Raw genomic sequence first — 57671 nt, 5'->3', positions numbered from 1 at the left:
TTCCGCGAAGACCCAGCTATAGGCGAAGCCGTCACGGCCGCATTCCGCATGGAGGGCATCGAGGTGAGGGAACACACCCAGGCCAGCCAGGTCGCGTATATCAATGGTGAAGGGGACGGCGAATTCGTGCTCACCACGGCGCACGGCGAACTGCGCGCCGACAAGCTGCTGGTCGCCACCGGCCGCGCGCCCAACACACGCAAGCTGGCACTGGATGCGACGGGCGTCACGCTCACCCCGCAAGGCGCTATCGTCATCGACCCCGGCATGCGTACAAGCGTGGAACACATCTACGCCGCAGGCGACTGCACCGACCAGCCGCAGTTCGTCTATGTGGCGGCAGCGGCCGGCACTCGCGCCGCGATCAACATGACCGGCGGTGACGCGGCCCTGAACCTGACCGCGATGCCGGCCGTGGTGTTCACCGACCCGCAAGTGGCGACCGTAGGCTACAGCGAGGCGGAAGCGCACCATGACGGCATCAAAACTGATAGTCGCACGCTAACGCTGGACAACGTGCCGCGCGCGCTCGCCAACTTCGACACGCGCGGCTTCATCAAACTGGTGGTTGAAGAAGGCAGCGGACGACTGATCGGCGTGCAGGCAGTGGCCCCGGAAGCGGGCGAACTGATCCAGACGGCCGCACTGGCGATTCGCAACCGGATGACGGTGCAGGAACTGGCCGACCAGTTGTTCCCCTACCTGACGATGGTCGAAGGGTTGAAGCTCGCGGCGCAGACCTTCAACAAGGATGTGAAGCAGCTTTCCTGCTGCGCCGGGTGAGGACAAGGAGGTGTGCGATGAGCGCCTACACGGTATCGCAACTGGCCCATAACGCTGGGGTGAGCGTACATATCGTGCGCGACTACCTGGTGCGCGGCTTGTTACGGCCGGTGGCCTGCACCACGGGCGGCTACGGCGTGTTCGACGATGCGGCCTTGCAACGGCTGTGCTTCGTGCGCGCGGCCTTCGAGGCGGGTATCGGCCTGGATGCCCTGGCGCGGCTGTGCCGTGCGCTCGACGCAGCGGACGGCGCACAAGCCGCAGCGCAGCTTGCCGTGCTGCGCCAGTTGGTCGAGCGGCGGCGCGCGGCGTTGGCCCATCTGGACGCGCAACTGGCCTCCATGCCAGCCGAGCGGGCGCACGAGGAGGCATTGCCGTGAACGCCCCTGACAAACTGCCGCCCGAGACGCGCCAACCCGTTTCCGGCTACCTGTGGGGTGCGCTGGCCGTGTTGACCTGCCCCTGCCATCTGCCGATTCTCGCCGCCGTGCTGGCCGGGACGACCGCCGGTGCCTTCCTTGGCGAGCATTGGGGTGTTGCCGCGCTCGCGCTGACCGGCTTGTTCGTTCTGGCCGTAACGCGGCTGCTGCGCGCCTTCCGGGGCGGATCATGACGAGTTCGCAGCCCGCCGGATGGACGGCGGCCGAGTTGGCGCAGGCGGCGGCGCGCGGACAGCTTGACCTGCATTACCAGCCGCTGGTCGATCTGCGCGATCACCGGATCGCTGGCGCGGAAGCGTTGATGCGCTGGCGGCATCCGAGGCTTGGCCTGTTGCCGCCCGGCCAGTTCCTGCCGCTGGCCGAGTCGTTCGGCCTGATGCCGGAAATAGGCGCGTGGGTGCTGGGCGAGGCCTGTCGCCAGATGCACAAGTGGCAAGGACCGGCATGGCAACCGTTCCGTCTTGCCATCAATGTGTCCGCCAGCCAGGTTGGGCCAACGTTCGACGACGAGGTAAAGCGGGTGCTGGCCGATATGGCCCTGCCCGCCGAGCTTCTGGAGATCGAACTGACCGAATCGGTCGCATTCGGCAATCCAGCCCTGTTCGCCAGTTTCGACGCCTTGCGCGCCATCGGCGTGCGCTTCGCCGCCGACGACTTCGGCACCGGCTATTCCTGCCTGCAACATCTGAAATGCTGCCCCATCACCACATTGAAAATCGACCAATCCTTTGTCGCCAGGCTCCCGGATGATGCCCGTGACTAAACTATCGTGCGGGCGGTGATCCAGCTCGCGCACGGGCTGGGCATGGATGTCATTTTCAGAAGACGACTGCACCAGTTGATTGGGCGTAATGGCTGTTGTGCAGCCAGCTCCTGACAGTTCAATATCAGAAGTGATCTGCACCAATCTCGACTATGCTCAATACTCGTGTGCACCAAAGCGAGGTGAGCATGGCGACGGACACCCCACGGATTCCAGAACAAGGCGTGGCCACTCTGCCTGATGAGGCTTGGGAGCGTGCGCGCCGTCGTGCGGAGATCATCAGTCCGTTGGCGCAGTCGGAGACGGTCGGGCACGAAGCGGCCGATATGGCGGCTCAGGCGCTGGGCTTGTCTCGGCGCCAGGTATACGTTCTGATCCGGCGTGCCCGGCAAGGCAGCGGCCTCGTGACGGATCTGGTGCCCGGCCAGTCCGGTGGAGGTAAAGGTAAGGGGCGCTTGCCGGAACCGGTCGAGCGCGTCATCCACGAGCTACTGCAAAAGCGGTTCCTGACCAAGCAGAAGCGCAGCCTAGCGGCCTTTCACCGCGAAGTCACTCAGGTGTGCAAGGCTCAAAAACTGCGAGTGCCGGCGCGCAATACCGTGGCCTTACGGATCGCTAGCCTTGACCCGCGCAAGGTCATCCGCCGGCGGGAAGGCCAGGATGCCGCTCGTGACCTACAAGGTGTGGGCGGCGAGCCTCCTGCCGTGACCGCGCCGCTGGAGCAGGTGCAGATAGACCATACGGTCATCGACCTGATCGTGGTCGATGACCGCGACCGGCAACCTATTGGCCGCCCGTACCTGACCCTCGCCATCGACGTGTTCACCCGCTGCGTGCTCGGCATGGTCGTCACGCTGGAAGCGCCGTCTGCCGTTTCGGTTGGCCTGTGCCTCGTGCATGTCGCCTGCGACAAGCGCCCTTGGCTGGAAGGACTGAACGTGGAAATGGATTGGCAGATGAGCGGCAAGCCCTTGCTGCTCTACCTAGACAACGCGGCCGAGTTCAAGAGCGAGGCCCTGCGCCGGGGTTGCGAGCAGCATGGCATCCGGCTGGACTATCGCCCGCTGGGACAGCCGCACTATGGCGGCATCGTGGAACGGATCATCGGCACGGCGATGCAGATGATTCACGACGAACTGCCGGGAACGACCTTCTCCAACCCTGACCAGCGCGGCGACTACAATTCCGAAAACAAGGCCGCCCTGACGCTGCGCGAGCTAGAGCGCTGGCTCACATTGGCGGTCGGCACCTACCACGGTTCGGTGCACAACGGCCTGCTCCAACCGCCGGCCGCGCGCTGGGCCGAGGCCGTGGCGCGTGTCGGCGTACCGGCCGTCGTCACACGCGCTACTTCGTTCCTGGTCGATTTTCTGCCGATCCTCCGGCGCACGCTGACCCGCACCGGCTTTGTCATCGACCACATCCACTACTACGCCGATGGGCACTGTTGCAAATAGTCGGTGGTGATAAACTTATCATCCCCTTTTGCTGATGGAGCTGCACATGAACCCATTCAAAGGCCGGCATTTTCAGCGTGACATCATTCTGTGGGCCGTACGCTGGTACTGCAAATACGGCATCAGTTACCGTGAGCTGCAGGAGATGCTGGCTGAACGCGGAGTGAATGTCGATCACTCCACGATTTACCGCTGGGTTCAGCGTTATGCGCCTGAAATGGAAAAACGGCTGCGCTGGTACTGGCGTAACCCTTCCGATCTTTGCCCGTGGCACATGGATGAAACCTACGTGAAGGTCAATGGCCGCTGGGCGTATCTGTACCGGGCCGTCGACAGCCGGGGCCGCACTGTCGATTTTTATCTCTCCTCCCGTCGTAACAGCAAAGCTGCATACCGGTTTCTGGGTAAAATCCTCAACAAGGGGTCTGACGCTCAGTGGAACGAAAACTCACGTTAAGGGATTTTGGTCATGAGATTATCAAAAAGGATCTTCACCTAGATCCTTTTAAATTAAAAATGAAGTTTTAAATCAATCTAAAGTATATATGAGTAAACTTGGTCTGACAGTTACCAATGCTTAATCAGTGAGGCACCTATCTCAGCGATCTGTCTATTTCGTTCATCCATAGTTGCCTGACTCCCCGTCGTGTAGATAACTACGATACGGGAGGGCTTACCATCTGGCCCCAGTGCTGCAATGATACCGCGAGACCCACGCTCACCGGCTCCAGATTTATCAGCAATAAACCAGCCAGCCGGAAGGGCCGAGCGCAGAAGTGGTCCTGCAACTTTATCCGCCTCCATCCAGTCTATTAATTGTTGCCGGGAAGCTAGAGTAAGTAGTTCGCCAGTTAATAGTTTGCGCAACGTTGTTGCCATTGCTGCAGGCATCGTGGTGTCACGCTCGTCGTTTGGTATGGCTTCATTCAGCTCCGGTTCCCAACGATCAAGGCGAGTTACATGATCCCCCATGTTGTGCAAAAAAGCGGTTAGCTCCTTCGGTCCTCCGATCGTTGTCAGAAGTAAGTTGGCCGCAGTGTTATCACTCATGGTTATGGCAGCACTGCATAATTCTCTTACTGTCATGCCATCCGTAAGATGCTTTTCTGTGACTGGTGAGTACTCAACCAAGTCATTCTGAGAATAGTGTATGCGGCGACCGAGTTGCTCTTGCCCGGCGTCAACACGGGATAATACCGCGCCACATAGCAGAACTTTAAAAGTGCTCATCATTGGAAAACGTTCTTCGGGGCGAAAACTCTCAAGGATCTTACCGCTGTTGAGATCCAGTTCGATGTAACCCACTCGTGCACCCAACTGATCTTCAGCATCTTTTACTTTCACCAGCGTTTCTGGGTGAGCAAAAACAGGAAGGCAAAATGCCGCAAAAAAGGGAATAAGGGCGACACGGAAATGTTGAATACTCATACTCTTCCTTTTTCAATATTATTGAAGCATTTATCAGGGTTATTGTCTCATGAGCGGATACATATTTGAATGTATTTAGAAAAATAAACAAATAGGGGTTCCGCGCACATTTCCCCGAAAAGTGCCACCTGACGTCTAAGAAACCATTATTATCATGACATTAACCTATAAAAATAGGCGTATCACGAGGCCCTTTCGTCTTCAAGAATTTTATAAACCGTGGAGCGGGCAATACTGAGCTGATGAGCAATTTCCGTTGCACCAGTGCCCTTCTGATGAAGCGTCAGCACGACGTTCCTGTCCACGGTACGCCTGCGGCCAAATTTGATTCCTTTCAGCTTTGCTTCCTGTCGGCCCTCATTCGTGCGCTCTAGGATCCTCCGGCGTTCAGCCTGTGCCACAGCCGACAGGATGGTGACCACCATTTGCCCCATATCACCGTCGGTACTGATCCCGTCGTCAATAAACCGAACCGCTACACCCTGAGCATCAAACTCTTTTCATGATATATCTCCCAATTTGTGTAGGGCTTATTATGCACGCTTAAAAATAATAAAAGCAGACTTGACCTGATAGTTTGGCTGTGAGCAATTATGTGCTTAGTGCATCTAACGTTCAAGGTGAGCGGACTCGCGCGGCTTTATGCGCGAGGTCCGCTCGAGCGCAGGGTTATGCATCTGCTCTCGATGACGCCACATATCATTTGTTACCCATCAACACGGGTAATTCCACGAGAATATCCTCTCGTGCTTTAGACCCGCCGGGAATATCGGACTTTTCCTTTCCTATTTCCAATCGGGCGAAAACAACTTGCCGTCCGTTTTTTTCAGCCCAGCCCACGAACCAGCCCTGCGGACGACTTTCATTTATCTTGCCGTTATTGTCCCGAAGCCAGCCGCTGCCGCTTTTTCCATGTACAGCCCATCCTTCGGCTGCCTGGTACTGCGGGATTGTGGCATACGCCATGTCATAAGCCGCTTCGGATACAGGCAGCTTATGCGCGACAAAGCGTAGAAGAAACTGAATTTGCTCCTTGGGAGATATGGTGAGCGACGACATCAGCCATGACTGGGTCAAGCCGTTATGCTTCCCCGAGTCACCGGAAACATCTTGATTACCGTACTCAAATTTCTTTACGTATTCCGTGAACCGATCAACTCCCAGACGGCTTGTTAATTGCTGCGAGAACCAGACAACAGAGTCGCTTTGCCATAGCGCCGGATAGACTTGTTTGTATGTGCGATCTCTCGGAGACGGGTTGTATTCCGGCTTCAATTCCCACGTAGGTGATTTTGGCGACTGCAAGATTCCACTATCAAACCCCATGATTGCCAATGGAAGTTTAAAAGACGAGCACGGAGACACACGACGGGCACATTCTCCGGTCTCATATAAGGTATTTCCGGTAATGGCGTCTGCGATGATGGTGCATTTAAGCGTTTCAACCTCATCAGAAGCCACGGAACTGATTGGGAGAGTGGCGGAAACGAACACCAACATATGCAGCAGCAAAATTTTTTTCATCAAGGTATCCTTCATTGCTCCGCTGTGCGCTTAATAGGTGCATAACTTTGTTTTAGACATTATTTGCCGACTACCTTGGTGATCTCGCCTTTCACGTAGTGAACAAATTCTTCCAACTGATCTGCGCGCGAGGCCAAGCGATCTTCTTGTCCAAGATAAGCCTGCCTAGCTTCAAGTATGACGGGCTGATACTGGGCCGGCAGGCGCTCCATTGCCCAGTCGGCAGCGACATCCTTCGGCGCGATTTTGCCGGTTACTGCGCTGTACCAAATGCGGGACAACGTAAGCACTACATTTCGCTCATCGCCAGCCCAGTCGGGCGGCGAGTTCCATAGCGTTAAGGTTTCATTTAGCGCCTCAAATAGATCCTGTTCAGGAACCGGATCAAAGAGTTCCTCCGCCGCTGGACCTACCAAGGCAACGCTATGTTCTCTTGCTTTTGTCAGCAAGATAGCCAGATCAATGTCGATCGTGGCTGGCTCGAAGATACCTGCAAGAATGTCATTGCGCTGCCATTCTCCAAATTGCAGTTCGCGCTTAGCTGGATAACGCCACGGAATGATGTCGTCGTGCACAACAATGGTGACTTCTACAGCGCGGAGAATCTCGCTCTCTCCAGGGGAAGCCGAAGTTTCCAAAAGGTCGTTGATCAAAGCTCGCCGCGTTGTTTCATCAAGCCTTACGGTCACCGTAACCAGCAAATCAATATCACTGTGTGGCTTCAGGCCGCCATCCACTGCGGAGCCGTACAAATGTACGGCCAGCAACGTCGGTTCGAGATGGCGCTCGATGACGCCAACTACCTCTGATAGTTGAGTCGATACTTCGGCGATCACCGCTTCCCTCATGATGTTTAACGTTTGACATGAGGGGCGGCCAAGGGCGCCAGCCCTTGGACGTCCCCCTCGATGGAAGGGTTAGGCAACACTGCGTGTTCGCTCGAATGCCTGGCGTGTTTGAACCATGTACACGGCTGGACCATCTGGGGTGGTTACGGTACCTTGCCTCTCAAACCCCGCTTTCTCGTAGCATCGGATCGCTCGCAAGTTGCTCGGCGACGGGTCCGTTTGGATCTTGGTGACCTCGGGATCATTGAACAGCAACTCAACCAGAGCTCGAACCAGCTTGGTTCCCAAGCCTTTGCCCAGTTGTGATGCATTCGCCAGTAACTGGTCTATTCCGCGTACTCCTGGATCGGTTTCTTCTTCCCACCATCCGTCCCCGCTTCCAAGAGCAACGTACGACTGGGCATACCCAATCGGCTCTCCATTCAGCATTGCAATGTATGGAGTGACGGACTCTTGCGCTAAAACGCTTGGCAAGTACTGTTCCTGTACGTCAGCAAGTGTCGGGCGTGCTTCTTCTCCGCCCCACCACTCGACGATATGAGATCGATTTAGCCACTCATAGAGCATCGCAAGGTCATGCTCAGTCATGAGGCGCAGTGTGACGGAATCGTTGCTGTTGGTCACGATGCTGTACTTTGTGATGCCTAACTTTGTTTGGAAATGTTGAATACTCATACTCTTCCTTTTTCAATATTATTGAAGCATTTATCAGGGTTATTGTCTCATGAGCGGATACATATTTGAATGTATTTAGAAAAATAAACAAATAGGGGTTCCGCGCACATTTCCCCGAAAAGTGCCACCTGACGTCTAAGAAACCATTATTATCATGACATTAACCTATAAAAATAGGCGTATCACGAGGCCCTTTCGTCTTCAAGAATTTTATAAACCGTGGAGCGGGCAATACTGAGCTGATGAGCAATTTCCGTTGCACCAGTGCCCTTCTGATGAAGCGTCAGCACGACGTTCCTGTCCACGGTACGCCTGCGGCCAAATTTGATTCCTTTCAGCTTTGCTTCCTGTCGGCCCTCATTCGTGCGCTCTAGGATCCTCCGGCGTTCAGCCTGTGCCACAGCCGACAGGATGGTGACCACCATTTGCCCCATATCACCGTCGGTACTGATCCCGTCGTCAATAAACCGAACCGCTACACCCTGAGCATCAAACTCTTTTATCAGTTGGATCATGTCGGCGGTGTCGCGGCCAAGACGGTCGAGCTTCTTCACCAGAATGACATCACCTTCCTCCACCTTCATCCTCAGCAAATCCAGCCCTTCCCGATCTGTTGAACTGCCGGATGCCTTGTCGGTAAAGATGCGGTTAGCTTTTACCCCTGCATCTTTGAGCGCTCTGATCTGAATATCGAGGGACTGCTGGCTGGTTGAGACCCGCGCATAACCAAAAATTCGCATAAAAATGTACCTTAAATCGAATATCAGACACGATGTGTCTATTATGCCAAAATGACGATTTAATGGACACTCAAACGAAGCCGTTTTACTATGTCTGATAATTTATAACATTTCGTACGGTTGGAAAAATGTTACTAAATGCCCGTCAGGCAGGGAGGCCGATATGCCCGTTGACTTTCTGACCACTGAGCAGACTGAAAGCTATGGCAGATTCACCGGTGAACCGGATGAGCTTCAGCTGGCACGATATTTTCACCTTGATGAAGCAGACAAGGAATTTATCGGAAAAAGCAGAGGTGATCACAACCGTCTGGGCATTGCCCTGCAAATTGGATGTGTCCGTTTTCTGGGCACCTTCCTCACCGATATGAATCATATTCCTTCCGGCGTCCGGCATTTTACCGCCAGACAGCTCGGGATTCGTGATATCACCGTTCTTGCAGAATACGGTCAGAGGGAAAATACCCGCCGTGAGCATGCAGCGCTGATACGTCAGCACTATCAGTATCGTGAATTTGCCTGGCCCTGGACATTTCGCCTTACCCGTCTTTTATATACCCGGAGCTGGATAAGCAACGAACGTCCTGGCCTGCTTTTCGATCTGGCGACAGGGTGGCTTATGCAACATCGTATTATTCTCCCCGGAGCCACTACGCTGACCCGGTTGATTTCAGAGGTAAGGGAAAAGGCGACGTTGCGCCTGTGGAACAAACTGGCACTGATACCGTCAGCCGAACAGCGTTCACAGCTGGAGATGCTGCTGGGGCCAACTGATTGCAGCCGCCTGTCTTTACTGGAATCACTGAAAAAGGGCCCTGTGACCATCAGTGGTCCGGCGTTTAATGAAGCAATTGAACGCTGGAAAACTCTGAACGATTTTGGCCTGCATGCTGAAAACCTGAGTACACTCCCGGCTGTGCGCCTGAAAAATCTCGCACGTTATGCTGGTATGACTTCGGTGTTCAATATTGCCAGGATGTCACCGCAGAAAAGGATGGCGGTTCTGGTTGCCTTTGTCCTTGCATGGGAAACGCTGGCGCTGGATGATGCATTGGACGTTCTGGACGCCATGCTGGCCGTTATCATCCGTGACGCCAGAAAGATTGGGCAGAAAAAACGGCTCCGCTCGCTGAAGGATCTGGATAAATCTGCATTGGCGCTCGCCAGCGCATGTTCGTACCTGCTGAAAGAAGAAACACCGGACGAATCGATTCGTGCTGAGGTGTTCAGCTACATCCCAAGGCAAAAGCTGGCTGAAATCATCACGCTTGTCCGTGAAATTGCCCGGCCCTCAGACGATAATTTTCATGAAGAAATGGTGGAGCAGTACGGGCGCGTTCGTCGTTTCCTGCCCCATCTGCTGAATACCGTTAAATTTTCATCCGCACCTGCCGGGGTTACCACTCTGAATGCCTGTGACTACCTCAGCCGGGAGTTCAGCTCACGGCGGCAGTTTTTTGACGACGCACCAACGGAAATTATCAGTCGGTCATGGAAACGGCTGGTGATTAACAAGGAAAAACATATCACCCGCAGGGGATACACGCTCTGCTTTCTCAGTAAACTGCAGGATAGTCTGAGGCGGAGGGATGTCTACGTTACCGGCAGTAACCGGTGGGGAGATCCTCGTGCAAGATTACTACAGGGTGCTGACTGGCAGGCAAACCGGATTAAGGTTTATCGTTCTTTGGGGCACCCGACAGACCCGCAGGAAGCAATAAAATCTCTGGGCCATCAGCTTGATAGTCGTTACAGACAGGTTGCTGCACGTCTTGGCGAAAATGAGGCTGTCGAACTCGATGTTTCTGGCCCGAAGCCCCGGTTGACAATTTCTCCCCTCGCCAGTCTTGATGAGCCGGACAGTCTGAAACGACTGAGCAAAATGATCAGTGATCTACTCCCTCCGGTGGATTTAACGGAGTTGCTGCTCGAAATTAACGCCCATACCGGATTTGCTGATGAGTTTTTCCATGCTAGTGAAGCCAGTGCCAGAGTTGATGATCTGCCCGTCAGCATCAGCGCCGTGCTGATGGCTGAAGCCTGCAATATCGGTCTGGAACCACTGATCAGATCAAATGTTCCTGCACTGACCCGACACCGGCTGAACTGGACAAAAGCGAACTATCTGCGGGCTGAAACTATCACCAGCGCTAATGCCAGACTGGTTGATTTTCAGGCAACGCTGCCACTGGCACAGATATGGGGTGGAGGAGAAGTGGCATCTGCAGATGGAATGCGCTTTGTTACGCCAGTCAGAACAATCAATGCCGGACCGAACCGCAAATACTTTGGTAATAACAGAGGGATCACCTGGTACAACTTTGTGTCCGATCAGTATTCCGGCTTTCATGGCATCGTTATACCGGGGACGCTGAGGGACTCTATCTTTGTGCTGGAAGGCCTTCTGGAACAGGAGACCGGGCTGAATCCAACCGAAATTATGACCGATACGGCAGGTGCCAGCGATCTTGTCTTTGGCCTTTTCTGGCTGCTGGGATACCAGTTTTCTCCACGCCTGGCTGATGCCGGTGCTTCGGTTTTCTGGCGAATGGACCATGATGCCGACTATGGCGTGCTGAATGATATTGCCAGAGGGCAATCAGATCCCCGAAAAATAGTCCTTCAGTGGGACGAAATGATCCGGACCGCAGGCTCCCTGAAGCTGGGCAAAGTACAGGCCTCAGTGCTGGTCCGTTCATTGCTGAAAAGTGAACGTCCCTCCGGACTGACTCAGGCAATCATTGAAGTGGGGCGCATCAACAAAACGCTGTATCTGCTTAATTATATTGATGATGAAGATTACCGCCGGCGCATTCTGACCCAGCTTAATCGGGGAGAAAGCCGTCATGCAGTTGCCAGAGCCATCTGTCACGGTCAAAAAGGTGAGATAAGAAAACGATATACCGACGGTCAGGAAGATCAGTTGGGAGCTCTGGGGCTGGTCACTAACGCCGTCGTGTTATGGAACACTATTTATATGCAGGCAGCTCTGGATCATCTCCGGGCGCAGGGTGAAACACTGAATGATGAAGATATCGCACGCCTCTCCCCGCTTTGCCACGGACATATCAATATGCTCGGCCATTATTCCTTCACGCTGGCAGAACTGGTGACCAAAGGACATCTGAGACCATTAAAAGAGGCGTCAGAGGCAGAAAACGTTGCTTAACGTGAGTTTTCGTTCCACTGAGCGTCAGACCCCAACAACGTGAAGAAGTGGCAGATCCCGCGATTCATCAACACGGATAAAGCGCCCGCCTATGGTCGCGCGCTTGCTCTGCTCAAACGCGAAGGCCGGTGCCCGTCTGACGTTGAACACCGACAGATTAAGTACCGGAACAACGTGATTGAATGCGATCATGGCAAACTGAAACGGATAATCGGCGCCACGCTGGGATTTAAATCCATGAAGACGGCTTACGCCACCATCAAAGGTATTGAGGTGATGCGTGCACTACGCAAAGGCCAGGCCTCAGCATTTTATTATGGTGATCCCCTGGGCGAAATGCGCCTGGTAAGCAGAGTTTTTGAAATGTAAGGCCTTTGAATAAGACAAAAGGCTGCCTCATCGCTAACTTTGCAACAGTGCCCGAGCCCCTGCAGGCAGGAGAGCGCGGTCAGATAGTGGCTGTGCAAGTGGACGATCGCCTTGCAGGCCGGGTTGTGCAAATAGACCGCCCGGTGAAAAGTGACCTCTTTCGACGGTTTGTCGCCGGAGATCCATTCCCCTTGCAGCGTCACCACCGACAACCGCTGAGCCTGCAGTTCGCCGAGGCAGGCGCCGGTCGGCGTCGCCAGCAGGTTGCCGTCCGGCAGCAGCAGCGACAGATTGCCAGCGGAGCCGGTGGCATAGCCGCGGCTAAACAACGAGGCGCCAATCTGCACCATTTCCTCTCGCAGTTGTTGCTCAGTCATGACGAAACTCCTGCTGGGCACGGGCAAAGAACTGGATATCGCCGAAGTTACCTGACTTCAGCGCCAGGGAGAGCGGCTGGCGGGTGTCACGCACCCAGGGCACGCCAGGGGAGATGGTCGGCCCAATATGGAACGCCTCAACCCCCAGGGTCTGCGCCACAATGCTCGACGTTTCCCCTCCGGCCACAATAAAGCGGGTAAATCCGTTCGCCTTCAGGGCGGCGGCAAGAGCGGCAAACAGCTGTTCCACCCGTTCGCTGCTGGCCTTGTCGCCATACTGCGCCTGGATCCGCTGCAGCGTTTGCGGCTCGGTGGTGGCATAGATCATCGGCGCCAGCGGCGCATCGCGCTGCGCGTCCACCCAGTCAGTCAGCGTCCTGACGTAGCTCTCCAGATCGGTAAAGCAGGCGCTTAAGTCGACGGCGCGGGCGGGGGCCTGTTGACGATAGGCCGCCACCTGGCTGTTGGTCATCACCGAGCAGGAGCCCGAGAGCACCACCGCCGGACCGGCCAGCGGCATGCCGGCCTGAGCGCTTTCCCCCCTGGCGCCATGGCGCTGCGCCCAGTCGCGGGCGAGGCCGATGGCGAGGCCGGAACCGCCGGAGACCAGCTTCATCTCCCGCAGCGCCACGCCCTGGGTGAGCAGATCCTGTTCGCTGAGGGCGTCGAGCACCACATAGCGCACCGCCGGATCGTTGACTGCCGCCAGCGCGGCGGCGACCGGGCGACAATCGGCCAGGCAATCAGCGCGGCTTTTCCGCGCCCTTGGCGCTCAATTAAGCGGCCCAGGTGCGCATCCTCCATCGGCGTCACCGGATGGTGGCGCATCCCGGACTCATTCAGCAGTTGCTCGCCGACGAACAGATATCCCTGATAGACCGTGCGGCCGTTAACCGGCAGCGCCGGGGAAATCACCGTCCGCGTCTCACCCAGCTCGGCCAGCAGGGCATCCAGCACCGGGCCAATGTTGCCCTGCGCGGTGCTGTCGAAAGTGGAACAGTACTTGAAATAAAACTGCTGACAGCCCTGGGCCTGCAGCCAGCGCAGGGCCGCCAGCGACTGGCTGACGGCCATTTCCGCCGGGCAGGAGCGGGTTTTCAGGCTGATGACCACCGCCTCGCTGGTCAGCGGAATATCGCGGGTCGGCACGCCATTCAGTTGCACCGTCGGCATGCCGTTGCGCACGAGGAAGCTGGCAATATCCGTGGCGCCGGTGAAGTCATCGGCAATGACACCAAGCTGCATGTTGTCTCTCCTCACTGTTTATGGCCCGGCAGGGTGATGCCGTTGAAAATCTTGATCACCGCGCTGTCATCTTCCCGACCGAATCCGGCATTACTGGCGGAGGTGAACATATTCAGCGCGGTGGTAGCGAGCGGCAGCGGGAAGGTCAGCGCCCGGGCAGTGTCATTCACCAGCCCGAGATCTTTGACAAAAATATCGACAGCGGATTTTGGCGAGTAATCGCCATCCAGGACGTGCTGCATGCGATTCTCAAACATCCAGGAATTACCCGCCGCGTGGGTGACCACGTCATACATCGTCTCCAGTGGGATCCCGGCGCGGGCGGCAAGCGCCATCGCTTCGGCGGCAACGGCGATGTGCACCCCGGCCAGCAGCTGATGGATAATTTTTACCGTCGAGCCAAGACCAATGTCGCTCCCGATGCGGTAGACTTTGCCGGCCACGGCGTCCAGCACCGGCGCGAGTCGGGCAAAGGCGGCATCGCTCCCGGAGGCCATCACCGTCATGTCGCCGGCGGCCGCTTTCACGGCGCCGCCCGATACCGGCGCGTCGAGCATCAATAGCTGGTACTCCGCCAGCGCCTCGGCAATGGCCTGAGCATCGGCGGAGGCGATGGTGGACGACACCATCACGACGGTGCCCGGCTTCAGATGGGCGGCGAGGCCGCTCTCGCCGAACAGGATCCCCCGCACCTGGGCGGCATTGACCACCAGCAGCACAACTGCATCCAGTTCCGCGGCGAACGGCACCGCGCTGGGGCCCGCGCCTTTGGCGCCCGCCGCCAGCAGTGCGCGACAGTTGTCGGGATTGATGTCAACGCCCCAGGTGTTCAGGCCCGCCTGCAGGCAGGCGCGGGCGGCGCCCATGCCCATTGAACCCAGTCCAATCACGCAGACGTTAGTGTGTGCAGCCATGCTGGTCTCCTTGTGAACATTAGTTAATTAATGTGATTTAATGATAGAATAAAGCGTTATCATGTGAATTTATGTGAGAGTTATCACGAATAACCCACATGAATATAAAAAATTCACAGGCGGAAAGAGGCTGCACAGCGGCGATTCTTGCCCTAAAATAGCGTAAAAAACAGCGGCAAAGCGCGATAACAACACCGGGTGTCGCCAGGGCCGTAGCCTGGGTGGTGACGCCTGGTGTGAAAAAATGGTAAGGGGAGAGCGGTGATTCCAATAGAACGACATCAGCGTATTTTAGCCCTGGTGGAGCAGCGTGGGGCGGTAAGCATTAACGAGCTGACGGAGATCCTCGGCGTGTCCCATATGACCATCCGTCGGGACGTCAGTAAACTGGAGGAGCAGGGGCTGCTGGTCAGCGTCTCGGGCGGCGTACGCGCCGTCAGCCGGCTGGCCGCGGAACCCAGTCATCTGGTGAAAAGCACGCTGCAGAGTGAGGAGAAACAGGCGATCGGCGCGCTGGCGGCGAGTCATATCGCTAAAAACAGTTGCATCTATCTGGATGCCGGGACTACCACCCTGGCGCTGGCGCGGGCGATCCTCGACCGGAACGATCTCCAGGTGGTCACCAATGATTTTGAGATAACCCAGCTGCTGATCGATGCCAGCCAGTGCGGCGTGATCCACACCGGCGGCACTCTGTGCCGGGAGAACCGCTCCTGCGTGGGCGAATCGGCGGCGCGTACGTTACGCCACCTGGCTATCGATACGGCCTTTATCTCCGCCAGCGGCTGGGACAGTCGCGGGATATTCACCCCTGATGAGAACAAGGTTACCGTCAAGGAGACCGTCAGCCAGGTCAGCGCGAGAAGCATCCTGCTGTGCGACAGTTCGAAATACAATCAGGTGGCCACGTTTATGGCGTTACCTTTGACCCGGTTCACCACCATCATTACCGACCGGCATCTTTCCGATGCCGCCGCCAGTCATATCGCCCGGCACGCCTGCGAGGTGCTGCGGGCCGGATAACGCGCGCGGCCACCGCCGGCTTAGCGTTGCCAGTGCTCGATCAGCGCCGCGCCGATCCCGGCGATTTGCTGATTTCGCTCGGCCATGCTCGCCGGCGTATCCCGCAGATAAATCACCACAATGCGCTCTGCTTTGTTATTCGGGCCAAGCAGGGCGACAATCCCGCGCGCACCCCGCTTGCTAGCTCCGGTCTTATCGGCGATAAACCAGCCCGCCGGCAGCACGGAGCGGATCAACGGTCCGGCGACCCGATCGTCCACCATCCACTGCAGCAGCTGCCGTTGCGAACGGGCGCTCAGACGCTGGCTGGTCAGCAGCTTGCGCAGGGTCGCGGCCATGCTGGCCGGGGTAGTGGTGTCGCGGGCGTCGCCGGGAAGCGCCTCATTCAGTTCCGTTTCCCAGCGGTCAAGGCGGGTGACGTTGTCGCCGATCTGGCGCAAAAAGGCAGTCAATCCTGCGGGGCCGCCGACGGTGGCCAGCAGCAGATTGGCGGCGCTGTTATCGCTCATGGTAATGGCGGCGGCGCAGAGTTCGCCGACCGTCATGCCGTCGGCAAGGTGTTTTTCGCTGACCGGCGAGTAGTCCACCAGATCCTGCTGGCGATAGTGGATCTTTCGCTCCAGCTGTTCGTCACCGGCATCCACCCGCGCCAGCACTGCGCCGCAGAGCACTACTTTAAAGGTGCTCATCATGGGAAAGCGTTCATCGGCGCGCCAGGCGGTCAGCGTGCGGCCGCTGGCCAGATCCATTTCTATCATGCCTACGCGGCCCGACAGCTGGCTTTCGCTTTGTTTAATTTGCTCAAGCGGCTGCGGGCTGGCGTGTACCGCCAGCGGCAGGGTGGCTAACAGGGAGATAATACACAGGCGAATATAACGCATAACCACAATACATCCTTGAGTGAAGGCCGATAAAGGCGAGTAAAGAAGCGACAAATAAGAATAACCCGGCGTTGGCACTGTTGCAAATAGTCGGTGGTGATAAACTTATCATCCCCTTTTGCTGATGGAGCTGCACATGAACCCATTCAAAGGCCGGCATTTTCAGCGTGACATCATTCTGTGGGCCGTACGCTGGTACTGCAAATACGGCATCAGTTACCGTGAGCTGCAGGAGATGCTGGCTGAACGCGGAGTGAATGTCGATCACTCCACGATTTACCGCTGGGTTCAGCGTTATGCGCCTGAAATGGAAAAACGGCTGCGCTGGTACTGGCGTAACCCTTCCGATCTTTGCCCGTGGCACATGGATGAAACCTACGTGAAGGTCAATGGCCGCTGGGCGTATCTGTACCGGGCCGTCGACAGCCGGGGCCGCACTGTCGATTTTTATCTCTCCTCCCGTCGTAACAGCAAAGCTGCATACCGGTTTCTGGGTAAAATCCTCAACAACGTGAAGAAGTGGCAGATCCCGCGATTCATCAACACGGATAAAGCGCCCGCCTATGGTCGCGCGCTTGCTCTGCTCAAACGCGAAGGCCGGTGCCCGTCTGACGTTGAACACCGACAGATTAAGTACCGGAACAACGTGATTGAATGCGATCATGGCAAACTGAAACGGATAATCGGCGCCACGCTGGGATTTAAATCCATGAAGACGGCTTACGCCACCATCAAAGGTATTGAGGTGATGCGTGCACTACGCAAAGGCCAGGCCTCAGCATTTTATTATGGTGATCCCCTGGGCGAAATGCGCCTGGTAAGCAGAGTTTTTGAAATGTAAGGCCTTTGAATAAGACAAAAGGCTGCCTCATCGCTAACTTTGCAACAGTGCCGCAAAAAGTCAGTAAAGGACTCACAGTTGGTTCAGTCATTACAGGAAGCACGTTTTTACATGGTCCCCCTGTTTTGGCACTCGGTTTTACCAAGCTGTTTAAAAAATCAAAAAAAGTAGACGAAACCAATATTCAATTGGCCAATAGCTGGATTGGTGTAAACAACCACCTGATTGAAAAGGTGCTGCCAAACCTAAAGTGGGATATGGGTATAGGAAGTTCAACCGCCCTTTTTGGCGAGTCTGGCGGGTAGGAAGCGGCCGCGCAAGCGCCGCTTTGGGCACAGATCGGGCACAGATCGGGGGTTCATGCGTGGGTTTTCGACATCGCGGGGCCACGCAGCGGCTCAGTGCGTAGCCATTTCTCACCGAATCCCGGCACAGGGCCGAGCGCAGCCCTGCGGGGTCGTGGCCGCATCGGATCGGACTCTGGCTTGGCTGCCGGCTGTGTGGCCGGCGCCTCATCACGCGGCGGGCGGCGGGGCGCGCGCTGCGGGCCGGTAGTGCGCTTGCTCCAGCGCGCCGTGTTTCTCGAAGTGGGCGAGGATGGCGCGAATGGCCTTGGGGTCTTCGATGCTGGCGACGATCCGCACCGCGCCGCCGCAGTGGGCGCAGGTGGTGATGTCGATGGAAAAGACCCGCTTGAGCCGTTGCGCCCAGCTCATCGCACGGCGCTTCTGCTCGGGGCTGCGCGGCTCGTCGTGGGCGCTGACGTCCACTGGCGCCGCATCGCCCGCAGGCCGCCTGCCGCGCCCCGAGGGCGTCAGCTGCGCGCGCAGGTTTGCATTCGGGGCGAATACGCCGTGGAAGCGGGTGAGATGCGCGCGTGGCGGCGGGACCAGTGCCGCCAGCTTGGCGATGAAGTCCACCGCATCCCATTCGACATGCGTGGTGCCATTGCGCCACGGCGTCTTGAGCTGGTAACGCACCCTGCCCTGTGGCGAGATCGATAGCCGCTGCTCGCTGATCGCCGGGCGCGTGATGTAGCGGCACAGCTTTTCGAGCTTGTGGCTTTCGTGTGCTTCCGCGGCCACGCCGGCATGCAGCGAGAAGCCGCCGACCTTGCCGGCGTCGCCCTCCAGCGGACCGGCGTCGCCAGGCAGCGTTTGCAGCGTGACGACCTTGCGGCCAGCGTCGCGACCGGTGGCGATGCGGTAGGTCATCGAACTCATCCGCAGCCCATCCATGCCGTCGTCGCTACCCGCGCTGTCGGACAGGAACACGGATTCGTCTTCGCCTTCGAGCCAGCCGCGGCGCGACAGGTGCCGGCACACGCGATGCGCGATGGTGTTGGCCAGTTCCGTCAGTTGCGCCGATGTGGGCGCACGGGTGCGGTGCAGGCGCGGCTTGCGCTGCGGACGCTCGGTGGTGTCCTCGTACACGCCGTCGAGCCACAGCATGTGGAAGTGGATGTTGAGATTCAGCGCGCTGCCGAAGCGCTGGATCAGGGTCACCACGCCGCATTGCGCCGTATCCCGCGGCACGCCGGCCTGATCGGCAAGCCAACCGGCGATCACACGATGCACGATGCCCAGCACCGGGCCGATCGCCTCAGGCTTGCTGGCGAACAGGAAGCGCAACGGGTACGGGAAACTCAGCACCCATTGCCGCACCGGCCGCGGGCCGAACACCTCGTCCACCAGATGCCGCGCCGACTCGGCCATGCGCCGTGCGCCGCAGCTCGGGCACAGCCCGCGCTTCTTGCAGGAATACGCCACCAGCCTCTCGGCACGACAGTGCTCGCAGACCACGCGCAGGAAGCCGTGCTCGAGCACGCCGCAGCGCAGGTAGGTCTCGAACTCCTCGCGCACATACTCGGGCAGCGGGCGGTCTTCGGCCTCAAGACGCGCGATGAAGTCCGGGTAGTGCGCCTGCACTAGCGCGTACAGCAGCGTGCGCTCGGGCAGGTGGCGCGCGTAACGCGCAGCGGCGTGGGCGGCCGGCAGTGGCGCGCACACCTCGGCCTGCCGCCGGGGTGCGGTCAGGCGCGGCACGCAGCGCTCCGTTGCAGGGACGGCTGCTCAGGGTTGCGCCCGCGAGCACGCGTTCATATCGGCGTTTTCTGATCTTCGCGTCAGACATTGCCGCGGGGCGGGTAGGAAGTCTCCCGCCTCGGACGCCAGAACGCACAAAGCCCGGCACGAGGCCGGGCTTTGTGGTCTTGCTTGATGGATCGCGGGGCTTAGAAATCCATGCCGCCCATGCCGCCCATGCCGCCGCCGGCCGGCATCGCCGGCTCGTCCTTCTTCGGGGCCTCGGCCACCATCGCTTCGGTGGTGATCATCAGGCCCGCGATCGACGCGGCGTTCTGCAGCGCGGTGCGGGTGACCTTGGTCGGGTCCAGGATGCCGAACTCGATCATGTCGCCGAACTCGCCGTTGGCGGCGTTGTAGCCGAACGCACCCGAACCTTCGACCACGCGGTTGAGGATGACCGACGGCTCATCGCCGGCATTGGTCACGATCTCGCGCAGCGGGGCTTCCATCGCGCGCAGGGCGATCTGGATGCCGTGGTTCTGGTCTTCGTTCACGCCCTTGATGCCGGCGATCGCCGCCTTGGCACGGATCAGGGCGACGCCGCCGCCCGGGACGATGCCTTCCTCGACGGCCGCACGGGTCGCGTGCAGGGCGTCTTCGACGCGCGCCTTCTTTTCCTTCATCTCGACTTCGGTGGCGGCACCGACCTTGATCACCGCAACGCCGCCGGCCAGCTTGGCCACGCGCTCCTGCAGCTTCTCGCGGTCGTAGTCGGAGGAGGTCTCCTCGATCTGCGCCTTGATCTGCTTGATGCGCGCCTCGATGCCCGCGCCTTCGCCGGCGCCATCGATGATGGTGGTGTTTTCCTTCGACACCTGGATCTTCTTGGCGCGGCCGAGGTCCTTGATGGTGGCCTTCTCCAGCGACAGGCCGACTTCCTCGGAAATCACCACGCCGCCGGTCAGGATCGCCATGTCTTCCAGCATCGCCTTGCGACGGTCGCCGAAGCCCGGGGCCTTCACCGCGCAGACCTTGACGATGCCGCGGATGGTGTTGACCACCAGGGTCGCCAGCGCTTCGCCTTCGACTTCCTCCGCCACGATCAGCAGCGGCTTGCCGGCCTTGGCCACGCCCTCGAGGACGGGCAGCAGGTCGCGCACGTTGGAGATCTTCTTGTCGTACAGCAGGATGAAGGGATCATCCAGGTCGGCCGACATCGACTGCTGGTTGTTGACGAAGTACGGGCTCAGGTAGCCGCGGTCGAACTGCATGCCCTCGACCACGTCGAGTTCGTTGTCCAGGCCGCTGCCTTCCTCGACCGTGATCACGCCTTCCTTGCCGACCTTGTCCATCGCCTGCGCGATCAGGTCGCCGATGTTGGCATCCGAGTTCGCGGAGATCGCGCCGACCTGGGCGATTTCCTTGCTGGTCGACGACGGCTTGGACAGCGACTTCAGTTCGCCGACCGCGGCCTTCACCGCCTGGTCGATGCCGCGCTTCAGGTCCATCGGGTTCATGCCGGCGGCGACCGCCTTCATGCCCTCGCGGATGAACGCCTGCGCCAGCACGGTGGCGGTGGTGGTGCCGTCGCCGGCGTTGTCGGAGGTCTTGGAAGCGACTTCCTTCACCATCTGCGCGCCCATGTTCTCGAACGCGTCAGCCAGTTCGATTTCCTTGGCGACGGAGACGCCGTCCTTGGTGATGGTCGGCGCGCCGTAGCTCTTCTGCAGCACGACGTTGCGGCCCTTCGGGCCGAGGGTCGCCTTCACGGCGTTGGCGAGCACGTTGACGCCGCGCACCATCTTGGAGCGCGCGTCTTCGCCGAAACGAATGTCCTTGGCAGCCATTGCGAATTACCTCGAAAAATTATTCGGATGAGAAATGTGTGGGAGCGACGCGCGATCAGCCGAGGATCGCGAACAGGTCGTCTTCCTTCACCACCAGCAGCTCGACGCCGTCCAGCTTCACTTCGGTGCCGCTGTACTTGCCGAACAGCACCTTGTCGCCGACCTTGACCTGCGGCGCGCGGACCTGGCCGTTGTCCAGCACCTTGCCGGTGCCGACGGCGACGACTTCGCCCTTGATCGGCTTCTCGGTGGCCGAATCCGGGATCACGATCCCGCCGGCGGACAGCTTCTCTTCTTCCATGCGCTTGATGACCACGCGGTCGTGCAGCGGCTTGATATTGGACATGGCAACCTCGGTAAATGGTTGATTGACGTGGAAAAACCCGGCGATTTTAGCAGTCGCGCGAAGCGAGTGCCAAACCGCGGACAACAGAACCGGGCGAACCCGGCATGCCACCGAGATGGGGCGGGCCCGCCGACTTTCAAGGGCCGCACGCGGATGTCCGCCAGGCCCGCCGGATCGGGGCAGCCGCTACCCTATGCCGGTGAGCGCCCTGATCTGCTTCTGCACCTGTCCCGACGCCGACAGCGCCGAGCGCATCGCCACCGCGCTGGTGGCCGAGCGCCTGGCCGCCTGCGTCAACCTCCTGCCCGGCCTGCGTTCGGTCTATCGCTGGCAACGCAAGGTCGAGGCCGCGGCCGAGGTCCTGCTGCTGGTCAAGACCAGTGCCGAGGCCTACCCCGCCCTGCAGGAACGCCTGCGCCAACTGCATCCCTACGAACTCCCGGAGCTGCTCGCGGTCGAAGCCGCGTCCGGCCTGCCCGAATACCTGCAATGGCTGGCCGCCGAGAGCCGACCGGTAAACTGAGCCAATGACCGCATCCACGATCCGCCTGCGCCGCTGGCTGGCCGGGCTCGCCCTGCTGCTTGCGCTGCCCGCGACCTCGGCCGTCGCCCAGGACTTCGAACTGCCGCCGGTCGACGAGGTCTTCGTCCTGTCCGCGCAGGCCACCGCGCCGGACCGCATCGAGGTGCGCTGGCGGATCGCCGACGGCTATTACCTGTACCGGCACCGCACCTCGGTCAAGGCCGATGCCGCCTTCACCGGCGCGACCATGGCGCTGCCGAAGGGCAAGGCCTACCGCGACGAATTCTTCGGCGACGTCGAAACCTACCGCAAGGAATTGCTCGGCACCCTCACCGGCACGCCCGCGGCCGGCGCGAGCGCGACCACCCTGACCGTGAAGTACCAGGGCTGCGCCGATGCCGGCGTGTGCTACCCGCCGCAGACCCGCACCCTGAAGGTCGCGTTGCCGGGCGAAGCGGGCGCTGGCGGCTTCGGCTGTAAGGCGCGCGGGCTGCATGATTATGTCGTCAAGAACGGCTCTGCCGATCATCCCAACGCCGAGGTGAAATTCGCACTGGGTGATGTGGTCAACACCATGATCGGCTGCACTAATGGTGAAACGATCATGCTGTGCCACGACACCTCGCTGCCGCGCCCCTATTCTCTCGGCTTTCGGGTGCAAGGCACCGAGGGGCTGTGGATGGACGTCAACAAGTCGATCTATCTGGAGGGCAAGAGCCCACAGCCGCACCGCTGGGAGCCTGCCGAGGGCTGGTTTGCGAAATACGATCACCCGCTATGGAAACGCTACGCCGATCTGGCGGCAGGGGCCGGGCATGGCGGGATGGACTGGTTCGTGATCCACGCTTTTGTCGAGGCGCTGAAGGCCAAGGCCCCGATGCCAATCGACATTTACGACGCGCTGGCCTGGAGCGCGATCACGCCTCTGTCGGAACAATCGATTGCTGAGGGCAATCGCACGTTAGATTTTCCCGACTTCACCCGAGGGCAGTGGCGCACCCGCAAGCCGATCTTTGCGCTGAACGACGCCTATTGATCGACGCGATTTAGGCCAAGCGCACCGCAAAGGCGAAATTGGTAATCTTGTCGGTATCCTTGACGCCCGGCGCGCTTTCGACGCCGCTGGAGGTATCGACCAGCGGCGCTCCGGTGCGCGCAATCGCCTCGGCAACATTCGTCGGATTTAGCCCGCCTGCCAGCCCCCACGGCAAGGCACCGCGATATCCGGCCAGCAGCGACCAGTCGAACGCCAACCCCATGCCGCCGGGCAGCGCGCCTTTGGGGGTCTTGGCGTCGAACAAGATCAAGTCCGCCGCCCCGGCATAGGCTGCGGCGCGTGCGACATCGCTGGCGCTGGCGACGGGCAGCGCCTTCCACACCGGCTTGCCAAACCGCGCGCGCAACTGGGCCACGCGTTCGGGCGATTCCGAACCGTGCAGCTGCAGCGCGTTCAGCTTGGCTGCCACCAGTGCGTCGGCGATGACAGCATCATCCGCATCGACGAACAAACCGACCATGGCGATCTGGCCAGCTGCGCGCGATGTCAAAGCGCCCGCGACATTCGACGTAACCGCACGGGGCGACGCTGGATAGAACACCAACCCGGCATAGTCCGCCCGCGCCGCGATGGTCGCATCGAGCGCCTCGGGTGTGCTGATCCCGCAAATCTTGATTTTCGCGGGCATGCGGTCAGTCGGGGTTCTGGATCAGCCGCACCAGCGTGCAGTCGGGATCGATCAGGTAGCCGATCCTCAGGCCGCTCGCCTCCAGTTGCGGAGCTTTGAAGCGCGGCCAGCCGGTGCTTTTTTCCTCGGCTCCCGCCGCGTTCACCAATGCCACCATGGCATCGAGATCATCCAACCGCAGGCAACAGCCGAACGAGCTCGTAGCTGGGTCGAGGTCAGGATAGGGGAAGAATTCGAGCTGCAAACCGCCGCGCTGCAGGATCATCCAGCCGCGATCCTTCCAACTCGTCGCAAAGCCCAGCTTCGCATAAAACGCCTCTGTCACATCGAAATCGCGCGATGGCAGATTGGGGGTGACGTGGTCAGCCATGGCTCAGCGCAGCTTGTCGGCCATGCGGGCCGTATGAGTGATTGCGGCGCGGCTATCGGGGGCGGAATGGCTCATCACGATCATGCTGGCCTTGGGGAACGCCGCACCAAACGCGCGCGCTGACGCGGCGTAGTGCTCAGTGTCGGCATCACCGAGATTGCCGAGCGACTTGGCCTTGCTGTCCTTGATCAGGCAGCCACCAAAAGCGATGTCGGTGCCGTCGATCCCAACGGTGATATTGTCACTGGTGTGGCCGGGGCCGGGGTAAAATACCTTGAGCGGGCCAAAGTTGGGCGCGGTTGCTGGTTCGACCCAGCCATTGGCGGCGAAAGTCAGGCTGTGTTGCGCCGCAACCATCCCCTCTTGCGGGGCAAGCTGGTTCGACAACGCATTGGCATAAGTCGCAATCCCCGCCGCATGCAGCGCGTCCATACCGCCCATCTTGTCCTGATGCGCGTGAGTCACCACCGCCAGCGCGACCGGCAGGTTGATCTCCTGCTTGATCCAGTTGAGGATCTGGGCGGTCTGGTCATCGGTCCAGGCGGTATCGACCACCAGCACGCGGCCGCCATCCCTGACGATCAAACCGTTGGAAGCGACTGCCCCGAAACCCGGCATGTCGAGATAGGAAGTGTGCTGCCAGACATTCGGTGCGAGCTGGCGGAAAACCAGATCGCCAAACCGTTGGTCGCCAGTTTCCATTTGCTGGCCAATCGTCGGGCGGATTTCACCGGGCATGCACCCGCTCAGCATCAATGCAGCGGCTAATGCGGTGCTCAGCTTCGCGACCGGGTGCATAATATTGGGCAATTCCATCAAGTTTTCCTTTTATTCAGCATTAAAAACCCCGCAAATGCGAGGCCTAGTAAATAGATGATCTTAATTTGGTTCACTGTAGCAAAAATATGGGGCGAATTCAAACATGAGGTGCGACAGTTTCAAAAGCCGGTGATGCTGCCAACTTACTGATTTAGTGTATGATGGTGTTTTTGAGGTGCTCCAGTGGCTTCTGTTTCTATCAGCTGTCCCTCCTGTTCAGCTACTGACGGGGTGGTGCGTAACGGCAAAAGCACCGCCGGACATCAGCGCTATCTCTGCTCTCACTGCCGTAAAACATGGCAACTGCAGTTCACTTACACCGCTTCTCAACCCGGTACGCACCAGAAAATCATTGATATGGCCATGAATGGCGTTGGATGCCGGGCAACCGCCCGCATTATGGGCGTTGGCCTCAACACGATTTTCCGCCATTTAAAAAACTCAGGCCGCAGTCGGTAACCTCGCGCATACAGCCGGGCAGTGACGTCATCGTCTGCGCGGAAATGGACGAACAGTGGGGATACGTCGGGGCTAAATCGCGCCAGCGCTGGCTGTTTTACGCGTATGACAGGCTCCGGAAGACGGTTGTTGCGCACGTATTCGGTGAACGCACTATGGCGACGCTGGGGCGTCTTATGAGCCTGCTGTCACCCTTTGACGTGGTGATATGGATGACGGATGGCTGGCCGCTGTATGAATCCCGCCTGAAGGGAAAGCTGCACGTAATCAGCAAGCGATATACGCAGCGAATTGAGCGGCATAACCTGAATCTGAGGCAGCACCTGGCACGGCTGGGACGGAAGTCGCTGTCGTTCTCAAAATCGGTGGAGCTGCATGACAAAGTCATCGGGCATTATCTGAACATAAAACACTATCAATAAGTTGGAGTCATTACCCCCCGGACGAGTGGGAATCCATGGTAGGGATTTTTACCGAAATGGAAGAACACTATTAGGGGGCACCTCAGAAAACGGAATCTATGGTCACTCCCGTTTTTGCAACACCGATTTTGACGACAAGTTGGCTTGCTTGAATCTATCCGGCGTCTGAATGGGATTTTATTCCCGCGCCTTGATGAGTTCCGCGCCTGATGAACCTCCAGAAAATATACGGCTTCAATGAGCCTTTCCGTTTTACAGGTTCCTCAACAGGCCGGTGGGCCGTTAGTATCATCAATATCAGTATTCGCAAAACCAGATCAGTAATTCTTTAAACCGGTGTATTTCTGCCGTTATGCTACATAAGTTTGCTGTCGTGCCGTTAGGGCCCAGGCTATTCTGGCCAGCTTGTTTGCCAGAGCACAAGTGACGACAAAGTTGCTTTTCCGGCACAGTAAATCCCTGACCCAATCGGCCAATTTGCCAGACTGGTGTTCCAGTTTTTGTATGAATACCCTGGCACACTGAACCAACAAAGTTCGGATCTTTTTATTACCTCGCTTACTAATTCCCAGCAATGTCGTCCTACCTCCCGTGCTGTACTGCCGAGGTACAAGCCCTGTTGCCGCCGCAAAGTCACGGCTGCTGGCGTACTGCTTCCCGTCGCCAATCTCAGTTGAAATAGTACTCGCTGTCAGTGTTCCGACGCAGGGAATGCTCAGCAAGCGCTGTCCAACCTCATCTTCGTCCAACTTTCGTTTCAACTGGGATTCCAGATCTTTAATCTGCTCAACAAGATAGTGATAATGCTGTTGTAATTTCAGCAATAACTGGCTGAGGTAAAGAGGCAAACTATTATCCTCAAGAATGGTACTCAGTCGGCTAATAACGGCAGCTCCTCGGGGAACGCTAATGCCAAATTCCAGCAGAAAAGCATGCATTTGATTGGTTGTTTTCACCTTATCCTGAACCAGGGATTCACGGACACGATGCAGAGCCCGCATTGCCTGCTGAGATTCCGTTCTGGGCTGCACAAAACGCATAGACGGACGCGATGCAGCTTCACAAATAGCTTCGGCGTCGACAAAGTCGTTTTTATTGCTTTTAACGAACGGGCGGACAAATTGTGGTGATATCAGCTTTGGGGAATGCCCCAACTCTTCCAACTTGCGTGCCATAAAGTGAGAACCGCCACAGGCTTCCATTGCGATGGTTGTAGCGGGGCATGTCGCCAAAAATTCGATCAACTTTGGCCGGGTAAATTTTTTACGGTAAACAGCCTTCCCGCGACGATCCTGGCAATGAATATGGAAAGAGTTTTTACCCAGATCGATACCAATGAGCGCAATGTTTTCCATGATAGTTCTCCGAATGAAAGCCTGTCCTCAGCATAGTACCGGGAAGGAGGGAGTGACCATCTCATTAAATAAAGCACGCTAAGGCATAGCTGACCTTGCCAGGCCTGCTTCGCCCTGTAGTGACGCGATCAACGGGCAGGAAACATTCCCCTTTCGTGCATGGCAGGCGCACACGAGTTCAGACAGCACGGTTTCCATGCGCGCCAAGTCGGCCATCTTCTCGCGCACGTCCTTGAGCTTGTGTTCGGCCAGGCTGCTGGCCTCCTCGCAGTGGGTGCCATCGTCGAGCCGCAACAGCTCGGCAATCTCGTCCAGACTGAACCCCAGCCGCTGTGCCGATTTCACGAATTTCACCCGAACCACGTCCGCCTCCCCATAGCGGCGGATGCTGCCGTAAGGCTTGTCCGGTTCCCGCAACAGGCCCTTGCGCTGATAGAAGCGGATTGTCTCCACGTTGACCCCGGCCGCCTTGGCAAAAACGCCAATGGTCAGGTTTTCCAAATTATTTTCCATATCGCTTGACTCCGTACATGAGTACGGAAGTAAGGTTACGCTATCCAATCCAAATTCAAAAGGGCCAACGTATGTCTGAACCACAAAACGGGCGCGGTGCGCTCTTCGCCGGCGGGCTGGCCGCCATTCTTGCATCGACCTGCTGCCTGGGGCCGCTAGTAGGGGTCTGACGCTCAGTGGAACGAAAACTCACGTTAAGCAACGTTTTCTGCCTCTGACGCCTCTTTTAATGGTCTCAGATGTCCTTTGGTCACCAGTTCTGCCAGCGTGAAGGAATAATGGCCGAGCATATTGATATGTCCGTGGCAAAGCGGGGAGAGGCGTGCGATATCTTCATCATTCAGTGTTTCACCCTGCGCCCGGAGATGATCCAGGGCTGCCTGCATATAAATAGTGTTCCATAACACGACGGCGTTAGTGACCAGCCCCAGTGTGCCCAGTTGATCTTCCTGACCGTCGGTATATCGTTTTCTTATCTCACCTTTTTGACCGTGACAGATGGCTCTGGCAACGGCATGGCGACTTTCTCCCCGATTAAGCTGGGTCAGAATGCGCCGGCGGTAATCTTCATCATCAATATAATTAAGCAGATACAGCGTTTTGTTGATGCGCCCCACTTCAATGATTGCCTGAGTCAGTCCGGAAGGACGTTCACTTTTCAGCAATGAACGGACCAGCACTGAAACCTGTACTTTGCCCAGCTTCAGGGAGCCAGCGGTCCGGATCATTTCGTCCCACTGAAGGACTATTTTTCGGGGATCTGATTGCCCTCTGGCAATATCATTCAGCACGCCATAGTCGGCATCATGGTCCATTCGCCAGAAAACCGAAGCACCGGCATCAGCCAGGCGTGGAGAAAACTGGTATCCCAGCAGCCAGAAAAGGCCAAAGACAAGTTCGCTGGCACCTGCTGTATCGGTCATAATTTCGGTTGGATTCAGCCCGGTCTCCTGTTCCAGAAGACCTTCCAGCACAAAGATAGAGTCCCTCAGCGTCCCCGGTATAACGATGCCATGAAAGCCGGAATACTGATCGGACACAAAGTTGTACCAGGTGATCCCTCTGTTATTACCAAAGTATTTGCGGTTCGGTCCGGCATTGATTGTTCTGACTGGCGTAACAAAGCGCATTCCATCTGCAGATGCCACTTCTCCTCCACCCCATATCTGTGCCAGTGGCAGCGTTGCCTGAAAATCAACCAGTCTGGCATTAGCGCTGGTGATAGTTTCAGCCCGCAGATAGTTCGCTTTTGTCCAGTTCAGCCGGTGTCGGGTCAGTGCAGGAACATTTGATCTGATCAGTGGTTCCAGACCGATATTGCAGGCTTCAGCCATCAGCACGGCGCTGATGCTGACGGGCAGATCATCAACTCTGGCACTGGCTTCACTAGCATGGAAAAACTCATCAGCAAATCCGGTATGGGCGTTAATTTCGAGCAGCAACTCCGTTAAATCCACCGGAGGGAGTAGATCACTGATCATTTTGCTCAGTCGTTTCAGACTGTCCGGCTCATCAAGACTGGCGAGGGGAGAAATTGTCAACCGGGGCTTCGGGCCAGAAACATCGAGTTCGACAGCCTCATTTTCGCCAAGACGTGCAGCAACCTGTCTGTAACGACTATCAAGCTGATGGCCCAGAGATTTTATTGCTTCCTGCGGGTCTGTCGGGTGCCCCAAAGAACGATAAACCTTAATCCGGTTTGCCTGCCAGTCAGCACCCTGTAGTAATCTTGCACGAGGATCTCCCCACCGGTTACTGCCGGTAACGTAGACATCCCTCCGCCTCAGACTATCCTGCAGTTTACTGAGAAAGCAGAGCGTGTATCCCCTGCGGGTGATATGTTTTTCCTTGTTAATCACCAGCCGTTTCCATGACCGACTGATAATTTCCGTTGGTGCGTCGTCAAAAAACTGCCGCCGTGAGCTGAACTCCCGGCTGAGGTAGTCACAGGCATTCAGAGTGGTAACCCCGGCAGGTGCGGATGAAAATTTAACGGTATTCAGCAGATGGGGCAGGAAACGACGAACGCGCCCGTACTGCTCCACCATTTCTTCATGAAAATTATCGTCTGAGGGCCGGGCAATTTCACGGACAAGCGTGATGATTTCAGCCAGCTTTTGCCTTGGGATGTAGCTGAACACCTCAGCACGAATCGATTCGTCCGGTGTTTCTTCTTTCAGCAGGTACGAACATGCGCTGGCGAGCGCCAATGCAGATTTATCCAGATCCTTCAGCGAGCGGAGCCGTTTTTTCTGCCCAATCTTTCTGGCGTCACGGATGATAACGGCCAGCATGGCGTCCAGAACGTCCAATGCATCATCCAGCGCCAGCGTTTCCCATGCAAGGACAAAGGCAACCAGAACCGCCATCCTTTTCTGCGGTGACATCCTGGCAATATTGAAGGCACTGTTGCAAAGTTAGCGATGAGGCAGCCTTTTGTCTTATTCAAAGGCCTTACATTTCAAAAACTCTGCTTACCAGGCGCATTTCGCCCAGGGGATCACCATAATAAAATGCTGAGGCCTGGCCTTTGCGTAGTGCACGCATCACCTCAATACCTTTGATGGTGGCGTAAGCCGTCTTCATGGATTTAAATCCCAGCGTGGCGTTGATTATCCGTTTCAGTTTGCCATGATCGCATTCAATCACGTTGTTCCGGTACTTAATCTGTCGGTGTTCAACGTCAGACGGGCACCGGCCTTCGCGTTTGAGCAGAGCAAGCGCGCGACCATAGGCGGGCGCTTTATCCGTGTTGATGAATCGCGGGATCTGCCACTTCTTCACGTTGTTGAGGATTTTACCCAGAAACCGGTATGCAGCTTTGCTGTTACGACGGGAGGAGAGATAAAAATCGACAGTGCGGCCCCGGCTGTCGACGGCCCGGTACAGATACGCCCAGCGGCCATTGACCTTCACGTAGGTTTCATCCATGTGCCACGGGCAAAGATCGGAAGGGTTACGCCAGTACCAGCGCAGCCGTTTTTCCATTTCAGGCGCATAACGCTGAACCCAGCGGTAAATCGTGGAGTGATCGACATTCACTCCGCGTTCAGCCAGCATCTCCTGCAGCTCACGGTAACTGATGCCGTATTTGCAGTACCAGCGTACGGCCCACAGAATGATGTCACGCTGAAAATGCCGGCCTTTGAATGGGTTCATGTGCAGCTCCATCAGCAAAAGGGGATGATAAGTTTATCACCACCGACTATTTGCAACAGTGCCGTGTACATCGAAATACGGCTTATCAGGCGTTAAAAGATGCTTGCGATGACTTGTTTGCAAGACAATTCAGTTATCAGAGTCTTAGTGAAAAAGGTAACACTATTAATCACAAATCAAGATGGGTGAGCGAGGTGGCTTATATTGATAATGAAGCTGTCGTTAGACTTATTTTTGCCCCTGCTATTGTGCCTTTAATTACTAGGTTAGAAGAACAATTTACAAAGTATGAAATACAACAAATAAGTAATTTAACAAGTGCTTATGCTGTTCGTTTATATGAAATATTGATTGCATGGCGTAGTACTGGAAAAACGCCTCTCATAACTATGTATGATTTTAGACAAAAAATAGGTGTACTCGAGACTGAATACAAACGAATGTATGATTTTAAAAAATATGTTTTAGACATTGCATTAAAACAAGTAAATGAACATACCGATATTATTGTCAAAGTTGAACAGCATAAAACAGGTAGATCTATTACTGGTTTTTCATTTAGCTTTAAACAGAAAAAATCAGCCACGCATTCAGTCGAATCTAAAAGAGATCCGAATACATTAGACCTCTTTTCAAAAATAACAGATAAACAACGCCATCTATTCGCCAACAAGCTCTCAGAGCTTCCTGAGATGAGTAAATATTCACAAGGCACAGAAAGCTATCAGCAGTTTGCTGTACGTATAGCTGCCATGCTGCAAGATGCAGAGAAATTTAAGGAATTACTTCCTTTACTCAGAAAATTAGGATTTCAATGACATTGTTAATTGAAATTGTTAAGTTAACAGTCAGGTATTAACACAAGTTGAAAACTGGTTTACATAATGAAAAAACTGTCAGTTTCAGAGTTAGCTAAGCTTTATGGATATTCAAGACAAGCCATATATGCACATATAAACAAAGGAAATTTATCTAAAGGATCTGATGGATTAATTGACTTTTCAGAGGCCCTAAGAGTTTTTGGGGAACCACAAAAAAAAGAGGATACAGTCAATCAAAGTCAATCAATTAACAGTCAAAACTTGACAGAAGTTGACTTACTAAAACGTCAAGTTGACATACTGGAAAAACAATTAAATCAGGCAATACAGAGAGAAAATCAATCTTTAGAACGTGAATCGTTTTATCAAGAACAGATTGAAGCTATGCAGCGCTTACTAGAAGCACCAAAAGCCAATATGACTACCTTTACCGATCAGAGCTTTAAACAGGATATAGCAACGGATCCTCGGTCGGAACTAGCAACGAACTATGACGAATTGACTACTCCTCAGCAAGACAATAAGCGTATTCCTATCCCGGAGCATGTTGAACCAGAACAGAAGAAGAGAGGCTTCCTAAGCCGCTTTTTCCTTCCATATGGTTAGCCAAGACTCCAGTTTTTTGAAGAGCCAATTTCAGTGCAAGCACTTGAAATAATGACTCCTCAAAAAACCGGATGATGTTTATTAAAACTGAATAAAACCGTGGAACATCGCTCAATTAGTGATCGTGGAACATGAATAATCAATAAAAAGCCGTTCTGGTGCCCTATACTCCAGAACGGCTTACGTTAATATAATGATATTTAAAGAGAAATATCAAGCATTTCGTATAAGAAATTTTATGTTAAATGATTGTTAGAAATGCCCCTTGATCGAGGCATTTTCTATAAAGAATACTAAAAACTAATTAAAGCCAACCAAGTTTCAAAACAAGGCAGTTCTCAGCAATCATATTTTTAAATTATATAACTCCCAACTGAGCTTTTGCTCCAACGATAAGGCTTTCATTTTGAGTTTCTAAGGCAAATAAACCATACATCAAAGGAGAGGCCGCTGCTCTTTCTAAAGTCTGTTCATATAGTTTATTCCAAACTTTACCCCCTAGTTTTTCATACTCGATGATTAGAGTTTTGAGGCTTTCTTCTCCAAACAAAGTTACATGCCCAGCAAAATCAATCGCTGGGTCATCTATATGGGCTGTTGACCAATCAATAACGCCTGAAACAGCTCCATCCTTTGAAGCTAGTACATGCCCAGCATATAAATCGCCATGTATAAATTGGGTGAAATCTGCCCATAGAACATCATTATCCAACCATTTTCTGTAGCGGGTTTCCAATTGCTCACTTATACCAATTTCAGATTTTACTAACTGCAAATTGTTTGCTATTTCAGGTCTTAAATCTGAAGGTTTCATAATTTTCAAATCATTTTCCCGAACTTCTTTTTCAGGAATACTATGGATTTCAAATAAGGTTTTTGCCAAAGATGTTATGTATTTCGGGCTATCTTTGTCCATATTCCAAATTATTTCATAGGTTTCAGCATCCAAATTTAAAACAGGATTATCTTTAAGTATGGGATAAGCCACTAATTCTGTAGATGAAATTCTCCAATCAGGAACCTCTACAGAAAGATGTTTTTTTACCAATTCTAAAATGCGTTTTTCTTTCTTGATTTGTTCCCTCATGCCATCACGACGAGGAATACGCAGCAACCATTGTTGCCCCTTTGTATCAAGAGCAAAAACGACCTTAAAATCAATGCCCATTTCATTGAAATTCATTTTGTCCGTAAGCAACAAGCCGTGTGCTTCAGCAAGTGATTGAATATCTTGAATTGTCATTTTTAATTTCCTTTAAAGAGTTCAATAATTAATGTTCGGATTAGATTGGCTATCATTAACAATCTCTCTCAAAAGTCTTGATGATTTTGTGGTCTTTGATCTCGTAGATAATGTCAGCAATATTATCGACCAATTGCTTGTCATGAGATACGAAGATAATAGTTCCTGCATAGGACTTCATCATTGTTTCTAATGCGGCAATACTTTTTAGGTCAAGATAGTTTCCTGGTTCATCCATAAGCAAAATATTATATTTTCCTAAAAGCATTTTGGATAAAAGCAGTTTGATGATTTCACCTCCCGATAAGTCGGATAAGTTTTTTTGAATATCATTCGCTCCGATCCCCATTGAAGCCAATACTGCACGAATTTCCGCAACTGTGTACTCGCACTCTTCCTGCATAAAGGAGAGCACAGATTTATGCGTGTTAAATTTATATCCTGTTTGTGTAAAGTAGCCAATTTCAGCTTTTGGAGATATGGTTAATCCATCAGCACGTTCTGATATCATTTTTAACAAGGACGTTTTCCCTGTTCCATTCGATCCAGTTATAGCGACTTTAGCGCCAAGCGGTATTATAAAGTTAGCGTCATCAAAGATAGTACGGCTACCAAATTTTAAGCTCAGACCATCTGCCGTAATCGGGAACTTATTGTGCAGTTCTAGGGCTGAACTTTGACGAAAACGAATAGAACGCAAATGCTCTGGTGCTTGAATATCTTCTAATGCAGCCAAACGCTTTTCCATACTCTTAGCTGCCTGATACAGTTTTCTTTGCTTGGTGCCAGTCATTTTTGCATGCCCAAGTCGTCCAGCACTTTCGGTAGAGTTTTTGGATTTTTCTCCTTTTTTCTTATTGTCTAATCGATTAGCTTGCTGGCGTTTTTCTTGCACAGCAGATTCTAATCGCTCCCGTTCCTTCATCATCAGCTCATATTCTACGGCTTGGTGTTGTCGCTCTTCTTCTTTTTGACGCAAGTAATCCGAGTAACCACCCCAATATTCCGTAATTTTACCGTCTTTTAACTCCCATATCTTGTCTACAACCATATCAAGAAAATATCGGTCATGACTGATAACAAGTAATGCTCCATCAAATGCTTTAAGTTGACCAATAAGTAGATCTATTCCATTGAGATCAAGGTGGCTGGTTGGTTCATCCGCTAGAATGCCATGTACTTGTTGGGAAAATGCGGCAGCAATTTTTGCACGAGTTTCCTCTCCGCCACTCATTGTGTCGTTTTGTACATTGGAAACACCAAGGCGAGATAACATTGCCCGGTCTTCGACCGTTTCTATTTCGATTCCGCCCAGTTGGCTGATATGTGCAAAATCACCAAAACGCTGTAATGTCGCTTCGGCTAAAACAATTTCGCCATTAAGTACTTTGAGTAAACTACTCTTTCCTGCTCCGTTATCACCCACAAGACCAATACGGTCATAAGAGTGAATTTCCAATTCATCAATATCCAAAACATCACGCCCAGCATAATCCAAGCGTATGTTTCTCGCTTTAATAATTAAACTCATTTTTATTTACTCCTGTTTAGCTCTTGAAATTTTTTATGCAGCAAACAGGATTTAGGTGAAAACAAAAGCTAGCATCACAGTGTCCTCCCAAAAAAAAAGCTATTCATCCACAGGGTGGACAAATAGCTAGTCAATTAAGTTATAACTGGAAACTATGCACTAAAAGCATACTTATAAATTAAGCATACTTTTACTTTATATATCCGCATATATTCTTAAAGACACAACAAAAGCCCACCATTATAAAATAGTGTCACTATGCAAATAGTTGTGTCTTAACGAATGCGGATAGAATGCATAAACTTACCTAAAAAATAAAATTCAGTTTTATGATAACTTTACTGTTAAAAGAAGTCTAGACAACCTTGTTTTATGCTTGGATATAAGGCTTATTTTAGGCACTGTTGCAAAGTTAGCGATGAGGCAGCCTTTTGTCTTATTCAAAGGCCTTACATTTCAAAAACTCTGCTTACCAGGCGCATTTCGCCCAGGGGATCACCATAATAAAATGCTGAGGCCTGGCCTTTGCGTAGTGCACGCATCACCTCAATACCTTTGATGGTGGCGTAAGCCGTCTTCATGGATTTAAATCCCAGCGTGGCGCCGATTATCCGTTTCAGTTTGCCATGATCGCATTCAATCACGTTGTTCCGGTACTTAATCTGTCGGTGTTCAACGTCAGACGGGCACCGGCCTTCGCGTTTGAGCAGAGCAAGCGCGCGACCATAGGCGGGCGCTTTATCCGTGTTGATGAATCGCGGGATCTGCCACTTCTTCACGTTGTTGAGGATTTTACCCAGAAACCGGTATGCAGCTTTGCTGTTACGACGGGAGGAGAGATAAAAATCGACAGTGCGGCCCCGGCTGTCGACGGCCCGGTACAGATACGCCCAGCGGCCATTGACCTTCACGTAGGTTTCATCCATGTGCCACGGGCAAAGATCGGAAGGGTTACGCCAGTACCAGCGCAGCCGTTTTTCCATTTCAGGCGCATAACGCTGAACCCAGCGGTAAATCGTGGAGTGATCGACATTCACTCCGCGTTCAGCCAGCATCTCCTGCAGCTCACGGTAACTGATGCCGTATTTGCAGTACCAGCGTACGGCCCACAGAATGATGTCACGCTGAAAATGCCGGCCTTTGAATGGGTTCATGTGCAGCTCCATCAGCAAAAGGGGATGATAAGTTTATCACCACCGACTATTTGCAACAGTGCCGGGCTTATTATGCACGCTTAAAAATAATAAAAGCAGACTTGACCTGATAGTTTGGCTGTGAGCAATTATGTGCTTAGTGCATCTAACGCTTGAGTTAAGCCGCGCCGCGAAGCGGCGTCGGCTTGAACGAATTGTTAGACATTATTTGCCGACTACCTTGGTGATCTCGCCTTTCACGTAGTGAACAAATTCTTCCAACTGATCTGCGCGCGAGGCCAAGCGATCTTCTTCTTGTCCAAGATAAGCCTGTCTAGCTTCAAGTATGACGGGCTGATACTGGGCCGGCAGGCGCTCCATTGCCCAGTCGGCAGCGACATCCTTCGGCGCGATTTTGCCGGTTACTGCGCTGTACCAAATGCGGGACAACGTAAGCACTACATTTCGCTCATCGCCAGCCCAGTCGGGCGGCGAGTTCCATAGCGTTAAGGTTTCATTTAGCGCCTCAAATAGATCCTGTTCAGGAACCGGATCAAAGAGTTCCTCCGCCGCTGGACCTACCAAGGCAACGCTATGTTCTCTTGCTTTTGTCAGCAAGATAGCCAGATCAATGTCGATCGTGGCTGGCTCGAAGATACCTGCAAGAATGTCATTGCGCTGCCATTCTCCAAATTGCAGTTCGCGCTTAGCTGGATAACGCCACGGAATGATGTCGTCGTGCACAACAATGGTGACTTCTACAGCGCGGAGAATCTCGCTCTCTCCAGGGGAAGCCGAAGTTTCCAAAAGGTCGTTGATCAAAGCTCGCCGCGTTGTTTCATCAAGCCTTACGGTCACCGTAACCAGCAAATCAATATCACTGTGTGGCTTCAGGCCGCCATCCACTGCGGAGCCGTACAAATGTACGGCCAGCAACGTCGGTTCGAGATGGCGCTCGATGACGCCAACTACCTCTGATAGTTGAGTCGATACTTCGGCGATCACCACTTCCCTCATGATGTTTAACTTTGTTTTAGCCACCAATGATGCCCTCACTTTCCATGATTTTGGTGGGAATGGATTTTCTTAGCGGCAACTTACTTTCGTTGTCTATATCCATGTTAAAGGCGAAAAAGTAAACCTCTGTCTCCTTCTCAACCCACCCAACCCACCATGCGACACCAGGATTTGACTCAGTTCCCACACCAGAAAAACCAGTTTTTGAATGCACTAGATATTCAGGTGCCGCCTCCGTTACCAAAGCCTCTTTTACTATTAGCTGGTTTTCTTTAGATGCTGACAATTTATTTAAATATAGAGACTCTAGAAACTCCACTTGATTAACTGCGGAAATTCTAAGCTGGCCTTCCAACCAGAATTTGTCAATGCCACCACTGATATTCTGGTTGCCATAGGAAAATTTTTTAAGGTATTTCTGCATTCTTACTTCGCCAACTTCTCTGGCGATTTGTTGAAATACGGGAACAGCTGAAACTTGTATTGCCCCTCTTAAGGTCAAGTCTCTTTCCCATTGCTTCATGGCTCTTGGCTTTCCGTCCCATTTGAAAACCTGATGCTCATTCTTTATGACACCAGTTTCTAGGCCGATAATTGCGTTGGGGATCTTAAATGTTGATGCTGGAAGATATTCCTTTGATGCACGAGCTAAGTCATTGGTAGCGCAGGATTTACTGCTACTTTTACAAAGCACGAAGACACCATTGACGGCTTCGGCAGAGAACTCTTTGTTCCAAGACGTATTTTCTGTAATTGAACCAGCTAATGCCGTACTCGAAAGACACGCGATAATTACATATGCGGCAAATGTTTTCATGGCACCTTCTTGGTGGCTAACGTTAATTCGACCTCAGAGGCGTTTAAGTCAAAATACCTCTGACGTCTAACATGATTAATCAAAGTCTGATTTTTTAACAAAATCAGAAAGATAGACGCGAAACTTTAAAACAAAGGCGTCAACACTTCAAGTAGCGATCTTTCGCTTCGGCGAGGCCTAACGCCTGAGCTCAGCCGACCGAAACCGCGTAGCGGTTTTGGGTCGGCTGCAGCGATTTGTTGGGCGATAGCTTGCCACATTCTCTCAACGATTGGGATTTGATGTACTTTCCGCACTTTGTAGCGCGACCACATCATGCTCCCCCTGGCCGCGAGAGCCCTTCACTCGGGAAACACAAGACAGACCGAGCACGACTGTTGCAAGGGTCAAACAGTACACGACAACCGGCCAAGCCGTGTTGCGCGGCAACAGCGAAATGATCAACGTTCCGATGCTTCCTAGCAGTACACCGCCCAAGCAGAAGTAGACTGCCGTGACCGTTCCAGCAACATGGTCGAATCCTCGAAGAGCGCCATTGGGCGACACAGATACCGCTGTGGCGACACCAATACCCACTAGCCACATTGGAGCAATAAAGCCTAACACGGACTGCGAAGCCCATATTTCGGTGATGGCAAGCAATACTGCTCCAGCTATCAGGCATCCCATTCCCATTCGCAAGACACTTGGGCTGCCCCACTTGGGTATCACACGCCCCATAAAACGAGCCGTAAACACCATGGCAATTGCCACTGTGGCGAACAGCAGGCTGAAGCCAAGCTGAGACACACCTTGCCTGCCCATCATTAGTCCGGGCGCAATGGAGAAAAAGACGAAGAAGCTACCCATTCCAGCGGCGTAACACAACGTGTACAACCAGAAGTTCAGGCACTTAACGGGGAGTAGCAGCTGCGACCATTGCAAGCCCGCAACTCGTTGCACCCGGGTTTCAGGCCAGAATCGCCACGCTGCTGCAGATGCAGCGATCATGCCCAAACCTAGAAACGCAAAGATAGCCCGCCACCCAAGCCACATGTCGACGAGCGCTCCGAGCAATGGGCCTACCGCCGGGACCATGGCCAGCATGGATCCGAGTATGCCGTAAATGACATTACTTTCCTCGCGACCTGCGTAAATGTCACGTACTGTTGCAAATGTGGAAACAAGGCACGCCGAGGCACCACAAGCCTGAAGAATCCGAAGCCCCAGAAAGACTTCAGCCGATGACGTAAGAGCGAGGCCCATTGACGCCACAACGTAGGCGAGGCCACCTCCCAGTAGAACGGGGCGGCGCCCCAGTCGGTCCGATAGCGGTCCAAACAAGAGCTGACCGGCACCAATCATGACCAAGTACGTTGTCAGCGTAAGCTGAATTGTGCTCGCTGTCGTACCAAGCGCGTTTGGCATAAACGGCACTGCTGGCAAGTACATGTCCATGCCGAGTGATGCCAATAAATCGAACGGTGATAACAACAACACCGTGGCGGCAAGGGAGTACCGCCAACTAAAGTTTTTTGAGCGCACGAAACCATCTCCTTGAACAAAGGATTTGGCGGCGCTCCCGTAGAGCAAAAGGATTCATGAGAACGCCGCAACAACCGAAAAATGAAGGTTGCTGCGGCTTACTTGTCTGCGTTCTTGGAAGTGCTCATCTGCTGACTATCTCATGATTGAATTTGAATCGTAACAACTTTCAAGCAACTCTGCGAGGAGCCTTATTGTGCGCCCAACGCCGCCATAAACGGCGACAGGGTGGCGCGCCTATTGCGCATAAAATGGCGAAGCCATGCGCAACAGGCGCGGAATCTCTGGCGTCCGGTTTGATGGCTTTGTTATGCAAAGGACTAGTCTTCAATGACGTGTAAACCACGGCGCTTTAAGTCCTCTAACGAATCCAACATTCCCCTTATTAATTCAACAGGATGCCCCTCCCAGTCTTCAACAACGCCAACAATTCTCAAGGGTTCGCAGGTTCTATAGGACTGTGTTGGATTACCGGGAAATTTTTTGTTCGTAAGATTCGGATCGTCTTCGAACGGTCCTGTTGGCTCAACTATGTATATGTAGCCGCGACCCTCGAGGCCAGACAGTGACATAGCAAGTTCAGCTCCCCAAACTGCTGGCTCCATCAAGGCTGAAAAGTAGATGTGCTTAAGAATACGACCGTCCTCGAAATGAGAGATGAACCCTGTGGTTAGCAAGTCACCAATCGCCAAATTGGCTTTGGTTCCATGATAGAACGGTCCTTGCACCTGCTTGTAATTATCATGAGAGATGGGAATCCAATCTTTTACCATTTTAAGACCCTTAATTGTTGGGATTTGGCTGCATAACGTCGCTATCAATCGCGGAAAAGGCGTAGTGCGCGAAGCGAACGAAGCTTTTTGCCGTCGATTGCATAGCTTTGTTAACCCTTTTTCCAAATTTGATAGCAATAGTTAATGTTTGAAGTAAAGTGTTGCTCAAAAACAACTTCGAAGGTATTTGGAATACTCGGGAAGAAAACATCCCCCTCTGGCTCGATGTCGATCGTCGATAAGTGGAGCGTAGAGGCCATGGGTAATGTTTCTCGGTAAATTTCTCCGCCACCAGACACTATAACGTGACCGGTGAATTCAGCTAGCCTGTCCATGGCCTCTTCGATTGACTGAAATACAACTACATTGTCATCATTTGATGTCCAACCTGAGCGGGTAACGACCGCGTATTTCCTATTGGGGAGTGCGCCCATAGATTCAAACGTCTTGCGACCCACCAGAAGCCACTGATTGTAGGTCAATGCTTTAAAAAGTAGCTGCTCCCCTTTCGCGGACCAGGGTATGTCTGGACCGCAACCAATCACGCCGTTTTTCGCTTTCGCAGCCATCAATGATACTTTCAAGGTTCTCATCCTGGGTTAACTTTGTTTTAGGGCGACTGCCCTGCTGCGTAACATCGTTGCTGCTCCATAACATCAAACATCGACCCACGGCGTAACGCGCTTGCTGCTTGGATGCCCGAGGCATAGACTGTACAAAAAAACAGTCATAACAAGCCATGAAAACCGCCACTGCGCCGTTACCACCGCTGCGTTCGGTCAAGGTTCTGGACCAGTTGCGTGAGCGCATACGCTACTTGCATTACAGCTTACCAACCGAACAGGCTTATGTCCACTGGGTTCGTGCCTTCATCCGTTTCCACGGTGTGCGTCACCCGGCAACCTTGGGCAGCAGCGAAGTCGAGGCATTTCTGTCCTGGCTGGCGAACGAGCGCAAGGTTTCGGTCTCCACGCATCGTCAGGCATTGGCGGCCTTGCTGTTCTTCTACGGCAAGGTGCTGTGCACGGATCTGCCCTGGCTTCAGGAGATCGGAAGACCTCGGCCGTCGCGGCGCTTGCCGGTGGTGCTGACCCCGGATGAAGTGGTTCGCATCCTCGGTTTTCTGGAAGGCGAGCATCGTTTGTTCGCCCAGCTTCTGTATGGAACGGGCATGCGGATCAGTGAGGGTTTGCAACTGCGGGTCAAGGATCTGGATTTCGATCACGGCACGATCATCGTGCGGGAGGGCAAGGGCTCCAAGGATCGGGCCTTGATGTTACCCGAGAGCTTGGCACCCAGCCTGCGCGAGCAGCTGTCGCGTGCACGGGCATGGTGGCTGAAGGACCAGGCCGAGGGCCGCAGCGGCGTTGCGCTTCCCGACGCCCTTGAGCGGAAGTATCCGCGCGCCGGGCATTCCTGGCCGTGGTTCTGGGTTTTTGCGCAGCACACGCATTCGACCGATCCACGGAGCGGTGTCGTGCGTCGCCATCACATGTATGACCAGACCTTTCAGCGCGCCTTCAAACGTGCCGTAGAACAAGCAGGCATCACGAAGCCCGCCACACCGCACACCCTCCGCCACTCGTTCGCGACGGCCTTGCTCCGCAGCGGTTACGACATTCGAACCGTGCAGGATCTGCTCGGCCATTCCGACGTCTCTACGACGATGATTTACACGCATGTGCTGAAAGTTGGCGGTGCCGGAGTGCGCTCACCGCTTGATGCGCTGCCGCCCCTCACTAGTGAGAGGTAGGGCAGCGCAAGTCAATCCTGGCGGATTCACTACCCCTGCGCGAAGGCCATCGGTGCCGCATCGAACGGCCGGTTGCGGAAAGTCCTCCCTGCGTCCGCTGATGGCCGGCAGCAGCCCGTCGTTGCCTGATGGATCCAACCCCTCCGCTGCTATAGTGCAGTCGGCTTCTGACGTTCAGTGCAGCCGTCTTCTGAAAACGACAAACGATGTCAGCCAATAAGTTGTTGTAATAATCGACAAGTGTTTGTTGCAACTCGCCGTCCTGTAAGACTGCATTATCAGTCTGATTCAGGGCGGCTATGGTGTCATTTATACACCATAAACCGATGACGGCTGCACGTAAATCTGTGGATGCTCTTGATGGCGATTCAACGTTTGCTGTCCCACGCATGGCGACAGCATTGTTTAGCCCAGCAATAATCCCATTATAAGTTGGGGGGAGGGGCTCCGACAACTGCAAAGCTATCTTTTCTGTATTGTTTTGGATGTCGTCCGCAAGAATGGTATTCTCGATCAGTTCTCGAGCCAATAATGATGTTTCGAAGCAGACGGCCAACACCGTCTGCTTCGTTTCTGGTTCTTGTTCTTCCACTGCCAGCGCGTTACTGATTGTTACGCACGTAAGTAGCAAAGTGAATGCGCTCTTGAGTCTCATCAACGGTTGCCTCCACAGTCTCGCTGGCACTGGAATCAATGTGAAAATTGTTCTGGATCGGATCAACAGGAATAAATCGATCACAGTCGAACTCTCTTGGAATTATGGTCATGTGCAGTTTCGTTGCTGATGAAAGAGCTTGAATGTACAACTTCTCCCCACCAATGACAGCAATGCGTTGATCGGTATTCTCATACAGGTTGATCACAGCACGAAGATCAGGAACGACAGTAGCGCCTATGACATCTTCTTGTTTTAACGTCGAGGAGATCACGAACGATTCGCGTTCGGGGAGAATTCCTTTCTCCTTGATTCGCTCCTCGGCGCCATCCTTTTCTAACTGCATGTCACGCATGTCAGTATACGTGTGTTTCCCCATAACGCACACGCGGATCTCTTTAGAAATCCGCGTAAATCGCGCCATGTCTTCTTTGCATTTCCATGGAATCTTGCCGCCTTTCCCGAATCCCAACTTAGAATCCACAGCGACTATTAGCTCAAGTTGTGGGTGACTCATTAAAACTCCAAACCAGTCGATGCTGGTTGTTCCAGATATTGCTTACGGAAGGTGGCCAGATCAATCAGTTTGATATTTGCCTTTCCGCTGTTGTTGAGATCGTGCACTTTCTTCAATTTGCCGGAAGATCCGGAAGTGGATGCCGCGATCACCATGGTGGTCTTCGACGAGACTGATGATTGCACTTCACCACCCTCAGCTTCAATCAGCTTCTCCAAGGCCGCGTCACGAAAACCGGTGATCACGATCTTCTCACCGGTAAAACGATCCCCCGAAGTGACCTGCTGTTTGAACCCGATGATTGATTGAATCTTGTTGAATAGCTCGGCATGTTCAGCCATACCTGCAAGCACTTTTGCGGCAGTTTTGTAGCTGAATTTGTCGACGCTAACGATCTGCTCTTCGGTGATGGCATTGAAATCATCCAAGGTCTTAATATCCAAGCCTTCACACAGAGCTTTCATCTTGCGGCGCCCAACGCCGCGCCCAAAGTGGGGCATCGACCCCAACCAAACCGACAGGGGAACACTACTGGGTATAGGAAGTATAAACCACCTTTTTGCTCCTCATCCGAAGTATCTTACCTGAAATTCCCTCACTCGTTTACCGCTCAAGCCCCAATTTTAACTGCCGGTCCAGCCTAAACCGCTCTAATAAGGTTCGATTTGGCGGTAAAATCTCTAGCCTGATAGCTCGAGAGATACAAACTGCCCCACCGCCCCGTTTAAAAGTTGGCAGTGTTGAGCAGTGTTGGATTTGGGGTCGTCAGTCAAAGAGACGACTCTGTGATGGATCGAACAGGCTGGGAGTCAGTGGCGGCGCTCGTTCTGGTGGCAGCTCACGCTGCTTGGCGGCATTCGCCTTGGCTGTTTTCTGTTTCAGATGCTTGAGAATCTGCTCAATGACCTTCGGATCTTCGATGCTGGCAATCACTTTGACGTGACCGCCGCAGTGTTCGCAGACTTCAATATCAATATTGAAGACTCGCTTGAGGCGTTGCATCCAGGTCATGGCGCGGTGGCGCTCTGCAGGACTCTTGTCACGCCAGTTAGTATCGAGACCTTCCGATTTGTCGGGCTTCTTGCCCCGCTTGGCGGGTGTTACTTGAACTCGGTGTTTGCTGTTCGGTGCAAAGACGCCGTGGAAGCGTGTGAGGTTGACTCGCGGCTTAGGTACCAACGCAGCGAGTTTGGCGATGAAGTCCAGCGGCTCGAAGATCACATGGGTGGTGCCATTGCGGTACGGAGTTTTGAGCTCGTAACGCACCTGCCCATTGGCGGTTAATGCCAGACGTTTTTCTGAAACCGCTGGCCGACTAATGTAGCGACACAAGCGCTCAAGCTTATCCCGCTGATGCGCTTCGGCCATCACACCGGCGTGTAGCGAGAAACCAGCATGGTTGGCTACTCGACTGCTTGAGTCGGCTTTATCCTCACGCCCTGGCAAGGTTTGCAGGGTGAAGACTTTGCGCCCTTGCTGGGGGCCGACGGCAATGCGATACGTAACCGAAGCACCATGTAATTGAGTCAGCGTATCGTCTTCGCCCTCTTCCAGTGTCAACCACGTATTCTCGGCATCACGCTCCAAAATCCCACGCTTTTCCATGCAGCGAGCGATGCGATGGCTGAGGGTGTGAGCGAGCGTATTCAGCTCATCGTAAGTGGGTGCCTTGACACGATGGAAGCGTTGCTTGCCATAGTCATCTTCGGCATAGACACCATCGAGAAACAGCATGTGGTAGTGGACATTGAGATTTAGCGCGGAGCCAAAGCGTTGGATAAGAGTCACTGAGCCAGTTTGTGCAGAGGCTTTGGTGTAACCGGCTTTTTTGATCAGATGAGTTGAGAGTGTACGATAGACGATACTCAAGACCTGGCCCATCAGCTGGGGATGGCGAGCCAGCAAAAAGCGTAGCTGGAAAGGAAAGCTGAGCACCCACTGGCGAATGGGCTCCTTGGGGAAGACTTCGTCTATCAGCAGCGCCGCACTCTCGGCCATCCGGCGGGCACCGCAGCTAGGGCAAAAGCCGCGTCGTTTACAGCTGAAGGCGACCAGACGCTCGTGATGACAATCCTCGCAGCGAACCCGCATGAAACCATACTCCAGACGGCCACATTGGAGGAGGTCGTTGAATTCTTGTTGGATGTAGCGAGGCAGGTGTTGACCTTGGGCTTCGAGTGAGGCTTTGAAGGCTGGGTAGTGCTGCTCAACCAGCTGGTAGAGCAGCGTCTGGTCGGGTTGGTGGCGTTCGTAACCGTTTGTTTGAGTGGGCGATTGACTCGCCGTGGCGTTCCTTGCCAGCGACATGGGTATCCTCCGCTGATACTGTGGTTATGTACAGTATCAGCGGCTTGCGTTCAGACGTCCAGTCTGGCCCTAGACATCGCTAAATGCTTAACCCGCAATAGCCCTCACGAGTTGTTATCAGCCACTACCGGTTGAGCGAGAAGGTTTTGGGTTCAGGGTGCTATTGCTCCACCAATCACAATACTGAAGCCCCAACTGTTATCAGTTGGGGCTTTTTCTTGTCTGTTTGCGGCGGTTGCGTTTTATCGGTAGTCGTCGAGCTCTGCACCATCCCACATAAGAGCTTAACGGTGCGATCTTCAACGCCATCACACAAAACTTTCTTTTTCACGCACAGTCAACTTATTGGATGTTTTATTAACAACCCAAAAGGAGATATTTAGCGGGCGGCCGGAAGGTGAATGCTAGGCATGATCTAACCCTCGGTCTCTGGCGTCGCGACTGCGAAATTTCGCGAGGGTTTCCGAGAAGGTGATTGCGCTTCGCAGATCTCCAGGCGCGTGGGTGCGGACGTAGTCAGCGCCATTGCCGATCGCGTGAAGTTCCGCCGCAAGGCTCGCTGGACCCAGATCCTTTACAGGAAGGCCAACGGTGGCGCCCAAGAAGGATTTCCGCGACACCGAGACCAATAGCGGAAGCCCCAACGCCGACTTCAGCTTTTGAAGGTTCGACAGCACGTGCAGCGATGTTTCCGGTGCGGGGCTCAAGAAAAATCCCATCCCCGGATCGAGGATGAGCCGGTCGGCAGCGACCCCGCTCCGTCGCAAGGCGGAAACCCGCGCCTCGAAGAACCGCACAATCTCGTCGAGCGCGTCTTCGGGTCGAAGGTGACCGGTGCGGGTGGCGATGCCATCCCGCTGCGCTGAGTGCATAACCACCAGCCTGCAGTCCGCCTCAGCAATATCGGGATAGAGCGCAGGGTCAGGAAATCCTTGGATATCGTTCAGGTAGCCCACGCCGCGCTTGAGCGCATAGCGCTGGGTTTCCGGTTGGAAGCTGTCGATTGAAACACGGTGCATCTGATCGGACAGGGCGTCTAAGAGCGGCGCAATACGTCTGATCTCATCGGCCGGCGATACAGGCCTCGCGTCCGGATGGCTGGCGGCCGGTCCGACATCCACGACGTCTGATCCGACTCGCAGCATTTCGATCGCCGCGGTGACAGCGCCGGCGGGGTCTAGCCGCCGGCTCTCATCGAAGAAGGAGTCCTCGGTGAGATTCAGAATGCCGAACACCGTCACCATGGCGTCGGCCTCCGCAGCGACTTCCACGATGGGGATCGGGCGAGCAAAAAGGCAGCAATTATGAGCCCCATACCTACAAAGCCCCACGCATCAAGCTTTTGCCCATGAAGCAACCAGGCAATGGCTGTAATTATGACGACGCCGAGTCCCGACCAGACTGCATAAGCAACACCGACAGGGATGGATTTCAGAACCAGAGAAAGAAAATAAAATGCGATGCCATAACCGATTATGACAACGGCGGAAGGGGCAAGCTTAGTAAAGCCCTCGCTAGATTTTAATGCGGATGTTGCGATTACTTCGCCAACTATTGCGATAACAAGAAAAAGCCAGCCTTTCATGATATATCTCCCAATTTGTGTAGGGCTTATTATGCACGCTTAAAAATAATAAAAGCAGACTTGACCTGATAGTTTGGCTGTGAGCAATTATGTGCTTAGTGCATCTAACGCCGGAGTTAAGCCGCCGCGCGTAGCGCGGTCGGCTTGAACGAATTGTGTACGCCCAGCATGGGCATGAACTAATGAGGTGAAAGTCCTCTGTAGGAAGATCACCGTTACTCTTTCTAAAAGAGAATAACATACTGTTATTAAACGTTAACTACTAGCGAATGGCAAGGGCTTAATCGCGAGGTTTGGTCTGGAGGAAGCCGCTAGCAAATTTGCGAGCTGATGAACAAGAACATCATATGAGGCGTAGGCTAGAGGTGAGTTGGCACAAGACGACGAAACCACGTGATCTAATGGCCACCGTAAATGATGCAGCAGTGCAAAGAAAGTTCATGTTCTTATCTGGGGAGATCTGCTTAACACGCGATCGGTCATTAACCAGTAAGGCTCTGGTTTATAAGTGCCTTGGCTTTTCAACTTCATCGACTGAAAAGAGCGAACCAGATGGAAACCGATAGCGCATGACGGGGTAACTTGGCATGTGATTAAGCAGAAGTCAGCAGACGGCATAGTAGCCCAACGCCCATCGTAATGGTTGGGATATGGTGAAGGCCTGAACATTTAGAAGAAGGAGGAGTCTTGTCAAACTTGTCGATACCCACTACGTCGCCAGACGATTACTATCAGCAGCGTATTGATATGCAACCGGCCTTCAACAACGATTTATTCCAACAACTGCTCGAACCTGAAAATCTACACCGAGCTTGGCGTCAAGTTAAAGCCAATAAAGGCGCTGCGGGCATCGATGGCATGACTATCGAAGCCTTCCCGCTCTGGATGCAACAAGGCGGCTGGCAACTGTGTAAATCTCAATTAGAGCGAGGTGAATACCAACCCTCAGCGGTCAGGCGCGTAGAGATCGACAAACCCGATGGCGGTAAACGCAAATTGGGGATCCCTAACGTCATTGACCGTGTGATACAGCAAGCCATTGCTCAAATACTCACGCCACTGTTTGACCCATTCTTCTCGACCAACAGCTTTGGCTTTAGGCCGAACAGAAATGCCAAACAAGCGGTACTGCAAGTAAGGGATATCATCAAACAAAAACGCAAATTTGCCGTCGATGTTGATCTGTCTAAGTTCTTTGACCGAGTTAATCATGATCTCTTGATGACTCAACTTAGAAGCAAGGTGCAGGATAAGCGTCTGTTGGCGCTTATTGGTAAATACCTTCGAGCTGGTGTGATGGTCAATGGCCAATTTGAAGCAAGCTTTGAAGGCGTGCCTCAAGGCGGCCCACTCTCGCCATTACTCTCTAACATTATGCTGGATAGTCTGGATAAAGAGCTGGAAAGCCGAGGGCATAAATTCGCCCGCTACGCGGACGACTTCATCATTTTGGTAAAGTCTATTCGAGCAGGAGAGCGGGTACTCAAGAGCATTACTCAATATCTGGCCACTAAGCTAAAACTGGCCGTTAATGAACAGAAAAGCCAAGTGGTTAAGGTCGGTCAAAGCAAGTTTCTTGGGTTTACATTTAACCGAGGAAAGATCCAGTGGCATGCTAAAACATTACGCATTTTCAAACAAAAGATGAGACGACTGACGAACCGAAATTGGGGAGTTAGTATGGGATATCAATTGTTTAAAGTGCGGCAGTACATGCAAGGCTGGATCAACTACTTTGGCATAGCCAATGCTTACCAAGGATGTGTCGATTTAGACCATTGGATCCGTCGTCGCATACGTATGTGCTACTGGCGTCAGTGGCGAAAACCACGGACTAAGGTGCAAAATTTACTTAAGCGTGGCGTCAGGATCCAAGCCGCTGTTGCTTGTGGTATCACAAGTAAAGGCCCTTGGCGTAGCTCTAAAACACCGGGGATACAGCAAGCACTGAGTAATGAGTATCTGAAGAAAGCAGGATTATATTCACTAAGAGATGGATGGATCGCAGTTCATTATCCTAACCAGAAAGTTTAGTTAAGGGTTCTAAATGAACCGCCCTGTGCGGAGCCGCATGCAGGGTGGTGTGGGGGCTGGAGGTTAGATACCTCCGGCTACCCGATTAGATGACTGAGTTTATTAGTGGGCACTTGCTTTGGAAAGCAAGTTTAAAACTACTACACCACTAACTATGAGCCCCATACCTACAAAGCCCCACGCATCAAGCTTTTGCCCATGAAGCAACCAGGCAATGGCTGTAATTATGACGACGCCGAGTCCCGACCAGAGTGCATAAGCAACACCGACAGGGATGGATTTCATAACCAGAGAAAGAAAATAAAATGCGATGCCATAACCGATTATGACAACGGCGGAAGGGGCAAGCTTAGTAAAGCCCTCGCTAGATTTTAATGCGGATGTTGCGATTACTTCGCCAACTATTGCGATAACAAGAAAAAGCCAGCCTTTCATGATATATCTCCCAATTTGTGTAGGGCTTATTATGCACGCTTAAAAATAATAAAACCAGACTTGACCTGATAGTTTGGCTGTGAGCAATTATGTGCTTAGTGCATCTAACTTTGTTTTAGGGCGACTGCCCTGCTGCGTAACATCGTTGCTGCTCCATAACATCAAACATCGACCCACGGCGTAACGCGCTTGCTGCTTGGATGCCCGAGGCATAGACTGTACAAAAAAACAGTCATAACAAGCCATGAAAACCGCCACTGCGCCGTTACCACCGCTGCGTTCGGTCAAGGTTCTGGACCAGTTGCGTGAGCGCATACGCTACTTGCATTACAGCTTACCAACCGAACAGGCTTATGTCCACTGGGTTCGTGCCTTCATCCGTTTCCACGGTGTGCGTCACCCGGCAACCTTGGGCAGCAGCGAAGTCGAGGCATTTCTGTCCTGGCTGGCGAACGAGCGCAAGGTTTCGGTCTCCACGCATCGTCAGGCATTGGCGGCCTTGCTGTTCTTCTACGGCAAGGTGCTGTGCACGGATCTGCCCTGGCTTCAGGAGATCGGAAGACCTCGGCCGTCGCGGCGCTTGCCGGTGGTGCTGACCCCGGATGAAGTGGTTCGCATCCTCGGTTTTCTGGAAGGCGAGCATCGTTTGTTCGCCCAGCTTCTGTATGGAACGGGCATGCGGATCAGTGAGGGTTTGCAACTGCGGGTCAAGGATCTGGATTTCGATCACGGCACGATCATCGTGCGGGAGGGCAAGGGCTCCAAGGATCGGGCCTTGATGTTACCCGAGAGCTTGGCACCCAGCCTGCGCGAGCAGCTGTCGCGTGCACGGGCATGGTGGCTGAAGGACCAGGCCGAGGGCCGCAGCGGCGTTGCGCTTCCCGACGCCCTTGAGCGGAAGTATCCGCGCGCCGGGCATTCCTGGCCGTGGTTCTGGGTTTTTGCGCAGCACACGCATTCGACCGATCCACGGAGCGGTGTCGTGCGTCGCCATCACATGTATGACCAGACCTTTCAGCGCGCCTTCAAACGTGCCGTAGAACAAGCAGGCATCACGAAGCCCGCCACACCGCACACCCTCCGCCACTCGTTCGCGACGGCCTTGCTCCGCAGCGGTTACGACATTCGAACCGTGCAGGATCTGCTCGGCCATTCCGACGTCTCTACGACGATGATTTACACGCATGTGCTGAAAGTTGGCGGTGCCGGAGTGCGCTCACCGCTTGATGCGCTGCCGCCCCTCACTAGTGAGAGGTAGGGCAGCGCAAGTCAATCCTGGCGGATTCACTACCCCTGCGCGAAGGCCATCGGTGCCGCATCGAACGGCCGGTTGCGGAAAGTCCTCCCTGCGTCCGCTGATGGCCGGCAGCAGCCCGTCGTTGCCTGATGGATCCAACCCCTCCGCTGCTATAGTGCAGTCGGCTTCTGACGTTCAGTGCAGCCGTCTTCTGAAAACGACAAACGATGTCAGAATAGAGTTAAATTTCCTATTGATTGACATATTCCGTCAAAGGTAATAGATTTCATCCTGACACTTTTGCCTTTGGAGGCATCTTGCAAGGTCAACGCATCGGCTATGTCCGCGTCAGCAGCTTCGACCAGAACCCGGAACGGCAATTGGAGGGTGTTCAGGTGGCGCGGGTGTTCACCGACAAGGCTTCTGGCAAGGACACCCAGCGTCCCGAGCTGGAAAGGCTGCTGGCCTTCGTCCGCGAGGGCGACACCGTGGTGGTGCATAGCATGGACAGGCTGGCACGCAACCTTGATGACCTGCGCCGCATCGTCCAAGGGCTGACACAACGGGGCGTGCGCATGGAGTTCGTCAAAGAAGGGCTGAAGTTCACCGGCGAGGACTCACCGATGGCCAATCTGATGCTGTCGGTCATGGGAGCCTTCGCTGAGTTCGAGCGCGCCCTGATCCGCGAACGTCAGCGCGAGGGAATCGTGCTGGCCAAGCAGCGCGGTGCCTACCGGGGACGAAAGAAATCGCTGAACAGCGAACAAATTGCCGAGTTGAAACGGCGAGTTGCGGCAGGCGACCAAAAAACCTTGGTGGCCCGTGACTTCGGCATCAGCCGCGAAACCTTGTACCAGTACCTGCGGGAAGACTGACCATGCCACGCCGCTCAATCCTGTCCGCCACCGAGCGCGAAAGCCTGCTGGCACTGCCAGATGCCAAAGACGAACTGATACGGCACTACACGTTCAACGAAACCGACCTGTCGGTGATCCGTCAGCGTCGCGGCGCCGCGAATCGATTGGGCTTCGCTGTGCAGCTTTGCTACTTGCGATTCCCTGGCACCTTTTTGGGCGTCGATGAGCCTCCGTTTCCGCCCCTGTTGCGCATGGTGGCCGCGCAACTCAAGATGCCAGTGGAAAGTTGGAGCGAGTACGGCCAGCGCGAACAGACACGGCGGGAGCACTTGGTCGAGCTGCAAACGGTTTTTGGGTTCAAGCCCTTCACCATGAGCCACTATCGGCAAGCCGTGCATACATTGACCGAGCTGGCCTTGCAGACCGACAAAGGCATCGTGCTGGCGAGCGCACTTGTCGAGAATCTGCGGCGGCAGAGCATTATCCTGCCCGCCATGAATGCCATCGAGCGCGCAAGCGCCGAGGCCATCACCCGTGCCAACCGACGCATTTACGCGGCGCTGACCGATTCTTTGTTATCACCCCACCGTCAGCGCCTGGACGAACTTCTCAAGCGCAAGGACGGCAGTAAAGTGACGTGGCTGGCATGGCTGCGCCAGTCGCCTGCCAAACCGAACTCTCGCCACATGCTCGAACATATTGAGCGCCTGAAATCCTGGCAAGCACTTGATCTGCCCGCAGGCATCGAGCGGCAGGTTCACCAGAACCGCCTGCTCAAAATCGCTCGTGAAGGTGGCCAGATGACGCCTGCTGATCTGGCAAAGTTCGAGGTGCAACGACGCTATGCCACGCTGGTAGCGCTGGCCATCGAAGGCATGGCCACCGTCACCGATGAAATCATCGACCTTCACGATCGCATCATCGGCAAGCTGTTCAACGCGGCCAAGAACAAGCATCAGCAGCAGTTCCAGGCTTCCGGCAAGGCGATCAACGACAAGGTGCGGATGTATGGGCGCATCGGTCAAGCGTTGATTGAGGCCAAGCAAAGCGGCAGCGATCCGTTCGCCGCCATCGAGGCCGTTATGCCCTGGGACACCTTCGCCGCCAGCGTCACCGAAGCGCAAACATTGGCGCGGCCTGCCGACTTTGATTTCCTGCACCACATCGGTGAAAGCTATGCCACGCTACGCCGCTACGCGCCGCAGTTCCTGGGCGTGCTCAAATTGCGGGCTGCGCCCGCCGCCAAGGGTGTGCTCGATGCCATCGACATGCTGCGCGGCATGAACAGCGACAGCGCGCGCAAGGTGCCCGCCGATGCGCCAACCGCATTCATCAAGCCGCGCTGGGCAAAGCTGGTTCTGACCGACGACGGCATCGACCGGCGTTACTACGAGTTATGCGCCCTGTCGGAGCTGAAGAACGCGCTGCGCTCCGGTGATGTCTGGGTGCAGGGTTCTCGCCAGTTCAAGGACTTCGACGAATACCTGGTGCCGGTCGAGAAGTTCGCCACTTTGAAGCTGGCCAGCGAATTGCCGCTGGCAGTGGCCACCGACTGCGACCAATACCTGCATGACCGGTTGGAATTGTTGGAGGCGCAACTCGCCACAGTCAACCGCATGGCTGCGGCCAACGACTTACCGGATGCCATCATCACCACCGCGTCAGGCCTGAAGATCACGCCGCTGGACGCGGCAGTACCAGACGCCGCGCAAGCCATGATCGACCAGACAGCTATGCTGCTGCCGCACCTCAAAATCACCGAGTTGCTGATGGAGGTCGATGAATGGACGGGCTTCACCCGCCACTTCACACACCTGAAGACCAGCGACACGGCCAAGGACAAAACCTTGCTGTTGACGACGATCCTGGCCGACGCGATCAACCTGGGTCTGACCAAAATGGCCGAGTCCTGCCCTGGCACCACCTACGCCAAGCTGTCTTGGCTGCAAGCCTGGCACATCCGCGATGAAACCTATTCGACGGCGCTGGCCGAGCTGGTGAATGCGCAGTTTCGGCAACCCTTCGCCGGCAACTGGGGTGACGGCACCACGTCATCGTCGGACGGCCAGAACTTCAGAACCGGCAGCAAAGCAGAAAGCACTGGTCATATCAACCCGAAGTATGGAAGCAGTCCAGGACGGACTTTCTACACCCATATCTCCGACCAGTACGCGCCCTTCAGTGCCAAGGTGGTCAACGTGGGCATTCGTGATTCAACTTACGTGCTTGATGGCCTGCTGTACCACGAGTCGGACTTGCGCATCGAGGAACACTACACCGACACGGCAGGCTTCACCGATCACGTGTTTGGCTTGATGCATTTGCTGGGATTTCGCTTCGCGCCGCGTATCCGTGACTTGGGCGAAACCAAGCTATTCATCCCCAAGGGCGATGCCGCCTATGACGCGCTCAAGCCGATGATTAGCAGCGACAGGCTGAACATCAAGCAAATACGCGCCCATTGGGATGAAATTCTGCGGCTGGCCACCTCCATCAAGCAAGGCACGGTAACGGCTTCGCTGATGCTGCGCAAACTCGGCAGCTACCCGCGCCAGAACGGCTTGGCCGTGGCGTTGCGCGAGCTGGGGCGCATCGAGCGCACGCTGTTCATTTTGGATTGGCTGCAAAGCGTGGAGCTGCGCCGCCGCGTCCATGCGGGGCTGAATAAGGGCGAGGCGCGCAACGCGCTGGCCAGGGCGGTCTTCTTCTACCGATTGGGTGAAATCCGCGACCGCAGTTTTGAGCAGCAGCGCTACCGGGCCAGCGGCCTCAATCTGGTGACGGCGGCCATCGTGTTGTGGAACACGGTATATCTGGAGCGTGCCACCAGTGCTTTGCGTGGCAACGGCACGGCGCTGGACGACACATTGTTGCAATATCTGTCGCCGCTGGGGTGGGAGCACATCAACCTGACCGGCGATTACCTATGGCGCAGCAGCGCCAAGGTCGGTGCGGGGAAGTTTAGGCCATTGCGACCGCTGCCACCGGCTTAGCGTGCTTTATTTAATGAGATGGTCACTCCCTCCTTCCCAGTACTATGCTGAGGACAGGCTTTCATTCGGAGAACCATCATGGAAAACATTGCGCTTATTGGTATCGATCTGGGTAAGAACTCTTTCCATATTCATTGTCAGGATCATCGTGGGAAGGCCGTTTACCGTAAAAAATTCACCCGACCAAAGCTAATCGAATTTCTGGTGACATGCCCAGCAACAACCATCGCGATGGAAGCCTGTGGCGGTTCTCACTTTATGGCACGCAAGCTGGCAGAGTTAGGGCATTTTCCAAAGCTGATATCACCGCAATTTGTCCGCCCATTCGTTAAAAGCAACAAAAATGACTTCGTTGATGCTGAAGCTATCTGTGAAGCAGCATCACGTCCATCTATGCGTTTCGTGCAGCCCAGAACCGAATCTCAGCAGGCAATGCGAGCTCTGCATCGTGTCCGTGAATCCCTGGTTCAGGATAAGGTGAAAACAACTAATCAGATGCATGCTTTTCTGCTGGAATTTGGTATCAGCGTTCCGCGAGGTGCTGCCGTTATTAGTCGACTGAGTACCCTTCTTGAGGACAGTAGTTTGCCTCTTTATCTCAGCCAGTTACTGCTGAAATTACAACAGCATTATCACTATCTTGTTGAGCAGATTAAAGATCTGGAATCTCAGTTGAAACGAAAGTTGGACGAAGATGAGGTTGGACAGCGCTTGCTGAGTATTCCCTGCGTTGGAACGCTGACTGCCAGTACTATTTCAACTGAGATTGGCGACGGGAAGCAGTACGCCAGCAGCCGTGACTTTGCGGCGGCAACAGGGCTGGTACCCCGACAGTACAGCACGGGAGGTCGGACGACATTGTTAGGGATTAGCAAGCGGGGCAACAAAAAGATCCGAACTTTGTTGGTTCAGTGTGCCAGGGTATTCATACAAAAACTGGAACACCAGTCTGGCAAGTTGGCCGACTGGGTCAGGGAGTTGTTGTGTCGGAAAAGCAACTTTGTCGTCACCTGTGCTCTGGCAAACAAGCTGGCCAGAATAGCCTGGGCACTGACGGCGCGACAGCAAACTTACGAAGCATAAAGGCAGAAATACACCAGTTTAAACAATCATTCATCTGGTTTTGCGAATACTGATATTGATGATACAAACGGCCCACCGGCCTGTTGAGGAACCTGTAAAACGGAAAGGCTCGCTGAAGCCGTATATTTTCTGGAGGTTCATCAGGCGCGGAACTCATCGAGGCGCGGGAATAAAATCCCATTCAGACGCCGGATAGATTCAAGCAAGCCAACTTATCGTCAAAATCGGTGTTGCAAAAACGGGAGTGACCATAGATTCCGTTTTCTGAGACGACCCCAGATTGTCGTCTATGGCTGAAATCAACGAGTCTGGCGTGTACCGATAGACCAGCGAATGCACTCTAGTAGCGTCGATGCCGGTGACTCGGTAATTGAGATCCAAAGAGCGACTTTCTGAAATGCCGTTCCATCTGACCATACTGGTGACGGGGCCAAAGGGCGCTCGCTCGATCTGGCTTGCCAGGCTTGTTGTGGTGCCTGCTTGTGTCGTTGCCACCTCGATGACGTCACCGGCTAAATCACGGGTGTAGGAAACCTCACGACCACTGGGATACGTGATCTTCGTGATGAGGCCTGCACCATCGTATTGGTACTGGGTAGTAAGGCTCTGCCCGTGGGTTTCCCAGGTCTCGTAAGCCAACCATCCTTCGGGTGTATAGCCATATCTCCGGACACCGTTGCCATCATCGACTGAGGTCAAGCGGCCCATGCCGTATGGTGAGGTTGCTTCGTCGTACCCGTACAGAATTGGCGATTCGCCAGCGACACCGCTGGATGCCTCGATGATCCGGTTCAGCGCGTCGTAGCTGTAGCTTGTGGTTTGTCCCTTGGCCGTCTTGCGCGTTGCCACGTTACCGGCTTCGTCATAGGTAATGTCGGTGGTGCCGGTGTCCGGGCTCCGGACCTGAGTCACTTCGCCAAAGCCGTTGTAGCTGTAGTAGGTCAGGCGCGAACGAGGGTCGGAGACACGGTAAACATCGCCGGTATCCTTGTAGAGCACCTGCGTGACCTTCCCGAGTGGATCGGTCGTTTGTGTCCGGTGATGGAAGCCGTCGTACTTGTAGGAGTGTGTGTTACCAGAGGGACTGGTCTCCTGTATCAGGTTTGCCACCACATCGTAGGAAAACGATGACTGATTGCTATAGGCGTCGGAGACACTGGAGAGCCAGCCGATTTCGTTGAAGATCCGGCGCTCTATCCAACGGGTCTGGCCCAGCGCATCGAGCAGTCGCTCTTCTACTGGGTTCCCGAGGTCATTGAGCTCAAGCTCGCGCCGGTTGCCCTGTGCATCTGTTTCCGCCACCAGCCGATGTGCAGCGTCGTACTCATAGCTGACGGTTGCACCATTTGGCTTAGTCAGCGAGCTCAGGAGGCCCACAGCATCATAGTTGTAGGCCGTGGTTCCTTCTGGTCCAGTGGAGCTGACAAGTCTTCCTCTGGCGTCATAGGTGAGGGTTTGGGTTACACCGTTGACGCCCTGAATGGTCCCGGCGCGACCGTTCGCGTCGTAGTCACCAAACTGCATCACCTGCCCCAGCGCGTTTGTTGTCCGGATCAGGTTGCCCTGGTCATCGTAGTCAAATGTCGTAACATCGCTGACGTCGGTGCGCGGACCATCAACCGAGGCCAACAGGCTCGGCTTTCCTGTACCAACAGGGGCATAGGTGTAGGTCCATGTCCGGGAAGCGCCCGAGCTGCGATCTGTGACCTTGCGGCTTATCACCCGGAGATGAGTGTCGTAGGTAAGCT

45 protein-coding genes and 15 pseudogenes (2 of these 60 cut by a window edge) are annotated in these 57671 nt (G+C 54.3%); 24 read left to right on the top strand and 36 right to left on the bottom strand.

Annotated features, from left to right (window positions below; translation table 11 throughout):
• The 6 genes and pseudogenes from merA to P2E05_RS21045 all read left to right on the top strand — a co-directional run.
• A protein-coding gene (gene merA / locus P2E05_RS21070) for a mercury(II) reductase (protein ID WP_015063453.1) crosses the window boundary here: on the top strand, window positions 1–783 show its final stretch. The gene continues 912 nt to the left of window position 1, outside the view; only the last 783 of its 1695 coding nucleotides appear in the window; its start codon lies off the left edge, out of view; the stop codon is at window positions 781–783.
• 17 nt (window positions 784–800) lie between these two features.
• Window positions 801–1163 carry a mercury resistance co-regulator MerD gene (gene merD / locus P2E05_RS21065; protein ID WP_001277456.1) on the top strand — a complete coding sequence of 121 codons (363 nt, stop codon included), beginning with the start codon at window positions 801–803 and terminating at the stop codon, window positions 1161–1163.
• Window positions 1160–1396, top strand: a complete 237-nt coding sequence (gene merE / locus P2E05_RS21060) for a broad-spectrum mercury transporter MerE (protein WP_000993386.1) — start codon at window positions 1160–1162, stop codon at window positions 1394–1396. The genes merD and merE overlap by 4 nt, the downstream gene beginning before the upstream one ends.
• 35 nt (window positions 1397–1431) lie before the next feature.
• A pseudogene (locus P2E05_RS21055) lies at window positions 1432–2100 on the top strand (EAL domain-containing protein).
• 74 nt (window positions 2101–2174) lie between these two features.
• Window positions 2175–3425 (top strand): annotated as a pseudogene (locus tag P2E05_RS21050) (transposase); the annotation flags it as partial.
• Window positions 3426–3489: 64 nt separating this feature from the next.
• A pseudogene (locus P2E05_RS21045) lies at window positions 3490–3861 on the top strand (IS6-like element IS26 family transposase); the annotation flags it as partial.
• A 149-nt stretch (window positions 3862–4010) separates the two neighbouring features.
• Here the strand turns inward: P2E05_RS21045 and P2E05_RS21040 are convergent.
• The 6 genes and pseudogenes from P2E05_RS21040 to P2E05_RS21015 form a co-directional block, all read right to left on the bottom strand.
• Entirely contained in the window at window positions 4011–4871 is an 861-nt protein-coding gene (locus P2E05_RS21040) for a broad-spectrum class A beta-lactamase TEM-1 (protein ID WP_000027057.1), read from the bottom strand.
• A 182-nt stretch (window positions 4872–5053) separates the two neighbouring features.
• A pseudogene (locus P2E05_RS21035) lies at window positions 5054–5371 on the bottom strand (recombinase family protein); the annotation flags it as partial.
• A 199-nt stretch (window positions 5372–5570) separates the two neighbouring features.
• A complete protein-coding gene (locus P2E05_RS21030; RefSeq protein ID WP_000722315.1) occupies window positions 5571–6395 on the bottom strand; it encodes an oxacillin-hydrolyzing class D beta-lactamase OXA-9 in 825 nt (274 codons plus the stop codon).
• Between the two features lie 59 nt (window positions 6396–6454).
• On the bottom strand, window positions 6455–7243 hold the full coding sequence (gene aadA1, locus P2E05_RS21025) for an ANT(3'')-Ia family aminoglycoside nucleotidyltransferase AadA1 (RefSeq protein ID WP_001206315.1): 789 nt from the start codon (window positions 7241–7243) through the stop codon (window positions 6455–6457).
• A gap of 69 nt (window positions 7244–7312) precedes the next feature.
• Window positions 7313–7867 carry an AAC(6')-Ib family aminoglycoside 6'-N-acetyltransferase gene (aac(6')-Ib, locus tag P2E05_RS21020; RefSeq protein WP_063840280.1) on the bottom strand — a complete coding sequence of 185 codons (555 nt, stop codon included), beginning with the start codon at window positions 7865–7867 and terminating at the stop codon, window positions 7313–7315.
• 233 nt (window positions 7868–8100) lie between these two features.
• Window positions 8101–8658, bottom strand: coding sequence for a recombinase family protein (locus P2E05_RS21015; RefSeq protein WP_001217881.1), 558 nt, complete (start codon window positions 8656–8658; stop codon window positions 8101–8103).
• A 163-nt stretch (window positions 8659–8821) separates the two neighbouring features.
• Here P2E05_RS21015 and P2E05_RS21010 point away from each other — a divergent pair, with 163 nt between their 5' ends.
• Together P2E05_RS21010 and P2E05_RS21005 are read left to right on the top strand one after the other, a co-directional pair.
• Window positions 8822–11827 carry a Tn3-like element Tn3 family transposase gene (locus tag P2E05_RS21010; protein WP_022644723.1) on the top strand — a complete coding sequence of 1002 codons (3006 nt, stop codon included), beginning with the start codon at window positions 8822–8824 and terminating at the stop codon, window positions 11825–11827.
• 33 nt (window positions 11828–11860) lie between these two features.
• A pseudogene (locus P2E05_RS21005) lies at window positions 11861–12196 on the top strand (IS6-like element IS26 family transposase); the annotation flags it as partial.
• A 41-nt stretch (window positions 12197–12237) separates the two neighbouring features.
• Here P2E05_RS21005 and P2E05_RS21000 read toward each other — a convergent pair.
• The 3 genes and pseudogenes from P2E05_RS21000 to ltnD form a co-directional block, all read right to left on the bottom strand.
• Window positions 12238–12573: pseudogene (locus P2E05_RS21000) on the bottom strand (class II aldolase/adducin family protein); the annotation flags it as partial.
• Window positions 12566–13818: pseudogene (gene otnK, locus P2E05_RS20995) on the bottom strand (3-oxo-tetronate kinase). The pseudogenes otnK and P2E05_RS21000, both read right to left, overlap by 8 nt.
• Before the next feature lie 11 nt (window positions 13819–13829).
• A complete protein-coding gene (ltnD, locus tag P2E05_RS20990) occupies window positions 13830–14732 on the bottom strand; it encodes an L-threonate dehydrogenase (protein WP_002903955.1) in 903 nt (300 codons plus the stop codon).
• A 261-nt stretch (window positions 14733–14993) separates the two neighbouring features.
• Between ltnD and P2E05_RS20985 the strand changes: the two genes are divergently transcribed.
• A complete protein-coding gene (locus P2E05_RS20985) occupies window positions 14994–15755 on the top strand; it encodes a DeoR/GlpR family DNA-binding transcription regulator (protein WP_002210513.1) in 762 nt (253 codons plus the stop codon).
• A gap of 20 nt (window positions 15756–15775) precedes the next feature.
• Here the strand turns inward: P2E05_RS20985 and P2E05_RS20980 are convergent, their stop codons facing one another.
• A complete protein-coding gene (locus P2E05_RS20980; protein WP_002904004.1) occupies window positions 15776–16636 on the bottom strand; it encodes an extended-spectrum class A beta-lactamase SHV-12 in 861 nt (286 codons plus the stop codon).
• A gap of 136 nt (window positions 16637–16772) precedes the next feature.
• On the opposite strand from P2E05_RS20980, the gene P2E05_RS20975 reads away from it, so the two are divergent.
• Together P2E05_RS20975 and P2E05_RS20970 are read left to right on the top strand one after the other, a co-directional pair.
• Window positions 16773–17477, top strand: a complete 705-nt coding sequence (locus tag P2E05_RS20975) for an IS6-like element IS26 family transposase (RefSeq protein WP_001067855.1) — start codon at window positions 16773–16775, stop codon at window positions 17475–17477.
• Between the two features lie 29 nt (window positions 17478–17506).
• Window positions 17507–17743: pseudogene (locus tag P2E05_RS20970) on the top strand (hypothetical protein); the annotation flags it as partial.
• 249 nt (window positions 17744–17992) lie between these two features.
• Here the strand turns inward: P2E05_RS20970 and P2E05_RS20965 are convergent.
• The 3 genes from P2E05_RS20965 to groES all read right to left on the bottom strand — a co-directional run bounded on the left by P2E05_RS20965 (window position 17993) and on the right by groES (window position 21697).
• Window positions 17993–19474 (bottom strand): IS91 family transposase, encoded by a 1482-nt coding sequence (locus tag P2E05_RS20965; RefSeq protein ID WP_032723056.1) that lies wholly within the window; start codon window positions 19472–19474, stop codon window positions 17993–17995.
• A gap of 236 nt (window positions 19475–19710) precedes the next feature.
• Window positions 19711–21351, bottom strand: coding sequence for a chaperonin GroEL (gene groL, locus P2E05_RS20960; RefSeq protein WP_004201176.1), 1641 nt, complete (start codon window positions 21349–21351; stop codon window positions 19711–19713).
• 55 nt (window positions 21352–21406) lie between these two features.
• On the bottom strand, window positions 21407–21697 hold the full coding sequence (groES, locus tag P2E05_RS20955; protein ID WP_004201172.1) for a co-chaperone GroES: 291 nt from the start codon (window positions 21695–21697) through the stop codon (window positions 21407–21409).
• Window positions 21698–21890: 193 nt separating this feature from the next.
• Between groES and cutA the strand changes: the two genes are divergently transcribed.
• The 3 genes and pseudogenes from cutA to P2E05_RS21870 form a co-directional block, all read left to right on the top strand.
• Complete coding sequence (gene cutA, locus P2E05_RS20950) at window positions 21891–22220, top strand: divalent-cation tolerance protein CutA (RefSeq protein ID WP_004201171.1); 330 nt, start codon at window positions 21891–21893, stop codon at window positions 22218–22220.
• A gap of 4 nt (window positions 22221–22224) precedes the next feature.
• Window positions 22225–22599: pseudogene (locus P2E05_RS21875) on the top strand (protein-disulfide reductase DsbD domain-containing protein); the annotation flags it as partial.
• Window positions 22600–22689: 90 nt separating this feature from the next.
• Window positions 22690–23256: pseudogene (locus P2E05_RS21870) on the top strand (twin-arginine translocation (TAT) pathway signal sequence domain protein); the annotation flags it as partial.
• Between the two features lie 10 nt (window positions 23257–23266).
• Here the strand turns inward: P2E05_RS21870 and P2E05_RS20935 are convergent.
• From P2E05_RS20935 to P2E05_RS20925, 3 genes are read right to left on the bottom strand one after another with little or no spacing between them, the layout of a single operon-like run.
• Entirely contained in the window at window positions 23267–23905 is a 639-nt protein-coding gene (locus P2E05_RS20935) for a phosphoribosylanthranilate isomerase (RefSeq protein ID WP_004201168.1), read from the bottom strand.
• A 4-nt stretch (window positions 23906–23909) separates the two neighbouring features.
• Window positions 23910–24275 (bottom strand): bleomycin binding protein Ble-MBL, encoded by a 366-nt coding sequence (gene ble / locus P2E05_RS20930; RefSeq protein WP_004201167.1) that lies wholly within the window; start codon window positions 24273–24275, stop codon window positions 23910–23912.
• Between the two features lie 3 nt (window positions 24276–24278).
• Entirely contained in the window at window positions 24279–25091 is an 813-nt protein-coding gene (locus P2E05_RS20925) for a subclass B1 metallo-beta-lactamase NDM-1 (RefSeq protein ID WP_004201164.1), read from the bottom strand.
• A 186-nt stretch (window positions 25092–25277) separates the two neighbouring features.
• On the opposite strand from P2E05_RS20925, the gene P2E05_RS20920 reads away from it, so the two are divergent.
• Window positions 25278–25975 (top strand): IS1-like element IS1B family transposase gene (locus P2E05_RS20920; protein WP_095033700.1). Its coding sequence is split into 2 segments (ribosomal slippage): window positions 25278–25527 and window positions 25527–25975, totalling 699 coding nucleotides; the frame shifts between segments, so codons are not numbered across the junction.
• Between the two features lie 350 nt (window positions 25976–26325).
• Here P2E05_RS20920 and P2E05_RS20915 read toward each other — a convergent pair.
• Window positions 26326–27330 (bottom strand): IS110-like element IS4321 family transposase, encoded by a 1005-nt coding sequence (locus P2E05_RS20915; RefSeq protein ID WP_000427623.1) that lies wholly within the window; start codon window positions 27328–27330, stop codon window positions 26326–26328.
• 78 nt (window positions 27331–27408) lie between these two features.
• Complete coding sequence (gene merR / locus P2E05_RS20910) at window positions 27409–27843, bottom strand: Hg(II)-responsive transcriptional regulator (protein WP_000429836.1); 435 nt, start codon at window positions 27841–27843, stop codon at window positions 27409–27411.
• Window positions 27844–27914: 71 nt separating this feature from the next.
• Between merR and P2E05_RS20905 the strand changes: the two are divergent.
• Window positions 27915–28004: pseudogene (locus P2E05_RS20905) on the top strand (mercuric transporter MerT family protein); the annotation flags it as partial.
• A 66-nt stretch (window positions 28005–28070) separates the two neighbouring features.
• On the opposite strand, the pseudogene P2E05_RS20900 reads toward P2E05_RS20905, so the two are convergent.
• Together P2E05_RS20900 and P2E05_RS20895 are read right to left on the bottom strand one after the other, a co-directional pair.
• A pseudogene (locus tag P2E05_RS20900) lies at window positions 28071–30239 on the bottom strand (Tn3-like element Tn3 family transposase); the annotation flags it as partial.
• Between the two features lie 58 nt (window positions 30240–30297).
• The gene (locus tag P2E05_RS20895; RefSeq protein ID WP_001067858.1) at window positions 30298–31002 is read right to left on the bottom strand and encodes an IS6-like element IS26 family transposase; all 705 of its coding nucleotides are present in this window, start codon (window positions 31000–31002) and stop codon (window positions 30298–30300) included.
• A 47-nt stretch (window positions 31003–31049) separates the two neighbouring features.
• Between P2E05_RS20895 and repM the strand changes: the two are divergent.
• Window positions 31050–31820 (top strand): annotated as a pseudogene (gene repM / locus P2E05_RS20890) (replication initiation protein RepM); the annotation flags it as partial.
• Window positions 31821–31886: 66 nt separating this feature from the next.
• Window positions 31887–32429 carry a plasmid replication DNA-binding protein gene (locus P2E05_RS20885; RefSeq protein ID WP_004896925.1) on the top strand — a complete coding sequence of 181 codons (543 nt, stop codon included), beginning with the start codon at window positions 31887–31889 and terminating at the stop codon, window positions 32427–32429.
• Between the two features lie 358 nt (window positions 32430–32787).
• Here the strand turns inward: P2E05_RS20885 and P2E05_RS20880 are convergent, their stop codons facing one another.
• The 8 genes and pseudogenes from P2E05_RS20880 to dfrA14 all read right to left on the bottom strand — a co-directional run bounded on the left by P2E05_RS20880 (window position 32788) and on the right by dfrA14 (window position 41051).
• Window positions 32788–33672 (bottom strand): Mph(E) family macrolide 2'-phosphotransferase, encoded by an 885-nt coding sequence (locus P2E05_RS20880; RefSeq protein WP_000155092.1) that lies wholly within the window; start codon window positions 33670–33672, stop codon window positions 32788–32790.
• A 55-nt stretch (window positions 33673–33727) separates the two neighbouring features.
• Window positions 33728–35203, bottom strand: a complete 1476-nt coding sequence (msr(E), locus tag P2E05_RS20875; RefSeq protein WP_000052512.1) for an ABC-F type ribosomal protection protein Msr(E) — start codon at window positions 35201–35203, stop codon at window positions 33728–33730.
• A 449-nt stretch (window positions 35204–35652) separates the two neighbouring features.
• Window positions 35653–36357: an IS6-like element IS26 family transposase gene (locus P2E05_RS20870; RefSeq protein WP_001067855.1), complete on the bottom strand. Its 705-nt coding sequence runs from the start codon at window positions 36355–36357 to the stop codon at window positions 35653–35655.
• A gap of 157 nt (window positions 36358–36514) precedes the next feature.
• A pseudogene (aadA1, locus tag P2E05_RS20865) lies at window positions 36515–37353 on the bottom strand (ANT(3'')-Ia family aminoglycoside nucleotidyltransferase AadA1).
• 16 nt (window positions 37354–37369) lie between these two features.
• Window positions 37370–38170, bottom strand: a complete 801-nt coding sequence (locus tag P2E05_RS20860; protein ID WP_000846390.1) for an oxacillin-hydrolyzing class D beta-lactamase OXA-10 — start codon at window positions 38168–38170, stop codon at window positions 37370–37372.
• 264 nt (window positions 38171–38434) lie between these two features.
• Window positions 38435–39694, bottom strand: coding sequence for a chloramphenicol efflux MFS transporter CmlA5 (locus tag P2E05_RS20855; RefSeq protein ID WP_012300772.1), 1260 nt, complete (start codon window positions 39692–39694; stop codon window positions 38435–38437).
• A 320-nt stretch (window positions 39695–40014) separates the two neighbouring features.
• Window positions 40015–40467 (bottom strand): NAD(+)--rifampin ADP-ribosyltransferase Arr-2, encoded by a 453-nt coding sequence (locus P2E05_RS20850; RefSeq protein ID WP_000237816.1) that lies wholly within the window; start codon window positions 40465–40467, stop codon window positions 40015–40017.
• A 110-nt stretch (window positions 40468–40577) separates the two neighbouring features.
• Window positions 40578–41051: a trimethoprim-resistant dihydrofolate reductase DfrA14 gene (gene dfrA14, locus P2E05_RS20845; RefSeq protein ID WP_004201280.1), complete on the bottom strand. Its 474-nt coding sequence runs from the start codon at window positions 41049–41051 to the stop codon at window positions 40578–40580.
• 155 nt (window positions 41052–41206) lie between these two features.
• Here dfrA14 and intI1 (P2E05_RS20840) point away from each other — a divergent pair, with 155 nt between their 5' ends.
• Entirely contained in the window at window positions 41207–42220 is a 1014-nt protein-coding gene (intI1, locus tag P2E05_RS20840) for a class 1 integron integrase IntI1 (RefSeq protein WP_000845039.1), read from the top strand.
• On the opposite strand, the gene P2E05_RS21865 is transcribed toward intI1 (P2E05_RS20840), so the two are convergent.
• From P2E05_RS21865 to P2E05_RS20810, 6 genes are all read right to left on the bottom strand, one after another.
• The gene (locus P2E05_RS21865) at window positions 42207–42812 is read right to left on the bottom strand and encodes a hypothetical protein (RefSeq protein ID WP_048228299.1); all 606 of its coding nucleotides are present in this window, start codon (window positions 42810–42812) and stop codon (window positions 42207–42209) included. The two genes, intI1 (P2E05_RS20840) and P2E05_RS21865, sit on opposite strands and share 14 nt — an antisense overlap.
• Window positions 42813–42822: 10 nt before the next feature.
• On the bottom strand, window positions 42823–43392 hold the full coding sequence (gene dfrA19, locus P2E05_RS20830; protein WP_000019304.1) for a trimethoprim-resistant dihydrofolate reductase DfrA19: 570 nt from the start codon (window positions 43390–43392) through the stop codon (window positions 42823–42825).
• Window positions 43392–43856, bottom strand: coding sequence for a BRCT domain-containing protein (locus P2E05_RS20825; protein ID WP_000645230.1), 465 nt, complete (start codon window positions 43854–43856; stop codon window positions 43392–43394). Before P2E05_RS20825 ends, dfrA19 begins: the two co-directional genes overlap by 1 nt.
• Window positions 43857–44157: 301 nt before the next feature.
• A complete protein-coding gene (locus P2E05_RS20820) occupies window positions 44158–45699 on the bottom strand; it encodes an IS91-like element ISCR1 family transposase (RefSeq protein WP_000050481.1) in 1542 nt (513 codons plus the stop codon).
• A gap of 404 nt (window positions 45700–46103) precedes the next feature.
• Entirely contained in the window at window positions 46104–46943 is an 840-nt protein-coding gene (sul1, locus tag P2E05_RS20815; RefSeq protein ID WP_000259031.1) for a sulfonamide-resistant dihydropteroate synthase Sul1, read from the bottom strand.
• Window positions 46937–47284 (bottom strand): quaternary ammonium compound efflux SMR transporter QacE delta 1, encoded by a 348-nt coding sequence (locus P2E05_RS20810; protein WP_000679427.1) that lies wholly within the window; start codon window positions 47282–47284, stop codon window positions 46937–46939. The genes sul1 and P2E05_RS20810 overlap by 7 nt, the downstream gene beginning before the upstream one ends.
• A 687-nt stretch (window positions 47285–47971) precedes the next feature.
• On the opposite strand from P2E05_RS20810, the gene ltrA reads away from it, so the two are divergent.
• Entirely contained in the window at window positions 47972–49318 is a 1347-nt protein-coding gene (ltrA, locus tag P2E05_RS20805; RefSeq protein ID WP_058799734.1) for a group II intron reverse transcriptase/maturase, read from the top strand.
• A 102-nt stretch (window positions 49319–49420) separates the two neighbouring features.
• On the opposite strand, the gene qacE is transcribed toward ltrA, so the two are convergent.
• Complete coding sequence (qacE, locus tag P2E05_RS20800; RefSeq protein ID WP_053515552.1) at window positions 49421–49753, bottom strand: quaternary ammonium compound efflux SMR transporter QacE; 333 nt, start codon at window positions 49751–49753, stop codon at window positions 49421–49423.
• 244 nt (window positions 49754–49997) lie between these two features.
• Here qacE and intI1 (P2E05_RS20795) point away from each other — a divergent pair, with 244 nt between their 5' ends.
• From intI1 (P2E05_RS20795) to P2E05_RS20780, 4 genes are all read left to right on the top strand, one after another.
• Window positions 49998–51011: a class 1 integron integrase IntI1 gene (intI1, locus tag P2E05_RS20795; RefSeq protein ID WP_000845039.1), complete on the top strand. Its 1014-nt coding sequence runs from the start codon at window positions 49998–50000 to the stop codon at window positions 51009–51011.
• 296 nt (window positions 51012–51307) lie between these two features.
• Complete coding sequence (locus tag P2E05_RS20790) at window positions 51308–51865, top strand: recombinase family protein (RefSeq protein WP_001162012.1); 558 nt, start codon at window positions 51308–51310, stop codon at window positions 51863–51865.
• Window positions 51866–51867: 2 nt separating this feature from the next.
• Complete coding sequence (locus tag P2E05_RS20785) at window positions 51868–54840, top strand: Tn3 family transposase (RefSeq protein WP_001138073.1); 2973 nt, start codon at window positions 51868–51870, stop codon at window positions 54838–54840.
• A gap of 78 nt (window positions 54841–54918) precedes the next feature.
• Window positions 54919–55923 carry an IS110-like element IS5075 family transposase gene (locus P2E05_RS20780; protein WP_276123117.1) on the top strand — a complete coding sequence of 335 codons (1005 nt, stop codon included), beginning with the start codon at window positions 54919–54921 and terminating at the stop codon, window positions 55921–55923.
• Between the two features lie 267 nt (window positions 55924–56190).
• Here P2E05_RS20780 and P2E05_RS20775 read toward each other — a convergent pair.
• A pseudogene (locus P2E05_RS20775) lies at window positions 56191–57671 on the bottom strand (DUF6531 domain-containing protein) (its annotated part continues 1372 nt past the right edge of the window); the annotation flags it as partial.

The organism is Providencia stuartii, assembly GCF_029277985.1.
Taxonomy (GTDB): domain Bacteria; phylum Pseudomonadota; class Gammaproteobacteria; order Enterobacterales; family Enterobacteriaceae; genus Providencia; species Providencia zhejiangensis.
This window is presented reverse-complemented; position numbering and strand designations above follow the sequence as displayed.

Excerpts from the sequence above, each read along its gene's own strand:
- P2E05_RS20895 (WP_001067858.1), bottom strand. The coding sequence starts at position 31,002 with ATGAACCCATTCAAAGGCCGGCATTTTCAGCGTGACATCATTCTGTGG.
- P2E05_RS20915 (WP_000427623.1), bottom strand. The coding sequence starts at position 27,330 with ATGGAAAACATTGCGCTCATTGGTATCGATCTGGGTAAAAACTCTTTC.
- cutA (WP_004201171.1), top strand. The coding sequence starts at position 21,891 with ATGCCGGTGAGCGCCCTGATCTGCTTCTGCACCTGTCCCGACGCCGAC.
- merD (WP_001277456.1), top strand. The coding sequence starts at position 801 with ATGAGCGCCTACACGGTATCGCAACTGGCCCATAACGCTGGGGTGAGC.
- sul1 (WP_000259031.1), bottom strand. The coding sequence starts at position 46,943 with ATGGTGACGGTGTTCGGCATTCTGAATCTCACCGAGGACTCCTTCTTC.
- P2E05_RS20935 (WP_004201168.1), bottom strand. The coding sequence starts at position 23,905 with ATGCCCGCGAAAATCAAGATTTGCGGGATCAGCACACCCGAGGCGCTC.
- P2E05_RS21030 (WP_000722315.1), bottom strand. The coding sequence starts at position 6,395 with ATGAAAAAAATTTTGCTGCTGCATATGTTGGTGTTCGTTTCCGCCACT.
- groL (WP_004201176.1), bottom strand. The coding sequence starts at position 21,351 with ATGGCTGCCAAGGACATTCGTTTCGGCGAAGACGCGCGCTCCAAGATG.
- P2E05_RS21015 (WP_001217881.1), bottom strand. The coding sequence starts at position 8,658 with ATGCGAATTTTTGGTTATGCGCGGGTCTCAACCAGCCAGCAGTCCCTC.
- P2E05_RS20820 (WP_000050481.1), bottom strand. The coding sequence starts at position 45,699 with ATGTCGCTGGCAAGGAACGCCACGGCGAGTCAATCGCCCACTCAAACA.
- ble (WP_004201167.1), bottom strand. The coding sequence starts at position 24,275 with ATGGCTGACCACGTCACCCCCAATCTGCCATCGCGCGATTTCGATGTG.
- P2E05_RS20975 (WP_001067855.1), top strand. The coding sequence starts at position 16,773 with ATGAACCCATTCAAAGGCCGGCATTTTCAGCGTGACATCATTCTGTGG.
- P2E05_RS20850 (WP_000237816.1), bottom strand. The coding sequence starts at position 40,467 with ATGGTAAAAGATTGGATTCCCATCTCTCATGATAATTACAAGCAGGTG.
- P2E05_RS20785 (WP_001138073.1), top strand. The coding sequence starts at position 51,868 with ATGCCACGCCGCTCAATCCTGTCCGCCACCGAGCGCGAAAGCCTGCTG.
- P2E05_RS20860 (WP_000846390.1), bottom strand. The coding sequence starts at position 38,170 with ATGAAAACATTTGCCGCATATGTAATTATCGCGTGTCTTTCGAGTACG.
- P2E05_RS20880 (WP_000155092.1), bottom strand. The coding sequence starts at position 33,672 with ATGACAATTCAAGATATTCAATCACTTGCTGAAGCACACGGCTTGTTG.
- ltnD (WP_002903955.1), bottom strand. The coding sequence starts at position 14,732 with ATGGCTGCACACACTAACGTCTGCGTGATTGGACTGGGTTCAATGGGC.
- P2E05_RS20870 (WP_001067855.1), bottom strand. The coding sequence starts at position 36,357 with ATGAACCCATTCAAAGGCCGGCATTTTCAGCGTGACATCATTCTGTGG.
- intI1 (WP_000845039.1), top strand. The coding sequence starts at position 41,207 with ATGAAAACCGCCACTGCGCCGTTACCACCGCTGCGTTCGGTCAAGGTT.
- P2E05_RS20885 (WP_004896925.1), top strand. The coding sequence starts at position 31,887 with ATGAAAAAACTGTCAGTTTCAGAGTTAGCTAAGCTTTATGGATATTCA.
- groES (WP_004201172.1), bottom strand. The coding sequence starts at position 21,697 with ATGTCCAATATCAAGCCGCTGCACGACCGCGTGGTCATCAAGCGCATG.
- P2E05_RS21010 (WP_022644723.1), top strand. The coding sequence starts at position 8,822 with ATGCCCGTTGACTTTCTGACCACTGAGCAGACTGAAAGCTATGGCAGA.
- P2E05_RS20810 (WP_000679427.1), bottom strand. The coding sequence starts at position 47,284 with ATGAAAGGCTGGCTTTTTCTTGTTATCGCAATAGTTGGCGAAGTAATC.
- P2E05_RS21040 (WP_000027057.1), bottom strand. The coding sequence starts at position 4,871 with ATGAGTATTCAACATTTCCGTGTCGCCCTTATTCCCTTTTTTGCGGCA.
- P2E05_RS20825 (WP_000645230.1), bottom strand. The coding sequence starts at position 43,856 with ATGAAAGCTCTGTGTGAAGGCTTGGATATTAAGACCTTGGATGATTTC.
- dfrA19 (WP_000019304.1), bottom strand. The coding sequence starts at position 43,392 with ATGAGTCACCCACAACTTGAGCTAATAGTCGCTGTGGATTCTAAGTTG.
- aadA1 (WP_001206315.1), bottom strand. The coding sequence starts at position 7,243 with ATGAGGGAAGCGGTGATCGCCGAAGTATCGACTCAACTATCAGAGGTA.
- P2E05_RS20925 (WP_004201164.1), bottom strand. The coding sequence starts at position 25,091 with ATGGAATTGCCCAATATTATGCACCCGGTCGCGAAGCTGAGCACCGCA.
- intI1 (WP_000845039.1), top strand. The coding sequence starts at position 49,998 with ATGAAAACCGCCACTGCGCCGTTACCACCGCTGCGTTCGGTCAAGGTT.
- merR (WP_000429836.1), bottom strand. The coding sequence starts at position 27,843 with ATGGAAAATAATTTGGAAAACCTGACCATTGGCGTTTTTGCCAAGGCG.
- qacE (WP_053515552.1), bottom strand. The coding sequence starts at position 49,753 with ATGAAAGGCTGGCTTTTTCTTGTTATCGCAATAGTTGGCGAAGTAATC.
- P2E05_RS20980 (WP_002904004.1), bottom strand. The coding sequence starts at position 16,636 with ATGCGTTATATTCGCCTGTGTATTATCTCCCTGTTAGCCACCCTGCCG.
- P2E05_RS20780 (WP_276123117.1), top strand. The coding sequence starts at position 54,919 with ATGGAAAACATTGCGCTTATTGGTATCGATCTGGGTAAGAACTCTTTC.